At 61.5% G+C, this 55,360-nt stretch carries 55 protein-coding genes (2 of these 55 running past the window's edge); 22 read left to right on the top strand and 33 right to left on the bottom strand.

What is annotated here, in order from left to right; translation table 11 throughout:
- Nucleotides 1-496: the beginning of a metal ABC transporter solute-binding protein, Zn/Mn family gene (locus tag ABWV64_RS09485; protein ID WP_353344396.1), read on the bottom strand. 542 nt of this gene lie to the left of the window's left edge; only the first 496 of its 1,038 coding nucleotides appear in the window; it begins with the start codon at nucleotides 494-496; its stop codon lies off the left edge, out of view.
- 343 nt (nucleotides 497-839) lie between these two features.
- Here ABWV64_RS09485 and deoC point away from each other — a divergent pair, with 343 nt between their 5' ends.
- Together deoC and ABWV64_RS09475 are read left to right on the top strand one after the other, a co-directional pair.
- The gene (gene deoC, locus ABWV64_RS09480; RefSeq protein ID WP_353344596.1) at nucleotides 840-1,802 is read left to right on the top strand and encodes a deoxyribose-phosphate aldolase; all 963 of its coding nucleotides are present in this window, start codon (nucleotides 840-842) and stop codon (nucleotides 1,800-1,802) included.
- 3 nt (nucleotides 1,803-1,805) lie between these two features.
- Nucleotides 1,806-4,145, top strand: coding sequence for an aldehyde dehydrogenase family protein (locus ABWV64_RS09475; RefSeq protein ID WP_353344394.1), 2,340 nt, complete (start codon nucleotides 1,806-1,808; stop codon nucleotides 4,143-4,145).
- A gap of 101 nt (nucleotides 4,146-4,246) precedes the next feature.
- Here the strand turns inward: ABWV64_RS09475 and ABWV64_RS09470 are convergent, their stop codons facing one another.
- The 7 genes from ABWV64_RS09470 to ABWV64_RS09440 all read right to left on the bottom strand — a co-directional run bounded on the left by ABWV64_RS09470 (nucleotide 4,247) and on the right by ABWV64_RS09440 (nucleotide 13,386).
- Nucleotides 4,247-5,632 carry a M16 family metallopeptidase gene (locus ABWV64_RS09470; protein ID WP_353344392.1) on the bottom strand — a complete coding sequence of 462 codons (1,386 nt, stop codon included), beginning with the start codon at nucleotides 5,630-5,632 and terminating at the stop codon, nucleotides 4,247-4,249.
- Complete coding sequence (locus ABWV64_RS09465; RefSeq protein WP_353344390.1) at nucleotides 5,629-7,074, bottom strand: M16 family metallopeptidase; 1,446 nt, start codon at nucleotides 7,072-7,074, stop codon at nucleotides 5,629-5,631. Before ABWV64_RS09465 ends, ABWV64_RS09470 begins: the two co-directional genes overlap by 4 nt.
- A 235-nt stretch (nucleotides 7,075-7,309) precedes the next feature.
- Entirely contained in the window at nucleotides 7,310-7,837 is a 528-nt protein-coding gene (locus ABWV64_RS09460; protein WP_353344388.1) for a DUF3035 domain-containing protein, read from the bottom strand.
- A gap of 59 nt (nucleotides 7,838-7,896) precedes the next feature.
- Nucleotides 7,897-8,367 (bottom strand): signal peptidase II, encoded by a 471-nt coding sequence (gene lspA, locus ABWV64_RS09455; RefSeq protein WP_353344386.1) that lies wholly within the window; start codon nucleotides 8,365-8,367, stop codon nucleotides 7,897-7,899.
- 60 nt (nucleotides 8,368-8,427) lie between these two features.
- Nucleotides 8,428-10,017, bottom strand: coding sequence for a bifunctional phosphoribosylaminoimidazolecarboxamide formyltransferase/IMP cyclohydrolase (gene purH / locus ABWV64_RS09450; RefSeq protein ID WP_353344384.1), 1,590 nt, complete (start codon nucleotides 10,015-10,017; stop codon nucleotides 8,428-8,430).
- A gap of 134 nt (nucleotides 10,018-10,151) precedes the next feature.
- Nucleotides 10,152-11,906, bottom strand: a complete 1,755-nt coding sequence (locus ABWV64_RS09445; RefSeq protein WP_353344382.1) for a heparinase II/III family protein — start codon at nucleotides 11,904-11,906, stop codon at nucleotides 10,152-10,154.
- 232 nt (nucleotides 11,907-12,138) lie between these two features.
- The gene (locus tag ABWV64_RS09440) at nucleotides 12,139-13,386 is read right to left on the bottom strand and encodes an RsmB/NOP family class I SAM-dependent RNA methyltransferase (RefSeq protein ID WP_353344594.1); all 1,248 of its coding nucleotides are present in this window, start codon (nucleotides 13,384-13,386) and stop codon (nucleotides 12,139-12,141) included.
- Nucleotides 13,387-13,590: 204 nt separating this feature from the next.
- Here ABWV64_RS09440 and ABWV64_RS09435 point away from each other — a divergent pair, with 204 nt between their 5' ends.
- Nucleotides 13,591-13,806 (top strand): DUF1674 domain-containing protein, encoded by a 216-nt coding sequence (locus ABWV64_RS09435; RefSeq protein WP_353344380.1) that lies wholly within the window; start codon nucleotides 13,591-13,593, stop codon nucleotides 13,804-13,806.
- Nucleotides 13,807-13,869: 63 nt separating this feature from the next.
- On the opposite strand, the gene ABWV64_RS09430 is transcribed toward ABWV64_RS09435, so the two are convergent.
- Nucleotides 13,870-14,250 carry a dihydrodipicolinate reductase gene (locus tag ABWV64_RS09430; protein ID WP_353344378.1) on the bottom strand — a complete coding sequence of 127 codons (381 nt, stop codon included), beginning with the start codon at nucleotides 14,248-14,250 and terminating at the stop codon, nucleotides 13,870-13,872.
- A gap of 117 nt (nucleotides 14,251-14,367) precedes the next feature.
- A complete protein-coding gene (gene dapB / locus ABWV64_RS09425; protein ID WP_353344376.1) occupies nucleotides 14,368-15,177 on the bottom strand; it encodes a 4-hydroxy-tetrahydrodipicolinate reductase in 810 nt (269 codons plus the stop codon).
- Nucleotides 15,178-15,265: 88 nt separating this feature from the next.
- On the opposite strand from dapB, the gene rbfA reads away from it, so the two are divergent.
- The 6 genes from rbfA (at nucleotide 15,266) to rpsO (ending at nucleotide 19,763) form a co-directional block, all read left to right on the top strand.
- Complete coding sequence (gene rbfA, locus ABWV64_RS09420) at nucleotides 15,266-15,661, top strand: 30S ribosome-binding factor RbfA (protein WP_353344592.1); 396 nt, start codon at nucleotides 15,266-15,268, stop codon at nucleotides 15,659-15,661.
- Nucleotides 15,636-16,412 (top strand): phosphodiester glycosidase family protein, encoded by a 777-nt coding sequence (locus ABWV64_RS09415; protein WP_353344374.1) that lies wholly within the window; start codon nucleotides 15,636-15,638, stop codon nucleotides 16,410-16,412. The genes rbfA and ABWV64_RS09415 overlap by 26 nt, the downstream gene beginning before the upstream one ends.
- Nucleotides 16,413-16,510: 98 nt before the next feature.
- Complete coding sequence (gene truB / locus ABWV64_RS09410) at nucleotides 16,511-17,425, top strand: tRNA pseudouridine(55) synthase TruB (RefSeq protein WP_353344372.1); 915 nt, start codon at nucleotides 16,511-16,513, stop codon at nucleotides 17,423-17,425.
- A gap of 45 nt (nucleotides 17,426-17,470) precedes the next feature.
- Nucleotides 17,471-17,989, top strand: a complete 519-nt coding sequence (locus ABWV64_RS09405) for a DUF1643 domain-containing protein (RefSeq protein WP_353344370.1) — start codon at nucleotides 17,471-17,473, stop codon at nucleotides 17,987-17,989.
- A gap of 192 nt (nucleotides 17,990-18,181) precedes the next feature.
- Complete coding sequence (locus tag ABWV64_RS09400; RefSeq protein ID WP_353344368.1) at nucleotides 18,182-19,165, top strand: calcium-binding protein; 984 nt, start codon at nucleotides 18,182-18,184, stop codon at nucleotides 19,163-19,165.
- Nucleotides 19,166-19,493: 328 nt separating this feature from the next.
- The gene (gene rpsO, locus ABWV64_RS09395; RefSeq protein ID WP_353344366.1) at nucleotides 19,494-19,763 is read left to right on the top strand and encodes a 30S ribosomal protein S15; all 270 of its coding nucleotides are present in this window, start codon (nucleotides 19,494-19,496) and stop codon (nucleotides 19,761-19,763) included.
- 138 nt (nucleotides 19,764-19,901) lie between these two features.
- Here the strand turns inward: rpsO and ABWV64_RS09390 are convergent, their stop codons facing one another.
- Complete coding sequence (locus ABWV64_RS09390) at nucleotides 19,902-20,807, bottom strand: hypothetical protein (RefSeq protein ID WP_353344364.1); 906 nt, start codon at nucleotides 20,805-20,807, stop codon at nucleotides 19,902-19,904.
- A gap of 285 nt (nucleotides 20,808-21,092) precedes the next feature.
- On the opposite strand from ABWV64_RS09390, the gene pnp reads away from it, so the two are divergent.
- Nucleotides 21,093-23,225 (top strand): polyribonucleotide nucleotidyltransferase, encoded by a 2,133-nt coding sequence (gene pnp, locus ABWV64_RS09385; RefSeq protein WP_353344362.1) that lies wholly within the window; start codon nucleotides 21,093-21,095, stop codon nucleotides 23,223-23,225.
- Between the two features lie 412 nt (nucleotides 23,226-23,637).
- Here the strand turns inward: pnp and ABWV64_RS09380 are convergent, their stop codons facing one another.
- The 3 genes from ABWV64_RS09380 to ABWV64_RS09370 all read right to left on the bottom strand — a co-directional run bounded on the left by ABWV64_RS09380 (nucleotide 23,638) and on the right by ABWV64_RS09370 (nucleotide 26,306).
- Nucleotides 23,638-25,185, bottom strand: a complete 1,548-nt coding sequence (locus ABWV64_RS09380; protein WP_353344360.1) for a methyl-accepting chemotaxis protein — start codon at nucleotides 25,183-25,185, stop codon at nucleotides 23,638-23,640.
- Between the two features lie 10 nt (nucleotides 25,186-25,195).
- The gene (locus ABWV64_RS09375; protein ID WP_353344358.1) at nucleotides 25,196-25,423 is read right to left on the bottom strand and encodes a hypothetical protein; all 228 of its coding nucleotides are present in this window, start codon (nucleotides 25,421-25,423) and stop codon (nucleotides 25,196-25,198) included.
- 229 nt (nucleotides 25,424-25,652) lie between these two features.
- Nucleotides 25,653-26,306, bottom strand: a complete 654-nt coding sequence (locus ABWV64_RS09370) for a peroxiredoxin (protein ID WP_353344356.1) — start codon at nucleotides 26,304-26,306, stop codon at nucleotides 25,653-25,655.
- 185 nt (nucleotides 26,307-26,491) lie between these two features.
- Between ABWV64_RS09370 and ABWV64_RS09365 the strand changes: the two genes are divergently transcribed.
- On the top strand, nucleotides 26,492-27,934 hold the full coding sequence (locus tag ABWV64_RS09365) for an aldehyde dehydrogenase family protein (RefSeq protein ID WP_353344354.1): 1,443 nt from the start codon (nucleotides 26,492-26,494) through the stop codon (nucleotides 27,932-27,934).
- Between the two features lie 71 nt (nucleotides 27,935-28,005).
- Here ABWV64_RS09365 and ABWV64_RS09360 read toward each other — a convergent pair whose 3' ends face one another.
- From ABWV64_RS09360 to ABWV64_RS09340, 5 genes are all read right to left on the bottom strand, one after another.
- Nucleotides 28,006-28,656, bottom strand: a complete 651-nt coding sequence (locus tag ABWV64_RS09360; RefSeq protein WP_353344590.1) for an RluA family pseudouridine synthase — start codon at nucleotides 28,654-28,656, stop codon at nucleotides 28,006-28,008.
- 187 nt (nucleotides 28,657-28,843) lie between these two features.
- Nucleotides 28,844-29,215 (bottom strand): GFA family protein, encoded by a 372-nt coding sequence (locus tag ABWV64_RS09355; RefSeq protein ID WP_353344352.1) that lies wholly within the window; start codon nucleotides 29,213-29,215, stop codon nucleotides 28,844-28,846.
- 4 nt (nucleotides 29,216-29,219) lie between these two features.
- Complete coding sequence (locus tag ABWV64_RS09350) at nucleotides 29,220-29,840, bottom strand: LysE family translocator (RefSeq protein ID WP_353344350.1); 621 nt, start codon at nucleotides 29,838-29,840, stop codon at nucleotides 29,220-29,222.
- On the bottom strand, nucleotides 29,837-30,286 hold the full coding sequence (gene msrC, locus ABWV64_RS09345; RefSeq protein WP_353344348.1) for a free L-methionine (R)-S-oxide reductase MsrC: 450 nt from the start codon (nucleotides 30,284-30,286) through the stop codon (nucleotides 29,837-29,839). Before msrC ends, ABWV64_RS09350 begins: the two co-directional genes overlap by 4 nt.
- Nucleotides 30,287-30,404: 118 nt before the next feature.
- The gene (locus tag ABWV64_RS09340) at nucleotides 30,405-31,577 is read right to left on the bottom strand and encodes a thiolase family protein (RefSeq protein WP_353344346.1); all 1,173 of its coding nucleotides are present in this window, start codon (nucleotides 31,575-31,577) and stop codon (nucleotides 30,405-30,407) included.
- Between the two features lie 93 nt (nucleotides 31,578-31,670).
- On the opposite strand from ABWV64_RS09340, the gene ABWV64_RS09335 reads away from it, so the two are divergent.
- The 3 genes from ABWV64_RS09335 (at nucleotide 31,671) to ABWV64_RS09325 (ending at nucleotide 34,422) form a co-directional block, all read left to right on the top strand.
- Nucleotides 31,671-32,009 (top strand): STAS domain-containing protein, encoded by a 339-nt coding sequence (locus tag ABWV64_RS09335; protein ID WP_353344344.1) that lies wholly within the window; start codon nucleotides 31,671-31,673, stop codon nucleotides 32,007-32,009.
- A gap of 31 nt (nucleotides 32,010-32,040) precedes the next feature.
- Complete coding sequence (locus ABWV64_RS09330) at nucleotides 32,041-32,514, top strand: ATP-binding protein (RefSeq protein WP_353344342.1); 474 nt, start codon at nucleotides 32,041-32,043, stop codon at nucleotides 32,512-32,514.
- A gap of 324 nt (nucleotides 32,515-32,838) precedes the next feature.
- Nucleotides 32,839-34,422, top strand: coding sequence for a gamma-glutamyltransferase family protein (locus tag ABWV64_RS09325; RefSeq protein WP_353344340.1), 1,584 nt, complete (start codon nucleotides 32,839-32,841; stop codon nucleotides 34,420-34,422).
- A 48-nt stretch (nucleotides 34,423-34,470) separates the two neighbouring features.
- Here ABWV64_RS09325 and hspQ read toward each other — a convergent pair whose 3' ends face one another.
- Complete coding sequence (hspQ, locus tag ABWV64_RS09320; RefSeq protein ID WP_110795995.1) at nucleotides 34,471-34,797, bottom strand: heat shock protein HspQ; 327 nt, start codon at nucleotides 34,795-34,797, stop codon at nucleotides 34,471-34,473.
- A gap of 84 nt (nucleotides 34,798-34,881) precedes the next feature.
- Between hspQ and ABWV64_RS09315 the strand changes: the two genes are divergently transcribed.
- Nucleotides 34,882-35,763 carry an AEC family transporter gene (locus tag ABWV64_RS09315; protein ID WP_353344337.1) on the top strand — a complete coding sequence of 294 codons (882 nt, stop codon included), beginning with the start codon at nucleotides 34,882-34,884 and terminating at the stop codon, nucleotides 35,761-35,763.
- A 109-nt stretch (nucleotides 35,764-35,872) separates the two neighbouring features.
- Nucleotides 35,873-36,463: a transglycosylase SLT domain-containing protein gene (locus tag ABWV64_RS09310; protein WP_353344335.1), complete on the top strand. Its 591-nt coding sequence runs from the start codon at nucleotides 35,873-35,875 to the stop codon at nucleotides 36,461-36,463.
- Nucleotides 36,464-36,560: 97 nt separating this feature from the next.
- Here ABWV64_RS09310 and ABWV64_RS09305 read toward each other — a convergent pair whose 3' ends face one another.
- The 5 genes from ABWV64_RS09305 to ABWV64_RS09285 form a co-directional block, all read right to left on the bottom strand.
- Complete coding sequence (locus ABWV64_RS09305) at nucleotides 36,561-36,977, bottom strand: VOC family protein (RefSeq protein ID WP_353344333.1); 417 nt, start codon at nucleotides 36,975-36,977, stop codon at nucleotides 36,561-36,563.
- A 15-nt stretch (nucleotides 36,978-36,992) separates the two neighbouring features.
- A complete protein-coding gene (locus tag ABWV64_RS09300) occupies nucleotides 36,993-37,604 on the bottom strand; it encodes a LolA family protein (RefSeq protein ID WP_353344331.1) in 612 nt (203 codons plus the stop codon).
- Between the two features lie 168 nt (nucleotides 37,605-37,772).
- Nucleotides 37,773-40,952, bottom strand: a complete 3,180-nt coding sequence (locus ABWV64_RS09295) for a DNA translocase FtsK (protein WP_353344329.1) — start codon at nucleotides 40,950-40,952, stop codon at nucleotides 37,773-37,775.
- 16 nt (nucleotides 40,953-40,968) lie between these two features.
- Nucleotides 40,969-42,147: an aminotransferase class I/II-fold pyridoxal phosphate-dependent enzyme gene (locus ABWV64_RS09290; protein WP_353344588.1), complete on the bottom strand. Its 1,179-nt coding sequence runs from the start codon at nucleotides 42,145-42,147 to the stop codon at nucleotides 40,969-40,971.
- A 155-nt stretch (nucleotides 42,148-42,302) separates the two neighbouring features.
- Nucleotides 42,303-43,634, bottom strand: a complete 1,332-nt coding sequence (locus tag ABWV64_RS09285) for an amidase (RefSeq protein WP_353344325.1) — start codon at nucleotides 43,632-43,634, stop codon at nucleotides 42,303-42,305.
- A 51-nt stretch (nucleotides 43,635-43,685) separates the two neighbouring features.
- Between ABWV64_RS09285 and ABWV64_RS09280 the strand changes: the two genes are divergently transcribed.
- A complete protein-coding gene (locus tag ABWV64_RS09280) occupies nucleotides 43,686-44,939 on the top strand; it encodes a UbiH/UbiF/VisC/COQ6 family ubiquinone biosynthesis hydroxylase (protein ID WP_502902631.1) in 1,254 nt (417 codons plus the stop codon).
- A gap of 10 nt (nucleotides 44,940-44,949) precedes the next feature.
- Here ABWV64_RS09280 and ABWV64_RS09275 read toward each other — a convergent pair whose 3' ends face one another.
- From ABWV64_RS09275 to ABWV64_RS09260, 4 genes are read right to left on the bottom strand one after another with little or no spacing between them, the layout of a single operon-like run.
- The gene (locus tag ABWV64_RS09275) at nucleotides 44,950-45,162 is read right to left on the bottom strand and encodes a Trm112 family protein (protein ID WP_353344321.1); all 213 of its coding nucleotides are present in this window, start codon (nucleotides 45,160-45,162) and stop codon (nucleotides 44,950-44,952) included.
- A complete protein-coding gene (locus tag ABWV64_RS09270; protein ID WP_353344319.1) occupies nucleotides 45,159-45,815 on the bottom strand; it encodes an LON peptidase substrate-binding domain-containing protein in 657 nt (218 codons plus the stop codon). The genes ABWV64_RS09275 and ABWV64_RS09270 overlap by 4 nt, the downstream gene beginning before the upstream one ends.
- A gap of 27 nt (nucleotides 45,816-45,842) precedes the next feature.
- Entirely contained in the window at nucleotides 45,843-46,748 is a 906-nt protein-coding gene (locus ABWV64_RS09265; RefSeq protein ID WP_353344317.1) for a tetratricopeptide repeat protein, read from the bottom strand.
- Nucleotides 46,749-46,801: 53 nt separating this feature from the next.
- Complete coding sequence (locus ABWV64_RS09260) at nucleotides 46,802-47,590, bottom strand: exodeoxyribonuclease III (protein WP_353344315.1); 789 nt, start codon at nucleotides 47,588-47,590, stop codon at nucleotides 46,802-46,804.
- Nucleotides 47,591-47,759: 169 nt separating this feature from the next.
- On the opposite strand from ABWV64_RS09260, the gene ABWV64_RS09255 reads away from it, so the two are divergent.
- Complete coding sequence (locus tag ABWV64_RS09255) at nucleotides 47,760-48,290, top strand: hypothetical protein (protein WP_353344313.1); 531 nt, start codon at nucleotides 47,760-47,762, stop codon at nucleotides 48,288-48,290.
- 171 nt (nucleotides 48,291-48,461) lie between these two features.
- Here the strand turns inward: ABWV64_RS09255 and ABWV64_RS09250 are convergent, their stop codons facing one another.
- A complete protein-coding gene (locus ABWV64_RS09250; protein ID WP_353344311.1) occupies nucleotides 48,462-49,148 on the bottom strand; it encodes a response regulator transcription factor in 687 nt (228 codons plus the stop codon).
- 174 nt (nucleotides 49,149-49,322) lie between these two features.
- On the opposite strand from ABWV64_RS09250, the gene ribA reads away from it, so the two are divergent.
- Both ribA and ABWV64_RS09240 read left to right on the top strand, forming a co-directional pair.
- A complete protein-coding gene (gene ribA, locus ABWV64_RS09245; protein ID WP_353344309.1) occupies nucleotides 49,323-50,414 on the top strand; it encodes a GTP cyclohydrolase II in 1,092 nt (363 codons plus the stop codon).
- Nucleotides 50,411-50,914 carry a L,D-transpeptidase family protein gene (locus ABWV64_RS09240; protein ID WP_353344307.1) on the top strand — a complete coding sequence of 168 codons (504 nt, stop codon included), beginning with the start codon at nucleotides 50,411-50,413 and terminating at the stop codon, nucleotides 50,912-50,914. Before ribA ends, ABWV64_RS09240 begins: the two co-directional genes overlap by 4 nt.
- Here the strand turns inward: ABWV64_RS09240 and ABWV64_RS09235 are convergent.
- Nucleotides 50,911-51,573, bottom strand: coding sequence for a YggS family pyridoxal phosphate-dependent enzyme (locus tag ABWV64_RS09235; RefSeq protein ID WP_353344305.1), 663 nt, complete (start codon nucleotides 51,571-51,573; stop codon nucleotides 50,911-50,913). The genes ABWV64_RS09240 and ABWV64_RS09235 overlap by 4 nt on opposite strands.
- Nucleotides 51,574-51,688: 115 nt before the next feature.
- Nucleotides 51,689-52,552: a porin gene (locus ABWV64_RS09230; RefSeq protein WP_353344303.1), complete on the bottom strand. Its 864-nt coding sequence runs from the start codon at nucleotides 52,550-52,552 to the stop codon at nucleotides 51,689-51,691.
- Nucleotides 52,553-52,921: 369 nt separating this feature from the next.
- Between ABWV64_RS09230 and ABWV64_RS09225 the strand changes: the two genes are divergently transcribed.
- On the top strand, nucleotides 52,922-53,419 hold the full coding sequence (locus tag ABWV64_RS09225) for a DUF3576 domain-containing protein (protein ID WP_353344301.1): 498 nt from the start codon (nucleotides 52,922-52,924) through the stop codon (nucleotides 53,417-53,419).
- 96 nt (nucleotides 53,420-53,515) lie between these two features.
- Here ABWV64_RS09225 and ABWV64_RS09220 read toward each other — a convergent pair whose 3' ends face one another.
- The gene (locus tag ABWV64_RS09220; RefSeq protein WP_353344299.1) at nucleotides 53,516-54,775 is read right to left on the bottom strand and encodes a glycosyltransferase; all 1,260 of its coding nucleotides are present in this window, start codon (nucleotides 54,773-54,775) and stop codon (nucleotides 53,516-53,518) included.
- Nucleotides 54,776-54,922: 147 nt separating this feature from the next.
- Between ABWV64_RS09220 and leuS the strand changes: the two genes are divergently transcribed.
- Nucleotides 54,923-55,360, top strand: partial view of a leucine--tRNA ligase gene (gene leuS, locus ABWV64_RS09215; protein WP_353344297.1) — the 5' end (the start) only. The gene runs 2,121 nt beyond the window's last position; only the first 438 of its 2,559 coding nucleotides appear in the window; the start codon lies at nucleotides 54,923-54,925; the stop codon falls past the right edge of the window.

The raw sequence follows: 55,360 nt of genomic DNA, 5'->3' as shown, positions 1-55,360 counted from the left end.
CCTCGGACCAAAGCTCGGGCGCCATCCAGACATGCGGATCAAAGCGGTTTTCATATTCGCCGTAGGGCATCAACACATCATGCGGCAAGGCTTCGGCCACGGGAATGGCGGCGCGGCGCCTCCCCAGATCGAGCAAAAACTCCTCCATCTGCGCTTCGAGGTAGAGGCCATGCCAAAGCACCAGATCGGCGCGCACCATGGCGGCGATATCGCTGCGGGTCTGGCGGTAGGAATGCGGATCGACCCCCGATCCCATCAGCCCGCGCACCTGCGCCAAAGGCCCCGCGATTTGGCGCGCGGCATCGGCGATCATCCCCGTGGTGGCCACAACGGACAGGGCGGCGGAGGGTGCTGCGGCGCTGGCCTCTTTTGCCCAAAGCAAGGAGGGCGCGCCCAGTCCCGCCGCAGCACCGGCAAACCATGCAAGCGCCCTGCGGCGGCTCGGTGCGGGCAAGGGGGGCAGATCGGCGGATTTGGGTGGAATATTTCGTGTCATGGCCTCTATATGAGAACGATTCTCATCTGCGTCAACAATAATGCGAGTAATTCGCAACTAGAGCCCGCCTATCGGCAGAAATGCTCCGATATTGCGCAATTGCAAGGCCGATTCCCATCCGCACCCGCACCAAGCACCGGCAATTCTTGGCGCAAGTCTCGCCGCCGCAGCTTGCCAAGAACGCGGGTGCATGACACCCTATCCCCATACGGCCAGAGCCGATTTGCGCGCGCCGCGCCGCACAGACCCGACATGCCAAAGCCGGACAAGGATGGGGCCAGATATGAGCAGCCAAAAAGACACCGCAACGCGCAGCGGCGCCGCAAAACCGCCGAGCGCGCTTATGCAGCTGCCGCAAACCCTTGAACCGCGCAATCCGGGAATGGACTTGGACCTTGATTGGGTGATGCGCGCGCAGGCGAACACATCGGCCATCGAGCGCCGCGCGGGCCAGATCGGCACGCGCCGTTCGGTCAAGAAAGACCACCAAGCCGCATGGCTTCTCAAGGCCGTTTCCTGCATCGACCTGACCACTTTGTCGGGCGACGATACGGTTGGTCGGGTGCGGCGGCTTTGCGCCAAGGCGCGCCAACCGCTGCGCCCCGATCTTCTGGCGGCGCTGGATATGCAGGGGCTGACCACCGGCGCGGTGTGCGTCTACCACGAGATGATCGCCCCTGCGGTCGAGGCCTTGGCGGGCACGAACATTCCCGTGGCCGCCGTCTCCACCGGATTTCCGGCGGGCCTGTCGCCATTTGATTTGCGCGTCAAAGAGATCGAGGCCAGCGTCGCGGCAGGGGCCAAGGAAATCGATATCGTGATCTCACGCCGCCACGTTCTGACCGGCAATTGGCAGGCACTTTATGATGAAATGCGCGCCTTTCGCGCGGCCTGCGGCGCGGCGCATGTGAAGGCGATTTTGGCCACCGGCGAATTGGGCAGCCTGCGCAATGTCGCGCGCGCCTCGTTGGTGTGCATGATGGCGGGGGCCGATTTCATCAAGACCTCCACCGGCAAGGAAAGCGTCAACGCCACCCTGCCCGTCAGCCTCGTGATGATCCGCGCGATCCGCGACTACCATGAGCGCGCGGGCGTGCGCATCGGTTACAAACCCGCCGGAGGGATTTCCAAGGCCAAGGACGCTTTGGTCTATCTGTCGTTGATCAAGGAAGAGCTTGGCGATCGCTGGCTCGCGCCCGACCTCTTCCGGTTCGGGGCCTCGTCACTTTTGGGCGATATCGAGCGCCAGATCGAACACCATACCACCGGCGCCTATTCCGCCGCCTACCGCCATCCGATGGGATAAGTTATGACTGTAAAAGAAATTTTCGAGACGATGGATTATGGCACGGCGCTGGAATCTCCGGCAGAGGCCTTGGCATGGCTGGTCGATCAGGGCGACCGTTTCGGCCATTTCATCGATGGGGCCTTCACCGAGGCGCGCAATGATTTCGAAAGCCGCAATCCCGCCACGGGCGAGGTTCTGGCCACGCTGAGCCAAGCGACGGCAATCGAGGTGGACGCCGCCGTCGCGGCCGCCCGCCGCGCCCAAGGCAAATGGCAAAAGCTCGGCGGTGCGGGGCGTGCGCGCCATCTTTATGCGCTGGCGCGCCAATTGCAAAAACACAGCCGCCTGTTCGCCGTGCTCGAAACCCTCGACAATGGCAAACCGATCCGCGAGGCGCGCGATGTGGATATCCCCTTGGCGCAGCGGCATTTTTATTACCACGCGGGCATGGCGCAATTGATGGATGACGAAATGCCGGACCGCGAGGCGCTTGGCGTTTGCGGGCAAATCATCCCGTGGAACTTCCCGCTTTTGATGCTGGCGTGGAAGATCGCGCCGGCGCTGGCGATGGGCAATACCGTGGTCTTGAAACCGGCGGAATATACCTCACTGAGCGCGCTTTTGTTTGCCGATATCTGCCGCCAGATCGGATTGCCCAAAGGCGTCGTCAATATCGTTACCGGTGACGGCGCGGTGGGCGAGATGATCACCGCGCATGAGGATATCGACAAGATCGCCTTTACCGGATCGACCGCCGTGGGCCGCGCGATCCGCAGCGCCACCGCCGGATCGGGCAAGGCGCTGACGCTCGAACTGGGCGGCAAATCGCCCTATATCGTTTTTGATGACGCCGATATCGACAGCGCGGTCGAAGGGCTTGTCGATGCGATATTCTTCAACCAAGGGCAGGTCTGCTGTGCCGGATCGCGGCTTTTGGTGCATGACGGCATCGCGGACCGTTTCCATGAGAAACTGCGGGCACGGATGGGCAAATTGCGCCTCGGCAACCCGCTCGACAAAAGCATCGATATGGGCGCGCTGGCCGATCCGGTGCAACTCAGGACCGTGCAAAACATGGTGAGCGCACATCCTGCGGGCACGCATTTCACGCCACCTTGCGATATCCCCGAGGCGGGGTGTTTTTACCCGCCGACGCTGATCACCGATCTGTCCCCTGCCGATACGCTCATGCAGGAGGAAATCTTTGGCCCCGTGCTGGTCTCCTCGACCTTCCGCACCCCCAATGAGGCGGTGGAAATGGCCAATAACACCCGCTATGGCCTTGCCGCCACGATCTGGAGCGAGAACATCAACCTTGCCCTCGACATCGCGCCGAAACTGGCCGCGGGCGTGGTCTGGATCAACGGCAGCAATATGTTCGACGCTGCCGCAGGTTTTGGCGGGCTGCGTGAAAGCGGCTTTGGCCGCGAGGGCGGATGGGCCGGATTGGCCGCCTATACGCGCCCCAAAGCCAAGTCCAAAATCCTCAAACCCCTGCTTCCCCATACAGGCGACACCGCGCAAGAGACCCATCTCGACCGCACGCCAAAGCTCTATATCGGCGGCAAACAAACCCGCCCCGACAGCGGCTATAGCGCGCCGGTCTTTGGCAAATCAGGCGCCCTGCTCGGCCATGTCCCGATTGCCAGCCGCAAAGACATCCGCAACGCGGTCGAAGCCGCCCAAAGCGCAGCCGGCTGGGGGAAAACCTCGGCGCATCTGCGCGCTCAAATCCTCTATTATATCGGCGAGAACCTGTCGGCGCGCGCCGATGAATTTTCCGCCCGCATTGATGCCAGCACCGGCGGAAAATCCGGCAAATCCGAGGTCGAGGCCAGCATCGAGCGCCTGTTCACCTATGGCGCATGGGCCGATAAATACGAGGGCCGCATCAGCGGCGTTCCGATGCGCGGCGCGGCGCTGGCGATGAATGAACCCGTGGGGGTCATCGGCGCATTTTGCCCCGACGAGGCGCCGCTCTTGGGGCTGGTCTCGGTCATGGCGCCCGCCTTGGCCATGGGCAACCGCGTGCTGCTTGTCGCCTCGCAAATCGCGCCGCTTCTGGCCACCGATTTCTACCAAGTGCTGGACACATCCGATGTGCCGCCCGGCACGGTCAACATCCTCACGGGGGCGCATAGCGATCTGGCCGCGCCCATGGCGGCGCATATGAATATCGACGCGGTCTGGAGCTTCTCCTCCGCCCCGATCAGCGCCGAGATCGAACGCGCCTCGGCGAGCAATCTCAAACGCACATGGGTCAACAACGCCCGAGCCCGCGACTGGAGCCATGCCGACAGCAAGGCCTTCCTCGATGCGGCGACCGAGGTCAAAACCGTCTGGATCCCCTACGGCGAATAAAAACGGGCGCGGGAACATCGCCCCGCGCCCCTTGCTGGTTCCTCAAATATCCCCGCCGGAGGCATCCGCCGCGCGCCTCGGGCGCCTTGCGGCGCATCGGCTCAATTCGCTTCCAATCCTTCGGGTTGCCCGACCACCACAAAGCGCAGGTCTTGCGCTCGCAGGCGTTCGCGCGCCACGCGGTTGACGTCTTCCAATGTCACCGCCTCGACCTTTTCATTGCGCGTTGCGGCGTAATCAATGGGAAATCCGTTTTCCTGCATGCCGGTGATGATCCGCGCAATCGGCCCGTTCCCGTCAAAACGCAAAGGGTAGGAGCCGGTCAGATAGGTCTTGGCATTGTCCAGTTCCTCTTGGGTGACGCCCTCTTCGGCAATACGCGCCCATTGCGCGCGGATCACGCTGATCGCTTCGCCGATCCGGTCATTGGCCGAGGCCACCTGCCCCATCCAGATATCCGCCTCTTCCTTGCCCACAAGGTAGGAATAAACGCCATAGGTCAGCCCGCGTTTCTCGCGCACCTCGGTCATCAGGCGGCTTTCGAACGAGCCGCCGCCAAGGATGGTGTTGAGCAGATAGGCGGCAAAGAAATCCTCGTCGTCCAGAGCGAGCCCCTCATGGCCAAAGAGCGCCACGGATTGCGGCGTGGCAAAGTCGATCACCGTGGTGCCGCCGGTCAATTGCACCGTCGCGCGCGGCGGCAAGGGCGGGCCGTCTTGCGGCAGATCGCCCAAAAGCGCATCCAGAAGCGGGGCCAGTTCTTCGGGCGTGATGTCGCCAACCACGCCGATGCTGACGCGGCCGAGCACAAGCGCCGCCTGCTTCGCCGCGAGCAGATCGTCGCGCGTCAGGGCGCTCACCGTGGCTTCGGTGCCGTCTTGCGGATTGGCATAGGGATGATCACCAAAGGCCAGTTTGGAAAAGGCCTGCCCTGCGATGGCATTGGGATCTTTGAGGTCGGAGCGGATGTTGGAGAGCATCTGCGCACGCACCCGCTCGATCGCGTCTTCGTCAAAGCGCGGCTCGATCAGGGTTTTGCGCAAAAGTTCCAGCGCCGCATCGCGGTTCTCGGTCAGGAATTTCGCCGAAATCGAGACGGAATCATCGCCGACGCTATAGCCGAAAGAGGCGGCGAGGCTTTCTTGGGCGCGGGCAAAGGCGCGCGCGTCCAAATCCCCCGCGCCCTCTTCCAAGAGCGCCGCCATCAAGGAGGTTGCACCGGCCTTATCCGCCGCATCCAAGGACGCCCCGCCGCGAAAGCTCAGCTGCAGCGCAGCGAAGGGAATGGTGTGATCCTCGACCAACCACGCGGTGATGCCGCCTTGGCTTGTGACCTCTTGGATCCGGATTTCGGCGCGCGCGGGCAGCGCCGCCAAGAGCAAGGCCAGAGCAATCAAAACCCCGCCGATGCGCAGGGCCAGTGCGGCGGGCAGCGCCGCGGCGCGGGCTTGGACGTGGGTTCGGGCGGGGGGCATATGACGGCTCATTGCGAGACCTCCTCTTCGCCCATCAACCAACCAGTGACAGAGCGGCGTTTGTCGAGAACGGATTTGGCCGCGGCAAGGATGTCCTGCGCGCTCACCGCTTCCAAAATGCGCGGCCACTCTTGTACATCCGCGATGGTCAACCCTTGGGTCAACGCGCGGCCATAGCGGTTTGCGGTGCTTTCCACATCGTCGCGGGCATAGATTTCGGAGGCGCGGATTTGCATCTTGAGACGGGCCAGTTGTTCGGCATCAATGCCCTCGTTCATAAATTCGGCCACCGCCGTATCGAGCGCCGCTTCAGCCTCTTCAAGGCTGACCCCTGCCGCAGGCACGACGATGAAATCAAAGGTCGTCGCATCCAAGGACATGCCGCGATAATAGGCTGCCACATAGACCGCCTTTTGCGCCTCGAACTGCAATTTTTCGGCCAGCACCGAGGTCGTCCCGCCGCCCAGAATTTCCGCCAAAAGGGTCAGGGCCGCCGCCTCTTTTTGATCGCCCGCGTTGCGCTCGGGGGCGAGGTAGGAGCGGCTGACATAGGGCTGTGCGACGCGCGGGTCGCGAAAGGTCATGCGCCGCTCGGAGGTTTGCCGCGGCTCGGTCGGGCGGACACGTTCGGGCAGGTCGGGGTTGGCGGGGATCACGCCGTAATAGGTCTCGGCCAAGGTTTTGACCTCGGCAGGGTCCACATCGCCCGCAACGATCAAGATCGCATTATTGGGCGCGTAATAGGTTTTATAATAGGCCAGCGCATCGCCAAGGTCCAATTGCTCCATCTCGTGGCGCCATCCGATCACGGGCACGCCATAGCGGTGATTGAGATATTGCGCGGCGTTCTTTTGCTCGCGAAACAGAGCGGCAGGGTCGTTTTCGGTGCGCTGGTTGCGCTCTTCGATGATCACCGCGCGTTCTGTGGCGATCTCTTCCTCGCCAAGGCGCAAATTGACCATCCGGTCGCTTTCCATCCGCATCATCAATTCCAAACGGTCGGCGGCAACGCGTTGGTAGTATGCGGTATAATCATAGCTGGTGAAGGCATTATCGCTGCCGCCATTGGCGGCGACGGTGGCCGATAGTTCGCCCGATTCCATATTGTCCGTGCCTTTGAACAACAGATGTTCAAGGAAATGCGCGACCCCCGATGCGCCTGCGGGCTCTTCTGCCGATCCGGCGCGATACCACACCATTTGCACCACGACGGGGGCGCGGTGGTCTTCGATCACGATGACCTGCATGCCGTTATCGAGTTTGAAATCGGTGATCGCATCCTTGATCTCGCGGCTGGCGGCGGGCGGCGCTTTGGTCTCGGTTGCGGCGGCGGTTTGCGCAGTGGCGGGCGCGGCCCAGAGGCCCAAGGCCAGAACGGCGGGCGTCAGGGCTTTGAGCGTGGCGCGGTGCAAGGGGACGCTAAGGAAGAAGAAAGAGGGCAAGGATCGTATCATGGATCATCCTGTCATTGGGCCCGCCACACCATATCGGGGCCGTCACGCAAAGCGCAAGCAAAGCCTGCGCGTGAGAGAGTTAGCATATGATTAAACCAAGTGCCGCGCCACCACAGGCACGCGTAAGACTATAGATACGCAGAGCAGCGCGCGCTTCAAGGGTGCGCCGCGCGCGGGTGGTGACATTGCTGTGAGCCGCGCGAGAGCGCAGCGCGGCATCGGCGCGGGCGCGAGATTACTGTGCCGGAGGGGCGCTTGGCGTGTCCACACCCAGACGGCGGAACCGCGCCATTTCGGCCTGCGGGTTCAAAGACATCGGCTTATAGGCTTCGCGGTAGCGGTCGGTTTTCACGATCTTCAGCTTGGTGAAGCGCGATTTGCGGCGGCGATAGTCTTCGTCCTCGGCGGCCAATGTCTCGCGAATGCCCGATTGGGTGCCAAAACGGGCGGCGTGACGGGTCAGTGCCGCGTCGGTATTGGGCACGCCCGCAGGTACCAGCCGCGCCGCATTGCCGCCCAGCGCGGCGATGGCGTCGCCTTTGGGGTTTTGATCGGTGATATTGCCCGCACCTGGAGTGGGGTCGGGCAGAGCGGTGAAATCGGCGGGCGCTTGCAAAGGCTTGCTCGGGATCACGGCGAATTCATTGGGTCCGCCGACAGAGCTGTTGAAGTTGCGCAAACGTATGTCACGCTTGTCCCCGCCGCAGGCCGACACCAGCGCCACAAGCCCGAGGGCGATCCCGATTTTTGTAACGCGCGCCATCCGCATTGCGGTCCTCCGTCGTCTGTTGTGGATAGGTTTAACCCATCCCTGCACTGCCGTCACGCGGCGTTTTTGCCGCCTGTAAACAGGACCATACCGATGGCCCCCGCAAAGACCGCGATATCGGCCACGTTAAAGGCATAGGGGTTGTCAAATCCGCAGCACGACATGTTCAAAAAGTCGGCCACACCGCCATAAAGGATGCGGTCCACCACATTGCCCATCGCCCCGCCGACCAACAGCCCCGCCGCGATATAGCCGCGTTTGCCGGTCTCTTCGCTATGGACCCACCACAAAACCGCGCCCGAAATCACGATGGCCACGGTGATCAAAACCCAACGCACAATATCGGAGCCTTGGGCAAAGAGGCCAAAGTTGATGCCATAGTTCCACGCCATGCGCAGGTTGAGCAAGGGCGGCAGCACCTCGATCTCGCCCAGATTGCGCAGATCCATCGCGTGGACGACCAGATATTTGGTCGCCTGATCAATGAGAAAGGTCCAAAATCCGACCCAAAACACAAGGCGCATCAGCCTCTCCCTTTTCATATCACAGCGGCACGGGGCTCTGCGCCCCGCACCGCCCGTCGTTTAGTGCCGGAAATGGCGCATTCCGGTAAAGACCATGGCAAGCCCCGCCTCATCGGCGGCAGCGATCACTTCGTCATCGCGCATCGACCCGCCCGGTTGGATAACGCAGGATGCGCCCGCTGCGGCGGCCTCCAAAAGCCCGTCGGCAAACGGGAAGAAGGCATCAGAGGCCACGGCGGAGCCTTTGGTCAAAGGCGCGGGCAATCCCATGGCTTCGGCCATACGCTCGGCTTTCTTGGCGGCGATCAGCGCGCTGTCGAGGCGGCTCATCTGGCCTGCGCCGACGCCAACGGTGGCTTGGTCTTTGACATAGACGATGGCGTTGGATTTGACGTGTTTGGCGACTTTCCACGCGAACAAAAGATCGCGCATCTGCTCGTCGGTCGGCGCGAGTTTGGTCACCACCTTCAGATCATCCATGCTGATGTAACCGGTGTCCTTGTCCTGCACCAAAAGCCCGCCTGCGACCTGACGCACGGTCAGACCCTTTTCGCGCACATCCGGCAAGGCGCCCGTGGTCAACAGGCGCAGGTTTTTCTTTTTGGCGAAAATCGCTTTGGCTTCATCGGTGGCCGAGGGGGCGATGACGACCTCGGTGAAAATCTCGGTGATGGCTTCGGCGGTTTCGCCGTTGAGTTCGCCGTTGAGCGCCACAATGCCGCCAAAGGCCGAGGTGCGGTCGCAATCAAAGGCGTTTTTATAGGCCTCCAGAAGGGTCGCCCCCTTGGCCACGCCGCAGGGGTTGGCGTGTTTGATGATGGCGCAGGCGGCGCTTTCGGCAGGGTCGAATTCGGCGACCAATTCAAAGGCCGCATCGGTGTCGTTGATGTTGTTATAGGACAATTCCTTGCCCTGATGCTGCGCGGCGGTCGCCACGCCGGGGCGGTCCGATCCATCGGTGTAGAAGGCCGCGTTTTGATGCGGGTTCTCGCCGTAGCGCAGGGTTTGCTTGATCGTGCCGGCAAAGGCGCGGCGGCGCGGCGCTTCCTCGCCCAGCGCGCCCGCCATCCATGTGGACACGGCCGCATCATAGGCACCGGTGCGCGCATAGGCGATCTGCGCCAGACGCTGGCGGAAGGCATAGGAGGTCTGGCCGTCATTGGCGTCCAGTTCGGCGATCAGGGCGTCGTAATCCTCGACATCGACCACGGTGGTGACAAAGCCGTGGTTCTTGGCGGCGGCGCGGATCATCGCAGGGCCGCCGATATCGATGTTTTCAATGCAGGTGTCGTAATCCGCGCCCTTGGCGACGGTGTCCTCGAAGGGATAGAGGTTCACGACCAGCAGGTCGATATTGCCGATCCCGTGCTCTTGCATCGCCGCGACATGGCCTTCGTTGTCGCGCAAGGCCAACAACCCGCCGTGCACTTTGGGGTGCAATGTTTTCACCCGTCCGTCCATCATTTCGGGAAATCCGGTGACATCGGCCACATCGCGCACCGCAAGCCCCGCATCGCGCAACGTCTTGGCGCTGCCGCCGGTGGAGAGAAGCTCCACCCCGCGGGCGGCAAGCTTCTGGCCCAAGTCTACAAGGCCGGTTTTGTCGGAAACGGAGATCAGCGCGCGGCTGAGGGGCGAAAGGTCGGTCATGTCAGTCGAGATCCCAAATGATGGCAGTCAATATGCGATGCCGCGCCGCCCTGTTTCGGCGCAAGCGGATGCGCGGGCGGCGTGATGCCACCCAGCGCGCGGGGGATATGTTGTAGGGCGCGTCTCACGCGGGCTCATTCTACCTCATATTCGGGAGCATCCGGCGCGCCGTAACCTGCCTGTTTCAAATCGCGGATCGAAACGGGGGTTTCGACGGTTTTGGACAAGGACCAGCGCAGGCGCGTTGCATACTCCATCGCGCGACCCGATAATACGATTTGCTGCGCAGCGCGAGGCTTAAGACGGTTTTTTTCCAGATAAACGCTGGGTTCGAGCGATATTTGCGAGGTGCCGTCGGTGCGAAACACCCAAACCTCGCCGCTTTTGAGCGCCAGCGAGACCGCCGCGCCGGCCATATCGACCGAGGCATCGACCTCGGGATGCAGGTGAAACCGCGCCTGATAGGGGATGCCTTGGAGGCTGACCGCATCCATCGCCGCATCAAACCGGCGCTGGTCCGCAGGCTCGATCGCGACCAACAGGTCCTCGCCGCCAAGGCCGCGCCCGTCGACCGACAGTTCCAGCGTGCGCGCATGGGTCAATCCGTGGGTCTTGAGATATCCGTCATGCCCGCCCTCAAATCGCAAACTGTCGGCGGCATGGGTGATCTGCACCGGCACATCGCGCGGCGCGTCGACCAGCATCTCGCGCCGCGGTCCGATCCGGCCCAAACGCGCCGAGGAATATCCCTCCAGCGCCAGCGCGCTATGGGACGGGGTGGCGCGGCCCGCGCGGCGCCATTCCTCGCCGAAATGCGCCCCCGATCCGCAATTGACGATCAGCGGCCTGCGCCCTGATGTCAGCTCGAACGCGAGGGTCGAGGCATGGGCATCAAAGGAGGCCTTGCCCCCCGGAGGTGCGGCGGCATCGACGATCAAAGAGCTGCGCCCCGCGCTCAGCCGCGCATATCCCATCGCCAATCCGTCCGCTTGGCGCGTTTTCACCCCGCTATTGGCCAGCGCCCAATCCAGCCGCCCTTCCATACCGCGCCCGCCGCCATGGAATCGCGCCAATCCGCCATCGGCATGGCGCAGGCTGCGCAGGCTCGGCGCGATACGCTCGATGGCCGACATGACCTCGGGCGGGACGGGTTTGCCACCCTCGCGCAGCGCCGCCGCCGCCCAAGTCAGCAAGGTGCACACCTCCAACAGCTCTTCGGGGTTGCGGGTCGGGATGCCGCCTTCGCCGCTGATTTGTGTGCGGCAATCGCGGGCCAAGGCTTTGACGGCGGGGCCGACGTGGCGCTCCATCCCCTCCAAGGCCAGCCCCGCATAGATCAACCCCGTCAGGGCCTCGAAGCGCGGCAATCCGGGCAATGCGCCTTTCCAGCGGCGGCCCAGAAAAATCGTCTGCCGCGCCAGCGAGCGGTAGAAGGCCTGTGATTGCGCTTTGTCTTGGCCGTTGAGCAAGAAGATCGCGTGGTTGATCCAGCGGATCAAACGCCGTCCGGTCAGCTCCGGCGTCCATCCCGCGCCGCCGCCGCGCCCGTAGCGGGCGATCCACTCCCACAGCCAATTTTGCGCCAGTTGCCGCGCCGGACGGTCGCCCACAGCGGCCAGATCATCGAGCCATGCAAAGCCATGCGCCTCGTCGTCGCGCGCCGGATCACTGCCGCCCAGCGCCCAAAGGCCGCTGCCGTCATCTTGGTGCAATTGCCCCGCAAACAACAGATTGCCCGCCACCAATTGCCGCCCGCGCGCAAAACTGCCGATGGTGCGCGGCTCGGGCTGCGAGACAAAACCCGTCGCAGGGCGCGCCAAGGCGCTCAGCCGCGCATGCACACGGTTCAAGACGCGCGTTCCGCGCGACATCAGTTTTTCTTGGGCCATCTGCTCTGCCTCTCGCTACGCTCTTTTGGCGCTTTGCGAGGCATATTAACGAAAAGCCGCGGCCAAGTCACCGCTCAAAAAGCCGCGCGCCGCGCGAGGGGAGGATTTGGCCAAGGTAGCGGAGGCGCCAAGAGGGGCCGCGGCGGCAAAGCCGCGCCGAAATCGCACCCGAAACGGGCGCCCCGCAGGCGGTGCGAGACGGGCGGTCAGGGCGCGCGCGGGCGATCCGCGCCTAGGCGGTTTTGACCAGACAGGCGATATAAAACCCGTCCATCCCGCCGCGCTCGGCCCAGTAATCAGGCCGCAAACGCAGCCCGCCTTCTTCGGTGAGCCAAGCCGCCTCGACCCCCTCCACCATCAAGGCCGCGCGATCCACGCTGATATCCCCATGGCGCGCCAGCGCATCTTCGATCTGGCATTCGCCCTCGTCGGGCAACAGCGAGCAGGTGCAATAGACCAACCGCCCACCCGGTTCGAGCAAGGACAGCGCATGGTCCAGCATGGCCTCTTGCAACCCGATCAGCATGCCAAATTCGCTGCCATCCTTGGCAAAGGGCAAATCGGGGTGGCGGCGGATCGTGCCCGTCGCCGAACAGGGCGCATCCAGAACGATGGCGTCATAGGTGCCGCTCTGCTCCAAGGCATCCGCGGTGACCAGATCGGCGCTCAGCCCCGTGCGCGCAAGGTTTTCGGCCACCCGCGCCATACGGCCCGCCGAGATATCGACCGCCGTCACCGAGGCGCCGCTGGCCGCCAATTGCATCGTTTTGCCGCCTGGTGCGGCGCACAGGTCAAGCACCCTCTCGCCCGCTTTGGGCGCAAGGATTTTCACCGGCAAAGCGGCGGCGGCGTCTTGCACCCACCACGCGCCTTCGTCAAATCCGGCCATGGCCGACACCTGCTGCCCCGAGGCGATGCGCAGCGAGCCGGTCGGCAAAACCTGCGCGCCCAGTTTTTGCGCCCAGCCTTCGGCGTCTTCCTTGACCGACAGGTCCAAAGGCGCGCCCGCGAAATGCGCCGCCTCCATGGCTTTCATCTCTTCGCTGCCGTAGGCTTCGGCCAAGGGCGCGCGCAGCCATTTGGGCAGGCGCGGCACCCGCAAGATCGCCCATTCGGCGGGGCCTTCGGCGGCGACTTTGCGCAGCACCGCATTGACGAGGCCTTTCATCTGCTGGGTGCGCGGGTTGCGCCCGACGATATTGACGCATTCATTGACCACCCCATGCGCATCCCCGCCAAGGCAAAGCTCCAGCGTGCCAAGACGCAGCACGTTCATCGCATGCAACACCGGCTCGCCGCGTTTGAGATGTTTGGCCAGCACCTTGTCGATCCGCTCCATGCCGCGCAGAACATCCATCGCAAGACGCTGCGCGCGGGCGCGGTCGGCGGGTTCGAGGCGCTCCAAGGCCCCCGCGCCGATCATCTCGGACATCAGCTTGCCCTCGCCCATCACCCCGTCCAAAAGCCGCACGGCCACCATGCGCGGCGTCGGCGGCGGGGCTTTTTTGTAGGTGTTGTGCCGCGCCTTGTCGCCCTGCGCGCCCTGTTTCGCGGCGCCGGACCCCTTGCGGGGGTATTTGGAGGCGGGTTTCATCGGCATATTCCTCAACAAGCATGGATCGGGCCTTGCCCGCGGTTAAAGCGGGCGTATATCAACAGGCAAAGCGCAAAGGAAGCCCATCTGATGAGCGAGAAAACACCCCAGACCCCGCAAGAGGTGGACGCCTCTATCGACCCTGCCCTGCCCCCCGCCGCGCAGCGCGCTTTGGCCGAGGCCGCACAGCGGCGCAAATTGGCGCAGGCCGAGGCCCCGCTGCCGACAGAGTTGGGCGGGCGCGACGGGCCGGAGCCGGTGCGCTATGGCGATTGGGAGAAAAAAGGTTTGGCGATTGATTTTTGATTTGCGCGCCGCGCAGGCCCCCGAAGATCAGACGCACGATCGGCCCCGCACTCCGCCCCGCGATCAGTCGAGCGAGAGATCGGCGTAATCGCCCGTGCCGCGATCCGATTGGAACCGCAAGGTCCGCCCGCGCACAGAGACCTCTTGGCAATTGGCCCCGAGGTTTTCATTGCCCCAGTAGAGATCGCGGCAAAAATACCCGTCTCTCCATTGCCATGCCCCGCGCACTTTTTGCCCCAAGGCCTTGCCGGTGATGGCGCCACCCGGCAGCACGCGCAAGGTGATGCCGAGACGTTTGAGGTTCTTGTTCTCGATCAGGGCGACAAAGGCCGCCTTGTCGCGCAGGGGCGTGAAGCCTTCGGCCAAGGCGGGGCCAAGGGGCGCCGCCGCAAGCAGTAGCGCGGTCAGGACCATCAAAACGGGGCGGGCGATAAAAGCGGGCATGAGGCATCCTTTCAAAGCAGGAATTACCCCCATTACGCCGCTCAATGCGTTTCGGATGCGTAAAAAGCGAAATTTTTTCGCGCGGGATTTTTTGCATCGCCCGCGCGACGGCGCGCCCTAGAGCCCCAAGACGTCGATCATATCGTATTCACCGGGGGTCTGGCCCAAGCCCCAAAGCGCGGCTTTGAGCGCGCCGCGGGCAAACACCGAACGGTCCGAGGCGACATGGCGCAAGATGATCCGCTCGCCGCTGCCCGCGAACATCACATCATGTTCGCCGATGATATCGCCGCCGCGCACGGCGACAAAACCGATGTCGCCCTTTTTACGCGCGCCGGTGATCCCGTCGCGGCCGCGGTCGGACACCGCATCAAGCGCAACGCCGCGCCCCTCGGCCGCCGCCTCGCCCAGCATCAACGCCGTGCCGGACGGCGCATCGACCTTGCGGTTGTGATGCGATTCGATGATCTCGATATCGAAATCCTCGTCCAAGGCCGCCGCGACCTTTTTGGTCAGCTGCGTCAACAGGTTCACGCCAAGGGACATATTGCCCGCCCGCACGATCACCGCATGGCGGGCCGCAGGTTTTAGGGCGGCAATCTCTTCGGCGCTCATGCCAGTGGTGCCGATCACATGCACGGCGCGCGCCTGCGCGGCGAGCGCGGCAAATTCCACCGTGGCGGCAGGGGTGGTAAAATCAATCACCGCCTGCGCTTTGGCGAAGGCCTCCAGAGCATCATCGGTGACCGTGACGCCCATGGCCGCGCCGCCCATGGCGGTGCCCACGTCTTGGCCGACCCACGCGTGCCCCTTGCGCACCACCGCGCCGACAAGGCGGGCCTTGCCGCTGGCCGTGATGGTATTGATCAACATCTGGCCCATGCGCCCCGAGGCGCCGGTGACTACGATTCCGGGCAAATCCGACATGAGATGCGCGCTCCTTTGTGGCGTTTGGGCCTTCCTACCTGAGCAATGCGCGCTTGGCAAAGCCCGAGCAAGGCACTAGATGACAGGCATGGCAAAGAACGCACATCACGAGGGCTCCGGCCCCTCCCAAAGGCAGCTGCGCGTTGGCGAGTTGATCCGGCGGACTCTCTCGGAAATGCTCTCGCGCGGCGAGGTGCATGACACCGACCTCAACCGCATGTCGATCACCATCGGCGAGGTGCGCGTCACCCCCGATTTGCGCATCGCGACGGTCTATGCGCTGCCGCTGGGCGGCGGGGACAAAGAGCAGGCGATCGCGCTTCTGGCCAAGAACAAGGGCGAGCTGCGCCACTACCTTGGCAAGAAAATGTCGCTGAAACATGTGCCCGAATTGCGCTTCATGATTGACCATACCTTTGATCAGATGGACGCCACCCGCGCGCTTCTGGATCAAGACAATGTGCGCCGTGATCTGGACGACTAAAACGCGCCTCGGCGCGGTTTTTGCCGCCGCTGTGGCGGTTTCGGGCGCCCTCGCCCCTGCCGCCCATGGCGCGTCCTGCCGCGATGTGGACCATCAAGGCGCGCCCTATACCCTATGCGAGGTGGACCTGAGCGCCGAGGATTTGCGGCTGTTTCTATATGACGATGCGGGGCTGCCGTTCGGGCAATTCGCCCGCATCGATCAGGCGCTGGAGCCGCAGGGCCTGCGCCTTGGCATGGCGATGAATGCGGGCATGTATCACGAGGATCGCGCCCCCGTCGGCCATTATGTCGAAGAGGGCACAGAGGTCATGCGCGTCATCACCACCGGCGGCGGCGGCAATTTCGGCCTCTTGCCCAACGGGGTGTTTTGCATCGGCGAAGGCCGCGCCGATGTGATTGAAACCAAAGCCTTTCTCGCCGCCAAACCCGCCTGCCGCCATGCCACACAATCGGGTCCGATGCTGGTGATCGACGGCGCGCTGCATCCGCGGTTCATCAAAGGCAGCGACAGCCGTTATATCCGCAACGGGGTCGGCACCACGGCGGACGGGAGGCGCGCGGTTTTTGCGATCTCGCAAACGGCGGTGAATTTTTACGACTTCGGCACGCTCTACCGCGATGTGCTCAAACTGCCCAATGCGCTATACTTTGATGGCAATATCTCGCGGCTCTATCGGCGCGGCGCTGGCGGCTTCAGCCTTGGCCGTCCCCTTGGCCCGATTGTCGGCACGGTGGAGCGCATCGACTGACCTGCCGCGCGATGGGCGTGACACCGTGATTGACGGCGGCGCGCGCATTCGCTACCCCGCCCGCTCTATCACTGCGCTTATCTCATGAGGCCCCTTCCATGGCACGCACCCGCAAAGGCCGCGATATTTCCGGCTGGCTCGTCGTCGATAAACCTGCTGGCATCACCTCGACCGCCGTGGTGAACAAGGTGAAATGGGCCTTTGGCGCGAAAAAGGCCGGTCACGCCGGCACATTGGACCCCGAAGCCACCGGCGTTTTGGCCGTGGCCTTGGGCGAGGCGACCAAAACCGTGCCCTATATCACCGATGCGATGAAGGCCTACCGTTTCTCGGTGCGTTTGGGGCAGGCGACCAATACCGACGACACCGAAGGCGAGGTGACCGACACCTCGGACGCGCGCCCCACCGACGACGAGATCAAAGCCGCGCTGGGCCGGTTTGTCGGCGATATCATGCAGGTGCCGCCAAAATTCTCGGCGGTGAAAATCGATGGCGAGCGCGCCTATAAGCTGGCGCGCAGCGACGAAGAGTTCGAGATCGCCGCGCGGCCGCTCTACGTCGAAGAGCTGCTCTTGGCCGAGCGCCCCGACGCCGATCATGTGATTTTGGAAATGACCTGCGGCAAGGGCGGATATGTGCGCTCCATCGCGCGCGATCTGGGCGCGGCATTGGGGTGTTTTGGCCATGTGGAATGGCTGCGCCGTGTGTGGTCCGGTCCCTTCGACGTCGAAGACGCGATCAGCATGGAGCAGATCGAGGATTTGGCCAAAACCCCCCAGATCGACGCGCATTTGCTGCCGCTTGAAGAGGGGTTGGCCGATCTGCCCGAGGTCAAGACCACCGAAGGCGGCGCGGCGAAACTGCGCAACGGCAATCCCGGAATGGTGATCGTATCGGACGTGGAATATGGCGATGAATGCTGGGCCTCGCTGAACGGCGAAGCCGTGGCGGTGGGCATCTACAAGGCGGGCGAATTGCATCCCTCGCGCGTCTTTGTGCGCCCCGCGCAATAGGCAAAACCGCTTGAACCCGCACGCCGGTTCAGGGCATCAAACCCCATGATCACGCGCAGCCACACCAAAGACGACGCCCCCTCGACCGCCATCTATTCCGATTGCGAGCGCTACCGCTATGCGCTCACGCGCGAATGGGACAGCGGCGGCAAGCGCGTGCTCTTCGTCATGCTCAACCCCTCGACCGCGACCGAAGTGCAAAACGACCCCACGGTGGAGCGCTGCGAACGCCGCGCGCGGGCCTTGGGATATGGCGGGTTTCGCGTGACCAATATTTTCGCATGGCGCGACACCGATCCCAAATTGATGCGCGCGGCGCGCGATCCAGTCGGACCGGAGAATGACGCGGCGATCCGCGACGGATGCGCATGGGCCGATGATGTCATCGCCGCTTGGGGCACGCATGGGGCGCATCTGGCGCGAGGGACGGCGGTCGAGACGATTTTGCGCGGCTCGGGCAAGCCGCTCTACCACCTTGGCCTGAGCAAAGCGGGCCATCCCAAACACCCGCTCTATATCGCCTATAGCGAGACGCCGAGCCCGTGGCCCCCCGCAACGCGTTGAGACACAAAGGGAAAAACTCCGCACGGCAAAGCGTTAACCTTCTGAGCCCCGCGCGCGCCGCCCGAAACTCTGGCAAGCCACTCATTTTGTTAACTTTTCCATAGCGGCGCGTTAACCAATTTGAGCGCGGACCGTTTGACGCAAAGCCCGATTTGTGGCATGGTCGAGCGCGTATTATGGGATAGATGTGCGATGTTACTGCTTGCGGGTTTGCTGGGAATGATGGTCGTGGGCGCCACGGCGTTCATCAACATGGGCGAGGACGAAGGCGAACCGGCCTCGGAAGGCAGCGGCGCGATGCCCGCCTCGGTGCAAGATGTCGGCGATTTGCTCGAAGGCGAAGAGACCGCTGTGGAGGCCGAAACCGCCCCTGAGGACCAAACCACCGAAGACGATGACTGGCTGCGCGGCAGCGAAGAGGATGACACGATCAGCGGCGCATCGGGCGATGACCAAATGCACGGCGCGCGCGGCGATGACACCCTGTCGGGCGACGCGGGCGACGACGAGATTCACGGCGAGGATGGCAAGGACGCATTGCATGGCGGCGCCGGCAATGACAGCCTATACGGCCATAACGATGACGATGACCTTTACGGCGAAGACGGCGACGATACGCTCGACGGCGGCAGCGGCGATGACGCGCTGAATGGCGGCGACGGCAATGATGCGATGCATGGCGGATTGGGCCGTGACGACCTCGACGGCGGTTTGGGCGCCGATACTTTGTTTGGCGGCGCGGGCGATGATATGATTTCCGGCCTGTGCGACGATCCCGAGGCGGCCGAGGGCGATATTTCCGACATCGACGGCGCGGATTACCTCAATGGCGGGGCCGGTGACGATGTGATCGTGGCGGGCTGCTATGACATCGTCACCGGCGGCGACGGGGCCGATGTGATCTGTGCCGGTGACTGGATTCCCGAAGGCGCGCGCGCCGAGGTGATGGACTTCGAGGCGGGCGACGACACGCTTGTTCTGGTTTATGACGACAGCATCGACCCCGAGGCGGACCCCGATGTGCAACTGCGCGACGCCCCCGACGGGACCGGCGGTGTGATCGTCACGATGAATGGCGTCGATGTGGTCTTGGTGCGCAACGGCGCGGGCTTCAGCCTTGACGATATCACGCTCATGTCGCAATCGGTCGCGCAGGCGGGCTTGCTGGCCGGTTAAGCACCGGCGCGGGGCTTGCGATGCGCGCGGGCGGGCGCGGCGGGCGCGCCTGCACCCCGAGCCGAAGGTATTGCGCGGGCTCCGTGCCCGTTTGCCGCCCACTTCCGCCCCGTTGTCCGCCCCTCTTTGGGGCGCTGAACCCTGCGCCTGACATCATCACCCAAGACCGCAAGTCGCGGCATTTGCCGCAGGCCGAGTTTTTCCTTTCCTTCAAGGCGATTCTCTTCTATACGCGCGCATCTGCACCGCTTTGCGGGGCATATCTCTATGGACCTTGCTGGACGACATCCCGGCCTGTGCCCCAACCCTTCAACCTAAGGAGACCCCGATGTCGATTACTGCAGAAGAAAAAGCACGGATCATGAAAGAATTCGCAACCAAAGAAGGCGACACCGGTTCGCCCGAAGTTCAGGTTGCTATCCTTTCCTCGCGCATCGCGACCCTGACCGAGCACTTCAAAACCCACAAAAAAGACAACCACGGTCGCCGTGGCCTGCTCAAAATGGTCGCTCTGCGCCGCAAGCTTTTGGACTATACCCGCGCCAAAGACGAAGCACGCTACCAAGACCTGATCAAACGCCTCGGCCTGCGCCGCTAAACTTTGATCAAAACAGAATTCAAAAAGGCCCCTGATGAACTCGGGGGCCTTTTCTTGTCTATGTCGCGCCAACCGCAAAGCCGCGAACACTCTGTCTCACGGGCCTGAACGCGGCCGGAGCGGCGCCGTCATCCGCCTTCAATACCACACCAGATCGCCGGACCCATCGGGCAGCGTCATCACGCTGCCAAAAATATATGCGCCACCACCGATGATACCGCCGCCGATCGAGCCGTAGAAAGCCCCTTCGACGGCACCGCCCGCCGCGCCTGCGGGTCCTGCCGGAGATCCTGCCCAGGCACCAAGTGCGCCGCCGACCCCCGCGCCTTTGGCCGCACCGGTGAGAATGGCATTCAAGATGCCCCAAAAGCCTTTGGGCTCCGTCGGCTCGGGTGACGGGGTCGGATCGTTCGGCTCGCCGCCGGTGCCATTTCCGTCAGGGGTGCCGCCTTCTGTGCCGGTTCCCTCGCCGCCAGATCCCTCGCCTCCAGTCCCGTTTCCACCGGTCCCGTTCCCTCCACCGGTCCCCTCGCCTCCAGAGCCTTCGCCGCCGCCCTCATTGGAACCGCCTTCGCCGCCTTCTTCGGCAGGCGGAGGTGGCAGCATAACGGTTGTGCTCTCGCCCTCGCTGGTCACCTGCGGGGCAGCGCCTGCTGGCAATTTGCCAAGGACGACATTGACCCGCCCTTCTGTCAGGCGATCGAAGACCTCGGCAATTTCACGGGTCGAGAAGCCGCTGCGCGCCAAAACCGCGGCCACGCCGCCGATAATCGGCGCAGTCAATTTGTTCTGCGCGCCGAGCGACGCAATGATCTGGGGCGCGGCCTGAGCGGGGGAGCGCAAGGCAAAGCTCTTGGCGAGCAGGTCAGCAGAGGGTTTGTCGCCCGTCAGTCGCAACAGTGCGTCCATATCCGGCGTACCCGAGGGATCAAAACCGGTTTTGCGCAGTCCCTCGGCCAATCGTTTGGCGCTGCCATTTTGTTGAAGTTGCCGGTAGGCTTGCGGCAAATAGGCCGCAATTCGGGCGTATCGTTTCTGTGTCATTTCAAAGTTCCTTGTAAAATAAGTTTGGTCTCAAGACGCCAATAATAATGGCCGCCTCGACCTTAAACGCGCCGCATTCGGTCGATCCATACATGGATTCCCCACTTGACAGGCGGGCCGCAACGCCCCTTCCCAAAGCCCTCAAAATCCTGTATGCGCGCGGTATCTGAGACGTGACGCTTTGACCTTGGCGCATGAGATGATGAAAAGGTCGGCGGCAATGGGGCCGCCATGCAAACGGGAGACCCGACAGGGGTCGGGAGTGCTCCCAATTAGGATAGCTAGATGTTCAACGAAGTGAAAAAATCCATCCAGTGGGGCGAAGAAGAGCTGACACTGGAAACGGGCAAGGTTGCCCGTCAGGCCGACGGCACCGTCATCGCCACATTGGGCGAGACCTCGGTCATGGCCAACGTAACGTTCGCCAAACAACAAAAACCGGGGCAGGACTTCTTCCCGCTGACGGTTCACTACCAAGAGAAATACTATGCCGCGGGTAAAGTGCCCGGCGGTTTCTTCAAACGCGAAGCGCGCCCGACGGAAAAAGAGACGCTGACCGCGCGTCTGATCGACCGTCCGATCCGCCCGCTGTTTGTTCCGGGCTTCAAGAACGAAGTTCTGGTGATGTGCACCGTGCTGAGCCACGATCTGGTCAACGACCCTGATATGGTTGCGATGATCGCGGCGTCGGCGGCTTTGACCATTTCGGGCGCGCCCTTCATGGGTCCGATCGCGGGTTGCCGTGTGGGTTTTGTCGATGGCGAATACATCCTCAACCCCGAAGTCGAAGACATGCACAAGCTGCGCGACAACCCCGAGCAGCGTCTCGATCTGGTTGTGGCAGGCACCAAAGACGCCGTGATGATGGTGGAATCGGAAGCCTATGAGCTGACCGAAGAAGAAATGCTTGGCGCGGTGAAATTCGCCCATGACAGCATCCAGCCGGTGATCGACCTGATCATTGATCTGGCTGAAGATGCCGCCAAAGAGCCGTTCGACTTCCAGCCTGCGGATTACTCCGACCTCTTCGCCGCCGTCAAAGCCGTGGGCGAGGACAAGATCCGCGCCGCTTACGCGATCACCGACAAGCAAGAGCGCACCACTGCGGTTGCCGAGGCGAAAGCCGCGATCAAAGAAGCGCTTTCGGAAGAGCAACTGGCCGATGAAAACCTCGGTTCGGCTTTGAAGAAGCTCGAAAGCTCGGTTCTGCGCGGCGATGTCGTGAAAACCGGCAAGCGAATTGATGGCCGTGACACCACCACGGTGCGCCCCATCGTGTGCGAAACCGGCCTCTTGCCGCGCACCCACGGCTCGGCGCTCTTCACCCGCGGCGAGACCCAAGGCCTCGTGATCACCACGCTGGGCACGGGCGACGACGAGCAGATGATCGATGCGCTGACCGGCACCTATAAATCGAACTTCCTGCTGCATTATAACTTCCCTCCCTATTCGGTTGGTGAAGTGGGCCGAGTTGGCTCGCCTGGTCGTCGCGAGATCGGCCACGGCAAATTGGCATGGCGCGCGCTTCAGGCGGTTCTGCCTGCGGCCACCGATTTCCCCTATACCTTGCGGGTTGTGTCGGAAATCACCGAATCCAACGGCTCCTCGTCGATGGCATCGGTTTGCGGCGGCTCCTTGTCGATGATGGATGCGGGCGTTCCGCTCAAATCGGCGGTTGCCGGTGTGGCCATGGGTTTGATCCTCGAAGAGGACGGCTCCTATGCGATCCTGACTGACATCCTTGGCGACGAAGATCACCTTGGCGATATGGACTTCAAAGTGGCAGGCACCGAAAACGGTATCACCTCGCTGCAGATGGACATCAAGGTTGCTGGCATCACCCCCGAGATCATGGAAAAGGCCCTCGCGCAGGCGAAAGACGGCCGGATGCATATCCTTGGCGAGATGAACAAAGCGCTGACCGGCGCGGCGGATTTCTCGGTGCACGCACCGCGTATCGAAACCATGCAGATCCCCACCGACAAGATCCGTGAAGTGATCGGGTCGGGCGGCAAAGTGATCCGCGAGATCGTCGAGACCTCGGGTGCCAAAGTCGATATCAACGACGAAGGCATCATCAAGATCGCAAGCCCCAATGGCGAGGCCATCAAGAAGGCCTATGACATGATCCATTCGATCGTGGCAGAGCCCGAAGAAGGCCAGATTTACGATGGTAAGGTCGTGAAGATCGTCGATTTCGGCGCCTTCGTGAACTTCTTTGGCAAGCGCGACGGCCTTGTGCACGTCAGCCAGATCGAAAACCGTCGTTTGAACCACCCGTCGGATGTCCTCAAAGAGGGCCAAGACGTGAAGGTCAAACTGCTCGGCTTTGATGATCGCGGCAAGGTGCGCCTGTCGATGAAGATGGTCGATCAGGAAACCGGTGAAGAGATCGTGCCGGAGAAATCCGAAGGCTGATCGCTCTACCACCTTTAAGACAGTCGGGCTCCCGCATGATGCGGGGGCCTTTTTTCGTTGGGCAACCGCGTCGCTCCGTTGCATGAGCGTAGGGCAAGACCATGGTCCAGCGTGCGATTTTCAAAAGACCTAATTGCACGCGCCTGCGGTCTGACTTCGCAGCGAGCAAGCGAGCCAAAACACGCCCTAGGCTCCGCGGCCCAAAGCCGCACGACAGGCCGCGCCTGGGGGTCAGCTTGGATATAGCCGGCTCGGGCCGCCTGAGCCTGAAGGCGGCGCCTGAGAGGCCGGATGGCATACGCGCAGCGCAGTGCCAATCCCTTGGTGCGCGAGCCTCCCGCAAAAAAGGCCCCGCGTGATGCGGGGCCTTTTGATGTGCTAACGTCTAAGCGAAACCATCTCGCGCGGCGGTTTATGCGGCGCGGTCACTGCCGGTCGCGCCCGCCGAAGGCTGCACGAAACGCGCAATGGTTTCGGTCAAGCGATCCGTATTCGAGGTGAGACCGACGCTGGAGGCAGTGGTTTCCTCGAACATGGCGGCATTCTCTTGGGTCACGCGGTCAAGATCCGTCATCGTGGCGGTGATCTTGTCGATGCCGCCCGATTGCTCGGAGACGGCTTGCGAAATATGGCCCGCTTTTTCGGCAACCGAGCGGATCGAGTCGCGAATTTCGCTCAGGACCTCACCGGTTTCACGCACCAGTTTCACGCCGCTGGCCACCTGCGCACCGGAGCGTTCAATCAAGGCGTTGATGTTGCGCGCCGCTTCGGAGGAGCGTTGCGCAAGCGCGCGCACTTCGGAGGCCACCACCGAGAACCCTTGGCCCGCCGCACCGGCGCGGGCGGCCTCGACCCCCGCGTTGAGCGCCAGAAGGTTGGTTTGGAAGGCGATGTCTTCGATCATATCGGTGATCATCTGGATTTCCTTGGACGAGCTTTCAATCTCGCCCATCGCCACCACGGCACGGTCCACCACACTGCTGCCGGTATCCGCCCGATCACGCGCCAGAAGCGTAGCTTCGCGCGCATCGCCTGCGTCTTTGCTCGACAGCTTCATACCTTCGGAAATACGGGTGACGGTATTGGTCATTTCGGCCAAAGACGAGGCCTGCTCTTCGGTGCGTTGCGACAGGCTGAGTGCGGCGGCGGAGATGCCTCCCGTCTCGCTGCGAATAGAATCGGCGCGCATCAGGACGTCGTTCATCGCCTTGTGGAGCGCCTGAAGCGCCGAATTGAATGCCTCGCGCAGGTCTTCATACTGGTCAGGGAAGCGCGCGCCGATCTGATAGCCCAAATCCCCTGCGGACAAGCGGGTCAACCCAAGGCGCAGCGCATCAACCACCGTGGTTTGCTCTGCCTGAGAGCGGGAAATCTCCGCGGTGTCTTTCTCCAGTTGCGCCAAAGCTGCGGCGAGTTTGGCCCCGTCTTCGGCCATGGCGCGGGTTTGCGTGATCCGGACCTGCACCGAGTAAATCAACACGGCCGTTTCGACTGCGACAATTGCCCCGTGGATCAAGGTGCGGGCCACATTGCCGACCAGATCACCGCCCGGATAGATCATCGCGGGCATGAGGATGCTCAGCGACAGGTGGTGGAGCACGATCAACACCGTCGCGACCAGAATGGCACGGCTGTCGATCATGATAATCAGCATCGCCAGCGCCGCGAAAAACAACATATGGCTGTCGGTTTGCCACGGGTGCCCCGCCAAGGCCGCTGTCACAAGCGCAACCTGACCGATCAAAGCGCTGCCGACACCGACACGCGCCATTGCGCCACCGCCCGCATAGAGCGCAAACGCCAAGGCACAAAGCCCGCCAGAGAACAGCCCCACCAGCAGAGCTGGATTACCGACGCTGTAGGCCACAGCAGGCGGCAGCACCGCCAGCACCAGATTGGCCGCAAGGACAATTCGGATCGCGCGGGCACGAGGTTCTTTCAACAAATCGGTTCGGCTCATGGCTCTCTCCTCAACGCAGGGCAACCAAGCGATGATTCATCGCGCGATCTCCCCCTCGGTGTTTCAACTTGGTAAAAAGCCCATAGCCTTGGGTTGGGCAGCGATGCCGCAGCCGCGCCGCGCGATGCACGAAATCAAACACCACACACGCAACCACGCGAAGGCCAATTGAAGCGGTTTTGGCCCAAGCCAAACGGGCAATCAGGTTGGATATGGCAGGCAGGTCGAACTTTTTCATGGCTCTGCGTTAGCACGCAGAAGGTTTCGCCTCGATTAACCGGCGCCGAAGATCAAACCATCCGAAGCCCGCAAAGACCGGACATTTCGAAACATATCGCCCCACAGGCCATGCCCGCACGGGCCGTGGACCAATGCAAAACCCCCGCCCCAAAACGGGCCGGGGGTTTGAAAGAACATCTGCCTTGGCGCGATCAACCGCCGCGCCCGACAGGGCACGGACGGCAATCCTACGCAGGCGATTTGGTGGTGCGCAGATAGGGCAGTTTGACGTCGATTTCGCCAAATTTCTCGCGGGCTTGGTCGTCCGTCAGGCTCAGCGCGACGATCACATCCTGACCGACTTCCCAATTCGCAGGGGTGGCCAGAGGTTGGCCAAAGGTGCGTTGCAACCCGTCAAGCGCGCGCAAAACCTCGGCAAAATTGCGGCCCACAGACATCGGATAGGTCATCGACAGTTGCAGTTTTTTATCGGGGCTGATGATGAACACCGAACGCACCGTCGCGCTATGCGCCGGCGTGCGGCCGTCGGGCAAATAAGCATCAGCGGGGAGCATATCAAACGCTTTGGACACGGCCAGATCGCTATCGGCAATGATCGGGAAGCCTGCTTTGGCACCGGCAAAGCTTTCGATGTCGCCTTTCCACTGCTTGTGCTCGTCGGCGCCATCCACCGACAGGCCAATCACCTTGGTGCCGCGCTTTTCCCATTCAGCGGCCAATTGCGCCACAGCGCCGAATTCGGTCGTGCAAACGGGGGTGAAATCTTTGGGATGAGAGAACAAAATCGCCCAGCTGTCGCCGATCCAATCATGGAATTTGATGTCGCCTTGATCGGTTTGAGCGGTGAAATTCGGGACGGTGTCATTGATGCGCAGTGCCATAGTTCATGGTCCTCCTATTGCGGTAGAAATTAGTAACCTTACGTCCAGTTAATCACCAGCGGGCAATTTTGCACCCCCTCCCTTGCAGGGGATCAAACAGGGTGACAAAGTGCCTCACGAATCCGGCGGCAATAAATCCCGCATTGCGGAAATCGCTGGAAACCGAACATCCTAGGAGGAAGATCATGATCGAGAAACGCCAGTTTTACATCAATGGAGCATGGGTCAATCCGGCCTCGCCGCGCGACCACAATGTGATCGACCCCTCGACCGAAGAGGTGTGCGCCGTCATTTCCTTGGGCGATCAGGCCGACTCAGACGCCGCCGTTGCCGCCGCCAAGGCCGCATGGCCAGCATGGGCCGCGACCCCTGCCGAAGAGCGCATCGCTTTGGTCGAAAAGCTGCTCGAAGTCTATATGTCGCGCTCCGAAGAGATGGCGCAGGCGATCTCGACCGAAATGGGCGCACCGATCGATTTGGCCCGCACGGCGCAAGTCGGCGCAGGCATGGCGCATATCAAGAACTTCATCCGCGCCGCCAAAGGGTTTGATTACAACAAACCCCTGTCCGAGAAATTTGCCGATACGCGCATCATCTATGAACCCGTTGGCGTGGCCGCTTTGATCACGCCGTGGAACTGGCCGATGAACCAGATCACGCTCAAGGTTGTGGCGGCGATGGTTGCCGGTTGCACGATGATCCTCAAGCCCTCCGAAGAAAGCCCGCTTGACGCGCTCTTGTTCGCCGAAATGGTGGATGCGGCAGGCTTCCCCAAAGGTGTATTCAACCTTGTGAACGGTGACGGCATAGGCGTTGGCAGCCAGCTGACCGCGCATAAAGACGTCGATATGGTGTCCTTCACCGGCTCGACCCGCGCCGGTATCGCGATCTCGAAATCCGCCGCCGAAACCGTGAAAAAGGTCCATCTGGAACTGGGCGGCAAAGGCGCGAATGTGATCTTCGCCGATGCGGATGAAAAAGCCGTCGGCCGCGGCGTCATGCATATGATGAACAACTCCGGTCAATCGTGCAACGCGCCGAGCCGGATGCTCGTCGAACGCTCGATCTATGATCAAGCGCTTGAGCAAGCGGCCGCCGCCGCGGCCAAGGTCCAAGTGGGCAATGCGCATGACGAAGGCCGCCACATTGGCCCCGTTGTGAACGAGGTGCAGTTCAACAAGATCCAGGGCCTCATTGAAAAAGGCATCGAAGAAGGCGCGCGCCTTGTCGCTGGCGGCCCGGGCCGCCCCGAAGGTTTCAACCGCGGCTTTTATGTGCGTCCGACCATCTTTGCCGATGTGACGCCCGATATGACCATCTACCGCGAGGAAATCTTTGGTCCGGTTCTGTGCATCTCGCCCTTTGATAGCGAAGAGCAAGCCGTCGAGATGGCCAATGATACGGTCTACGGCCTGACCAACTATGTCCAAACCCAAGACGGGGCCAAGGCCAACCGCATGGCGCGCGCGCTGCGCTCGGGCATGGTCGAAATGAACGGCCAACCCCGCGGCCCCGGCGCGCCGTTCGGCGGCATGAAGCAATCGGGCAACGGGCGCGAAGGCGGCATCTTCGGCATCGAGGATTTCCTCGAAATCAAAGCCGTTGGTGGCTGGGCGCTCGACGCCTGATCCCCGATCTTTCCCCAAAAACGCAAAACACCCGCTGGCGACAGCGGGTGTTTTTTGCGCTGCGGGCAATTCTAAAACGGGGCCTCGGCACGAAACTTCATGCCATGCCCGCCGTCAGGATGGGCCAATCGCAACTCTTCGGAATGCAGCATCATGCGCGGATGATCGTCCCGCGCGGCCCCTTCGGCATAAAACGGATCCCCCAAGATCGGATGGCCCAACGCGAGCATATGCACCCGTAGCTGATGGCTGCGCCCCGTCTTGGGATGCATCCGAACGCGGCTCTCGTTCTCGCCGTGGTTGATCACCTTATACTCGGTCTGTGCGGGTTTTCCGGTCTCGTGACACACCATCTGGCGCGGCCTGTTGGGCCAATCGACGATCAGGGGCAAATCCACCACGCCCTTGCGCGGCTCCAAAATCCCGCTCACCCGTGCCACATAGGTTTTGCGGGTCTTGCGCTTCTCGAATTGTAATCCCAAATGCCGCTGCGCATGACGCGTCAGCGCGAATATCATCACGCCCGACGTATCGCGGTCCAAACGGTGCACCAACAAGGCCTGCGGAAACACCGCCTGTATCCGCGCGATCAGGCAATCGGCCAAATCCTCACCCTTACCCGGCACCGAGAGCAGCCCCGCAGGTTTTTCAACGGCCAAGAGTTCATGGTCTTCATGCAAGATCACCAAAGGATCTTGCGGCGGGTTGTAATCGCTTTGCATGAGCGCCAAATGGCATGCCCCGCCCCCCAAGACAAGAGGCGCGCGCCTGTGCGCTTTGCTCGAACACCCCCGCGGCAGCCCCATTCGCGTGCCGGCAATACCGACCCTGCGGCCCCGCTCCCTCTTTTGCAGGTTCAACAAATATCCCCGCCGGAGGCTTCCGCGCCCCCCGCGCGATCCGCCCTGACTATTCTTGCGCAACACCTGCAGGGATTTCGTAATAATCCCCCTTATCGGCGCAAAAAATGTGTTTTGCGGTGGCGATTCCGCTCGGACCGTCAATGGTGCCCGATCCGATAGAGGTTTTGCCTTCGCCGTCTTGTTGCCAAAACATCGAGGCCCCGCAGGTTCCGCAAAATCCTCGCCGTGCGCTATCCGATGAGCGAAACCACCTGAGGCGATCACCGGTGATTTCCAATGCTTCGGTCGGCACCTGAGTGGCCGACCAGTAGTGCCCCGAGGTCTTGCGGCATTGCGTGCAATGACAGGCCACCGAAGGGCGCAGCGCGGCATCCGTTTGCCATGTCACGCCGCCGCACAAACACGATCCTTTGGTCATTTGACTACCCCCTTTGCGGCATGGCCGAGCTGCCCAGCAAAATGCCGTAAACGACGAAACACAGCGCCATAAATCTGCGAAACCCCACGTTGAAAACCGCCCCCAACGCGGCGCGGCCGATCACCACGCCAAGGCCGGTGTAGGTGCAATAGGACAGGGTCGTCAGGATCAATGCCGTCGGCATGATCACCGCCATCTGGTTCCAGATCGGCACATCGGGCTGCACGAATTGCGAAAACGCCGCGAGATATCCCGCGACGGATTTGGGGTTGATCGTGGCGATCAAAAAGGCGCGCGTGTAGACGGATCCGGCGGGGGCTTTTTCCATCGCGGGCGGACGGCGCGCGATGACCCATCCGCGCACTCCGGTGAAGATCAAGAACCCCGCGCCGAGGTATTTTGCCACCATGAAGCCCATCGGAGAGGCCGCAATCAAGGCCGTCACCCCCGCCGCCGAGAGGCTCAAGAACAACACAGCTTGGGTCAAGATGCCCAGCACGCCCCAAAGCGCGCGTGAAAACCCCAGAGCCATGCCGTTTTGAATGCAGTTCACCGCATTCGGCCCCGGCGTTGTGACGAAAACCGCCCAAAACAGCGCGAAGACAAGCCACGCCTCAAAGCTCATGCAAAAACCTGCGCGAGGATATCCGCCAATTCATCGGCATCCTCTTGCGTAAAGGCATCGGGTTGGTTGCTGTCGATATCGAGAACAGCGATCACTGTGCCGGAGGCGTCAAACACCGGCAGGACCAATTCCGAGCGGGTCGAGGAGGCGCAAGCGATATGACCGTCGAAGGCCTCGACATCGGGCACCAATTGCACCGCACCTGTCCGCGCCGCCGCACCGCAGACCCCGCGCGAGAACGGAATGGTCAAACATCCGTGGCCACCCTGATAGGGGCCGATTTTCAATAGCTCGGGGTCCGTGACGCGGTAGAAACCGGTCCAATCGAAGCGGTCATCGCTGTGATGAATCTCGCAGGCCAGTGTCGCCATAAGCGCCACGCGGTCATGTTCGCCCTCGGTCAGGGCGCGGATGGTGTTTTTCAGATCGGAGTATGAAACGCGCATGTGTGCTCTTTTCGGCTGGGAAGGGAGGGGGCTGTCTGCCCCCGCGCTTGTCCGGCGCCCCCCGAGGATATTTTGAGAACCTGCAGGGGCGGCAAATCTCGGGCCGCCCCGCAATGAATTACACGCGCTCGATGGCGATGGCCGTGCCTTCGCCGCCGCCGATACAGATCGCCGCCACGCCGCGTTTGAGGCCGCGTTTTTCAAGCGCGTTCAAAAGCGTGACGACAATCCTTGCGCCGGAAGCCCCGATCGGGTGGCCCAGCGCGCAAGCGCCGCCGTTGACGTTCACCACATCACGCGAAAGGCCCATTTCATGCATGAAAGCCATAGGGACCACGGCAAAGGCCTCATTGACCTCCCATAGGTCCACGTCCTCTTTGCTCCAGCCAAGGCGCGCCAGAAGCTTTTGCGCGGCGGGCACGGGGGCGGTGGTAAACAGGCCGGGCGCTTGGGCATGGCTGGCATGGCCAAGCACGCGGGCGCGGATGTTGAGACCTTGGGCCTTGGCGGCCTCTTCGGAGGCCATCACGAGCGCCGCAGCCCCGTCCGAGATGGAGGAGGAATTTGCCGCTGTGACGGTGCCGTCCTTGCGAAATGCAGGTTTCAGGGTCGGGATTTTTTCGGGGCGGGCTTTGGCCGGTTGCTCGTCGGCGTCCCATGTGACGTCGCCCTTGCGGGTGCTGAGCGTCACGGGGGCGATTTCATCCTCGAAGGCGCCGCTGGCCTGTGCCTCAAGCGCGTTGGACAAGGAGCGCAGCGCATATTCGTCTTGGGCTTCGCGGGTGAACTGGTAGCTTTCGGCGCAATCCTCGGCGAAGGTGCCCATCAAGCGGCCTTTGTCATAGGCGTCTTCAAGCCCGTCGAGGAACATATGGTCGATCACGCCTTGATGGCCGATGCGCGCGCCGCCGCGCATTTGCGGTAGCAGGTAAGGCGCTTCGGTCATGCTTTCCATCCCGCCTGCGATCATCACATCGGTTTGGCCAAGCGCGATTTGATCGAAAGCGATCATCGCCGCTTTCATGCCGGAGCCGCACATTTTGTTGAGCGTAGTGGCAGGCACCTCCTCGCCAAGGCCGCCCTTGAAACCGGCTTGGCGCGCGGGCGCTTGGCCTTGACCGGCGGGCAAAACGCAGCCCATGAGCACCTCTTGAACCGTTTTGGCCCCCGCATTGGCAAGCGCCGCGCGGATTGCCGCCCCGCCCAGATCGGCCGCTGGCGTGCCGGAAAAAATCCCTTGAAAGCCGCCCATCGGTGTTCGGGCGGCGCCCGCAATTACTACGTTTTTCATGAAGTGTCCTCCTGACCCTGTCCTTGAATACCGAATGGTAAGGTTTGGCGTCTAGCCTGTTTCGTGACCAATGCCGCAACGAGTGGAGCGAATATGGACCTGAGCACCCAAAATACAGGCGATGTTCTGATCGTCACAGTGAATGAAAACCGGATTGATGCTGCCGTTGCGATCAAATTCAAAGATCGCATGCGGGATTTGACATCCGATGGACCCATGCGCGTGGTTCTGGACATCAGCGCAGTCGAATTCATTGATTCGAGCGGCTTGGGGGCGATCGTCGCCTCGATGAAACAGTTGGGCGACAAGCGCGCGCTGGAACTTGCGGGGCTCTCGCCCACCGTCGAAAAAGTGTTCCGGTTGACCCGCATGGACACGGTTTTCAGCCTGCACAATTCCGCACAAGAGGCCATCGCGGCCCATGCGGGCTGATCGCTTGACCTTGCAAGAGGGCGTGACTGCTATGGATTTCTCTACTCCCACATTCGAAATGAATGCGCCCGATGTCTTGCTCAACTTCCCAAGCGGCGAATTTGCGGTGCGAAAAGCCTTGGCCGCGATTCTGTCGGGGCTGGAATTCCTGGACCTCGACACCGAAGAGCGGGGCACCGTGGAATTGGTTCTGGCCGAAGTGCTCAACAATGTGGTCGAACATGCCTATGGCGCCCAAACGCCAGGGTGGATCGAAGTCGCCTGCGCCCACCGCGCGGACGGGTTGCATTTTGCCATCCGTGACGAAGGAAAAGAGTTGCCCAAAGGCAGTTTGCCGATTGGCAAGTTGCCCGAATTTGGCGATGATCTGGCGGCCCTTCCGGAGGGCGGATTTGGGTGGTTCTTGATCCAAGATCTGGCAAAGGACGTGGTGTATCGCCGTGTCGGCAACAGAAATACTCTGACGCTTCGGATTTCTATCTGCAAAACCCACACACCGAACTGAGCCGGTCCCCTGCACCGACATCGCGGGTTGCCTTGCTGCGCATCGCGTTCGGCGCCGACATTAACCGCGAAATGTGGACAAAAGGCCCAAAAGCCGCAAAATGGCCCGATTCAAATCGCAATGCCGCCCGAATGATGGGGGATAGAGGAAGGGTAGCTGCATATAGCTTCCCTCGGCGTCGCGTTTCAACAGCCCCCACCCAGTGCGCGGCGCCGAGGACTTACTCCCCAAAAATCAAATAGCAAACGTGCCGACCGCCAAACTACGGGATTGGCAGCGGCATGTGTTCTTTCTAGGCTCCTGCTTCAATGCGGAGGAGAAAGAATGCGTGACTTCCATTTGCCCGGGCGTTCGCCCGTAATGTCGACCAAGGCGGCGGTGGCCACCTCGCATCCTTTGGCGGCGCAAACCGCCATCGATATCCTCAAGAGCGGCGGCAACGCGATGGATGCCGCTATCGCCGGCGCGATGGTTTTGACGATCGCCGAGCCGCAAATGTGCGGCATGGGCGGGGATTGCTTTGCGCTCTATACCCGCGCGGGCGAGGCGGAGGTGCGTGCGCTCAATGGATCGGGCCGCGCGCCCCAAGGCGCGGATGCGGCCGATTTGCGCGCCGCAGGCAAAGCCCGTGTGCCGCTCTTTGGCGCGCCCGAAGCGGTGACCACCCCGACCGCAATCGATGGATTTTGCCATCTGGCCGAAACCGAAGGGCGGATGGGCATCGACCGGTTGCTCGCGCCCGCGATTGATTACGCCGAGCACGGATTGCCGGTCTCGCCGCGTGTGGCCTCGGATTGGAAGGCCTGCGCGGGCAACCTACATGGCGCGGCGCGGCAGCATTTCTTGATCAACGGCACCGAACCGCAAGTTGGCGAGATATTCTCCTCGAAGGGGCAGGCCGAGGTCATGCGCCGCATCGCCAAAGACGGGCGCGCGGGGTTCTACGAGGGCGAGGTCGCCGAAGATATCATCTCGACCTTGCAAGGGCTTGGCGGGGTTCATCAGATGAGCGACATGGCCGCCGCCCGCAGTGACGCCGTCGACCCGATCTTTGGCACCTATAAGGGCGCAGACCTCTATGAGCATCCGCCCAACGGCCAAGGCGCCACCGCGCTTTTGATGCTCAATATCCTGTCGCAGTTCGATCTCGCCGCGCTCGACCCGTTTGGCGCCCAGCGCGCGCATCTGGAGGCCGAAGCGGCCAAGCTCGCCTATGATGCACGCGATCGGTTCTTGGCCGATCCGGCCTTCACCGACGGGCTCGATCACATGCTGAGCGTAGAGACCGCGGGGCGCCTCGCGGCGTTGATCGACCCACATCATGCGATGGAATTGCCGGTCGCGGCGCGAACCGAGGCCGTGCATAAGGACACGATCTATATCACGGTGGTGGATGAGGACCGGATGTCGGTCTCGTTGATCTTCTCGATTTTCCACGGCTTCGGGTCGGGGATCGCCTCGGAGAAATTCGGAATATTGCTACAAAACCGCGGCGCGGGTTTTTCGCTTGTCGAGGGCCACCCGAACGAGATGAAGGGCGGCAAGCGCCCGATGCATACGATTATTCCGGCGATACTATGCGAAGGCGGCAAGGTGCGGATGCCTTTTGGGGTGATGGGCGGGGCATACCAACCCAATGGTCATGCGCGGATGATCACCAATATGCGCGACTATGGTTTGGACCCGCAGGCATCGGTCGATGCGCCGCGCAGCTTTGCCGACATGGGCAAGCTCATGGTCGAGCGCGGCTACAGCGATGAGGTGCGCGCGAAACTGACGGATATGGGCCATGAGGTCGAGGTTCCCAAGGGCCCGTTGGGCGGCGCGCAGGCGATCTATATCCGCGACAATGGGGTGTTGGAGGCGGCGTCCGATCCGCGCAAAGACGGCTGCGCGATGGGGTATTGAAGCCCCTCCTGCAATTGCGGCTCAGAAAGTCGCGGCGCGGGATTGATCTCAGTTCAACTGGAAATGCAGCGGATAAAGCCCGTCTTCGAAGGGGCCAAAGAGATCGGGAATATCGGGGTGATCCACTGGCTCGCCCGAATAATCCGCCACGAGGTTTTGCTCGGAGACATAGGCGACGTAATAGCTTTGATCGTTTTCCGCCAAAAGGTGGTAAAACGGCTGCTCACGGCGCGGACGGCTGTCTTCGGGAATGGCCGCATACCATTCTTCGGTGTTGTTGAATTGCGGATCGACGTCAAAAACCACCCCGCGAAACGGGTGTTTTTTATGTCGGACCACCTGTCCGAGGTGGTATTTTGCACGTGTCTTCAACATAAGATTGCAGCCTCTATTCCCTGTTAGTAATCATTTACAAAGGGCATTGTCCAATAATTCACCCGAAATTAAGGGAAACAGTCTGTGAACCTTGCTCTAACAGTGCTCGAAATCACCGCTCCGGTGTTTATTTTGGCAGCAATCGGATTTGCTTGGGTCAAAGCAGGGTTTGAATACCGCGTCGGATTTGTCACCCAACTGGCAATGACGCTGTCGGTGCCCTGTCTGATTTTCACCGCCTTGATGAAAACCGAGGTCGATCCGGTGGCTTTGGCCACCCTGTCGTTAGCCTCGATCGCGGCTTATGGCGCGGTGACCGTCGCGGCGGCGGTCATGGTCTTTATACTTCGGCTGAAGATGCGCACCTATCTGGCGCCGGTGATTTTCGGCAATACGGGCAACTTGGGCCTGCCTCTGGCGCTCTTTGCCTTTGGGGAAACGGGGCTGGGTTATGCTGTCGTGGTCTTTGCAATCATGGCGATATGGTCGTTTACTTTTGGCATCTGGGTCGTCGCGGGCGGCGGCAGTTTGACCAAAGTGCTCAAGGAGCCGCTGGTTTGGGCGACGCTTCTGGGCGGGCTGTTTTTGTGGCAAGATTGGCAAACGCCGCGATTTTTGACCAATACGCTGGAGCTTATCGGGCAAATGGCAATCCCCTTGATGTTGATCACATTGGGGGTTGCGGTGGCACGGTTGACGCCTGGCCGCACGATGCAGGCGATTGTGATCTCCACGCTCAAACTGGCGCTTTGCATTGGCATTGCGTGGGCTGTGGGCCGCTGGTTCGCACTGGACGATACGGCCTTTGCCGTTTTGGTCATGCAGGTCAGCACGCCCGTCGCGGTGACCTCCTATCTATTGGCCGAGAAATACGGCGCGGACTCTGATGCGGTTGCGGGGCTGGTCGTGGTCTCGACGCTGATGTCGGTGATCGCGATCCCTGCCTTGCTCGCGGTTCTTTTGTGACGCGGCGCATTCCTGCCGTGGGCGAGAAAACGTGATTTCACCCGAGCGAATATTGCGGTATAAGAGCTAAAAACGCGGGAAAACACCGCAAGACAAAAGCGAGAGGCAGATGAGCAGAACTCTTCGCGCTATATTGATGGTTGCCTTGTTGGCCTCTTGCGGGGGCGGGAATTTTTCCGCGCCGCGCAATCTGGACAATGCGTGTTCGATCCTCAAACAGCGCCCGACCTATATGAGCGCCTTTAGGCAAGCGGAGCGCCGTTGGGGCGTGCAGCCGCATGTTTTGATGGCGATGATCTATCAAGAGAGCAAATTCATCGGCAATGCCCGCACGCCGTATCGCTATGTGCTGGGCGTGCTGCCGATGGGGCGGCAAAGCTCGGCCTATGGCTATGCGCAGGCCTTGGATGCGACGTGGGACGAATACCGCAAAGCGACGCGAAAATACGGGGCAAGACGCGACCGGATCGACGATGCGACCGATTTCATGGGTTGGTATATGACCCAAACCCGCGAACGCAACGGCATCGCTTTGAGCGATGCACGAGCGCAATACCTTGCCTATCACGAGGGCCATACCGGATATAGGCGCGCCTCCTACAATGCCAAACCGTGGCTGTTGCGTGTCGCCGGAGAGGTTGGTGCGCGCTCCATCACATACGAGCAGCAATTGGCAAGTTGCCGCGTGCGGGGACGTTGATCGCGGTTATGGACGACAACTGGACGTTGGGCCGCGCCGGCATGTCCGGCGGTGTATATCATAGTCGGGCATCGGGCGACGGCGGCGTGATTACCCCCTACCCGTCCCGCCCCCGCTCATCTGGGTTACTGGAAAACAAGGCGATCTTGTTGCCTTGGGGATCGCGCAAGTAGCCGACATAAAATCTCGGCCCGTAGGACGCGCGAAAATCCGGCTGACCCTCGTCACGCCCGCCCGCCGCAAGCGCGGCGGCATGTAGAGCGCGGACTTGGGCTTGGCTGCCCGCCTCGAATGCGGTCATCGCGCCGTTCCCTGCCGAGGCGGGCCTTCCGTCAAACGGCGATTTGACGTAAAAATCGGGCGGCGCAAAGGAAAGGTCCTGCGCGCGCGGCAGAACATAGCTCAGCCCCTCGGGCCCTTCGTGTAGGTCATAGCCAAGTGGCAAGAGCAGCGCCGAGTAAAACCGCCGCGCCAGCGCGATATCATCTGCCCCGACGGTGACATAGGCAATCATGCATAGGCCCTTTACTTAGCGGTCGCTCGCTCTGCGGGTTTGCAGTTCGATATTGAAGATCCCGTTGCCCAGCGCCCCGCCGGATTTCAACTCGCCCAAAACCACCGTGGTCGCCGAGCCACCTTCGTCGTGGATCACCCATTGGCGCAGTTGCACGGGATTGTCCGTAAAGACCAGATCAATGCTGCCGTATTCGGGATGCTCGGGGTCTTGGGCGCGCACCGTGGTGGTTTTGCCATCCGAGGTATGGCCCACAACCATTTTTGCACGGCCAAGATCGACATTTTGCGCGAGGATCAAGGACAAAGGTGTTTTATTGAGCGGATAGGTCTCGGTCGACCCTTTGGGGTCATGAACCGCCACCGCGCCGCCTGAGGCCAACACCAAGAGCGCCTGCGGCGGCGCATATTCGAAGCGGATACGCCCAGGGCGCTTGATGTAAATTTTGCCGGTGCTGATCGTGCCATCGTCGTTGATCTGGGTAAAATCGCCTTGTGCGGTTTTCATCGCGTTCAAATAGCTAGAGATTTGCGACAAAGGCAGCTTGTCCGCCTGCGCTGGCAGGGCGAGCATCAAAGCGGCAGGCACTGCCAAAACAGCGGCGCGAAAAGCGGAAAAAGATACCATCGGCAGACCCTTTCTTTGGTCCGGAACATTGCTTTGATTACTATATAAGACGCGGATCAGGCTTTCGCACCTCGCAATCGATCACATGCGCGACAAGGCGCGCAAAAAGGCAAAAGGGGCAACGCTCCGCTATGGATCGCCGCCCCTCCGTTTGGCCGATGGTGCCGCTTAATGTTGCTCGGGCACCAGAATTTCGCGCTTGCCGACATGATTAGCGGCGGAAACAACGCCTTCGTCTTCCATCTGCTCGACCAGACGCGCTGCCTTGTTATAGCCGATCGCCAATTTGCGCTGGATGTAGGAGGTCGAGCATTTGCGGTCCTTGATGACAATCGCCACGGCGGTGTCGTAAAGCGCATCCTCGCCGTCCGTATTGCCGCCCGTGTTGAGGCCCAGAACCGCGTCGATATCGCTTTCGCGGTCCTCTGCGGGGCCTTCAACCACGCCGCCGATATAGGAGGGCGGCCCGTAGGATTTGAGGTGGTTGACCACCTCTTCGACTTCCTCGTCCGACACGAACGGACCGTGGCACCGCGTGATCCGTGCGCCGCCCGCCATATAAAGCATGTCACCCATGCCCAAAAGCTGCTCGGCGCCCATTTCGCCCAAAATCGTGCGGCTGTCGATTTTCGAGGTCACTTGGAAGGAAATCCGCGTCGGGAAGTTGGCCTTGATCGTGCCGGTGATCACATCGACCGACGGGCGCTGTGTCGCCATGATCAAATGGATGCCCGAGGCCCGCGCCATTTGCGCAAGGCGCTGGATGCAGGCTTCGATTTCCTTGCCCGCGACCATCATGAGATCGGCCATCTCGTCGACGATGACGACGATATAGGGCATTTTCTCGGGCTGGTTTTCTTCGGTCTCGAACACCGGCTCGCCGGTCTCGTCGTCAAATCCGGTCTGCACCGTGCGGGTGAACATCTCGCCCTTGGCCAAAGCGTCCGCCACGCGGCCATTATAGCCGTCGATGTTGCGCACGCCCATTTTCGACATCTTGCGGTAGCGCTCTTCCATCTCGCCCACCACCCATTTGAGCGCGACCACGGCCTTTTTCGGGTCGGTCACAACAGGGCTGAGCAGATGCGGAATGCCGTCATAGACCGACAGTTCGAGCATCTTCGGATCGATCATGATCAAGCGGCAGTCTTCGGGGGTCAGCTTGTACAAAAGCGACAGGATCATCGTGTTGATCGCCACGGATTTCCCCGAACCGGTGGTCCCCGCGATCAACAGGTGAGGCATCTTGGCAAGGTTGGCGACAACGGGATCACCGCCGATATCCTTGCCCAAGGCCAGCGGCAATTTTTGCGTGCCGTCGCCATATTCACGGCTCGACAGGATTTCGCGAAAGCTGACCATTTCGCGGTGATCATTGGGCAATTCGATCCCGATCACCGAGCGTCCCGGCACGGTCGAGACACGGGCCGAAAGCGCGCTCATCGAACGGGCGATATCATCGGCAAGCCCGATCACGCGGCTGGCTTTCAAACCGGGTGCGGGTTCCAATTCGTACATGGTCACAACGGGGCCGGGGCGCACCGAGACAATCTCGCCTTTGACGCCGTAATCATCCAATACGCTCTCCAACATCCGCGCGTTCTCTTCGAGCGCCTCATCGGAGAGATGATGATGCTCGGAGGGCTGTGCGGGCGACAAAAGCTGTAGCGGCGGCAACTCGAACTGCGCGGCGCTTTCGTCGAACTGCAAGGACGGCTGCGCTTCGGCCTTGGCGCGGGTGGATTTTTGCACCGGCTTGCGCGGCGCATGCTGGACGACCTTTTTGGCCTCGGGCACGGGGATCGGCCCTGCATCGGTGCCCGCCGCGCCAGGCACATAGCCCTGCGCGCTAAAGCTGTAGTGATCTTCATCGTGATAGGGCGCGGGATTGGCATCGGCGGGGATCGGCGCGATCTCGTCGGTATAACCGCCGTCGTAAATCCGCGGGGTGACCTCGGCATAGCTCTCGCTTGGCACCGCGTCGTGCAAAGGCGCATCGACCGGATCGGCGGCCATTTGCGGCGCGGACACAGCAGCGGGCGCGATCTGCATCGACAATGGTCCGCGCGGGGCGGCAGCGGGGGCCATTGGTGCGGGGGCCGTCATCGTGGCGGCCATATGCGCCGCCGTCAACGGCGGCTCGGGCGGCAATCCCGCGCGGGCGTTTTCGGGCGATGTGTTGAGCAAAAGCGGCTGCGGACCATGGCCGCGCCCACGGGTCAGCGGCGCGGAAGGCGGCGGCGTCATCCCCGCGCCTGCACGCACACGGCTTTTTACTGCATCGGCGATTTTGGCACGAATGCGCGCGTCGCCTTGCGCGGGGTCCATGTCTTCAAAGGCCAAAGGCTGCGGCTCGACCAACTCGGGTGCGGGCATCACCTCGGGCGCAGGTTCGGCGCGTTTGATCAACGTCGGCATGCGCGACAGCAGGCTCGGTTTTTCGGGTTTGGGCGCGCGAAGATCTTCGACAAGCGGTTCGTCATCATAGCTGTCCGCACCGTAGGGCATGGCGGTATCGGCCCCGTATGCGTGGCGCGTGGCCGCCGGAGCCGGCGCATAGGCCTGTTGCTGCGCGGCGATTTCGGCTTCTTGCTGCGCCAACCATGCGGCCTCTTCGGCGCGCCACTCGGCGCGGGCGGCGCGGCGGGCGGCATTCTTTTCTTGCAAGGTCGCGGCGGCCGCGCGCGCGCCCTTCGCCCCTCGGCCAAGTGCGTTCATCAACATGGCATAGGACATGATCAACCCGACCAGAAGGAAGCGGCCGATGCGGGCCAGTTCCGGTTTGGTAAAGCCCAAAACAAAGGCCCCAACGGCCAAGGTCGCACCAAAGCTGAGCAGCGACAAAGCCTTGACCGCAAACGCATTTCCGAAGGGGATTGCGACCAAAAGCGCACTGAGCACCGTATCGCCAAAATGACCGCCAAGGCCGAAATCATGGGTCTGCCCCCAAAGATCGTCCGGCGTCAGGCTGGCCGCATAGACCGACACAACCGCCACCCAGATCGGCGCGAAAATCACGCGGCCCATGGCGCGGTCCTGGCCGCGGTGCAGCGCAAATCGCACTCCCCATGCCAAAAGCACGAGCGCCACGGCCCAAGTGCCAAGACCAACAATCATCAGCAAAGGCGCCGCAATCGATGCGCCAAAACGGCCAAGCCAGTTTTGCACCGGCGCATCGGTGGCCATCATGAAATTGGGATCATCGGGCGAGTAGGAATAGATCATCGCAGCCGCCAAAAGGCCGACAAAGATCAATCCGAGGCCAAGCAGTTCCTTGCCGCGTTTTTCAATCGCCGCCTGCATGTTGCTGTCGAAAAGCGGATCGCGTCCGCGTGCCTGATAAGCCATTCGTGCCTCGCCTTTTTTATTCATAGAGACTGTCGCGCAAACGGATCAGGCCGCGCTCCATCTCGTCTTTTGGGGCCACCATCGCAACCCGGATGTATCCTTTGCCGGGCGTATTCGCGCCGGTGTCTTTGCTCAAATATGCCCCCGGAAGCACGCGCACGCCGGTTTGGGTCCATGCTTTCATGGCCGCCGCTTCGCCGTCCTCGACCGGCAGCCACAAAAAGAACCCCGCTTCGGGCGGCAAATAGCCGTCCAGCCCTGCAAAAACGCGGTCGGCCACGGTGTATTTCTCTTGGTAGAGCGCGCGCGAGGCATCCACATGCGCCTCGTCGCGCCACGCGGCTTCGGCCACACGCTGCAACGGCAAGGGCAAGGGCGCACCCGCATAGGCGCGCAACTGGCGCGCGCGCGCGATGCTTTGCGGCCCGCCCGCCATGAAGCCCGACCGCAATCCGGGCAGGTTCGAGCGTTTGGACAAGGAGTGAAACACGACAACGCGCTCGGGATCGGCACCCAGATCGCGCGCGACGGTCAAGGCGCCGGTGGGCGGCGCATCGCGGTAGATTTCGGAATAGCATTCATCGGCGAAAATCTGGAAATCATAACGCTCGGCCAGCGTGACCAGCTCTTCAAGATAGGCGCGCGAGGCGACCGCGCCTTGGGGGTTCGAGGGCGTGCAGATATAGGCCACGGCGACGCGCTCCAGAACCTCTTTGGGCAATCCGGCGTAGTCGGGCAAAAAGCCCGTGCCGCGCGTGGCGGGCACAAACACCGGCTCTGCGCCGACCGCAATCGAGGCCACCATATAGACCTGATAAAACGGGTTCGGGATTAACACGACAGGGGTCTTGCCATTCTTTTGCTCGGGGCAAAGCGCCATCAACGCGTTGTAAAGCCCCTCGCGCGTGCCGTTCAGCGTCATGATCTGCGCATCCGGCACGGCGACATCGAAACGACGGTTCAGCCATGCGCTAATCGCGTCAAGCAATTCGGGCGATCCGTCATTGGGCGGGTATTTGGCAAAGCCCGCGATATTTTCGGCCAGTATCGTCGGAACAAAATCGGGGAAGGCATGTTGCGGCTCGCCGATGGTCATATGCATCACATCACCGCCGGGCGCATGGGCGTCCAGAAGGCTCCGCAGACGCGGAAACGCATAGGCCGGTAGGTTCGAAAACCGCTCGGGGAACATAATTTCTGCCTCAATTTCGGGATCATTGGCGTCCCGTTTGACACGAAACTACACCAGCGCGCGCGCTCCAGTCCAGCGCGGCGAGGGGCGCGGCGGCGATTTTGTGGCATTTTGATCGGCCAAGGCCCGTGAAGCGTGGCGGAAAAGTCGCAGCGACCCTAGGACAGCGCCGCCTCCGCCGCATGGGCCAGACGCAAAAGCGCCTCTTCGCCCATCGGTTTGCCCATCAAAATCACCCCGCAAGAGGGTACGCCGGTGGGCAAGGTGATCGCAGATAGCCCCAGCACGTTGCCGACCCGCGTATTACGCAAAGCCAGAAGGTTTTCAGTGACATAATAGTCTTCATCCGCCGCAAGCCGCGCCAGATCCGGCGGCAGGATCGGCGCCGAGGGCAAGATCACCGCATCGTATCCGGCCACCCGCGCATTCCATAACGCGCGGCATTCAAACAAGATTTCCCAAGACGCCACATAGTCCGCAGCGGAAAACCCAGCGCCAGAACGGAACCGCTCCAAAATCCGGCTATACATCTTGTCTGGCGCCGCCTCGATCACCTCGCGCCAAAGCCCGTAGGCTTCGCCCGTGAAACTGACGGCAGATTGATCGAGGGCGCGGGCCACTTCGGGCGCATCGATTTTCTCGACCACTGCGCCGGCGTCTTCGAGCCGCTCGATCGCGGAGCGGTAGGCGGCCATCGGCGCGCCGCGCATATCGTCCAGAACCGCCGTTTGCAACGCCGCAATCCGCGCGCCTTTGATCCTGGCGCCGCGCAAATCGGCGGGTTTTGCGCCCTCAATCGCCGCCAGCAAAAGCGCCGCATCCTCCACCGTGCGCGCCAGCGGCCCGACCGTATCGTAGCGTTTGCACAGGGGCACCACACCTTTCAACGAGACCCGACCCGACGTGGTTTTCAGCCCAACCAGATCATTCCACGCCGCCGGAATGCGCACCGATCCGCCGGTGTCCGACCCGATGGCCCCTGCGGCCAATCCAAAGGCGACAGAGGCCGCAGCCCCCGAGGACGAGCCGCCGGAAACCGCGCCTCGATCATTCACGCAGGGCGGCGTTTGGGTCACGGGGTTAAAGCCCAACCCCGAGAACGCCAATTCGCTCATATGTGTTTTACCAAGGCAGATCAGCCCCATCGCCGAGCCATTGCGCAACACTTCGGCGTCGCGGGTCGGCACCCGCCCCTTGAGCAAATCCGAGCCTGCTTCGGTCGCCACGCCTGCGCTGTCAAACAGGTCCTTCCATGACACCGGCACCCCGTCGAGCGGCGAGAGGCGCAAACCAAGGCGGGCGCGTTTCGCGGCGGCTTCGGCTTCGGCCATCGCCCGATCCGGCGTCAGGCGGGCATAAATGCGCGCGCCGAACTCATGCGCGGCAATCGCGCCCAGAAAATCCGCCGTAACCTCGCGCGGATCGACCTCGCCGCGGCCAATGGCGCGGCCCATTTGTGCGGCGCTCATCTCTTGCCAGTCTTGTGCCATGGTCCGTCCCTTTGCGCCTCTACCTCGTCGATGGTAGCGGCGCAAAACCGCATGGACAATCCCGCGCGCGCACCCATATTGAAGCCCATGACATATGACAGCGATATCGCCATCGTCGGTGGCGGCCTTAATGGACCTGCTTTGGCCTTGCCCTTGGCGCAGGCGGGGTTTTCCGTCTCCGTAATCGATGCCCTGCCCGCGCAGGACCGGCACGCGGGAGATTTTGACGGGCGCGCCTATGCGCTGGCCCATGCCTCCATGCGCCTGTTGGACCGGATCGGCATTTGGCAACAGATCGAGGCCCATGCGCAACCGATGCTGGAGATCAAAGTATCGGACGGTCATGCAGGCGCGGGCCCCTCCCCTCTCGGGTTGCATTTCGATCATGCCGAGATCGAAGAAGGGCCGATGGGCTATATGATGGAGGACCGCCATCTGCGCGGGGCCTTCTTGGATGCGATGGATGCGCAGGCGCAAATCACCCAAGTGTCGGGCCGCAGGGTCGTCGCGCAAGAAACCTCGGCCACCGGCGCGGTCTTGACGCTCGACACTGGCGAGACCCACCGCACACGGCTCATTGTCGGCTGTGACGGGCGCGGATCGGGCACGGCGGCGCGGGCAGGCATCACCCGCACGGGGTGGGATTACGGGCAAACGGCTCTTGTTTGCGCGATCGAACACGAATTGCCGCACAATGGTGTCGCGCATCAGTTTTTCATGCCCGAGGGGCCTTTGGCGATTTTGCCATTGGTCGGCAACCGCTCTTCAATCGTGTGGAGCGAAACCCACGACAACGCCGCTGCTTTGACCGCTTTGGACGAGGCCGGATATATGGCCGCGCTGCGCCCGCGTTTCGGCGATTTTCTGGGCGAGATTGCGCTGGCGGGAAAGCGGTTCAGCTATCCTTTGGCGCTGACCATCGCGGATCGTTTTGTGGATGAACGATTGGCTCTGGTCGGGGATGCCGCCCACGGGATGCACCCGATTGCAGGTCAGGGGCTCAATGCAGGGCTGCGCGATATCGGCGCATTGGTGCAGGTGCTGCGCGAAGCCCGAAGACGCGGCGAAGATATGGCCTCGCCGATGGTTCTGGCCCGCTATCAATCATGGCGCCGGTTCGATACGGCCAGCCTCGCGATGGCGACGGACCTGACGAACAAGCTGTTTTCAAATGATAATCCGCTTTTGCGACTCGGGCGCGATATCGGCATGGGCGTGGTCAATGCCATCCCCTCCATGCGCCGGACGATGATCCGCGAAGCGGCGGGGCTGACCGGTGATTTACCCGATTTGATGCGCGGCTGACGCCAATCGCTCAATCGAGCTTACGCGCCTCATCCATCAACATCACCGGAATGCCGTTGCGGATCGGATAGGCCAAATAGGCCGTGCGGCTGATCAACTCCTGACGCTCGGCGTCATACTCCAAAGGGCCCTGCGTTTGCGGGCACACCAGCGCCTCCAGCATATGCGGGTCGAACCCGCCATCAAGGCTTGCCGCCTCGGGGTTTTCTACCTGCTCGGTCATTGCAATAACTCCTCTGCATCCCCGCCGCGCAGGGAAAATTCGATCAAGGTCACCAGCGTCTCGCGCCGTGTGGAAAGCGACGGCGCCTCAAGCAGCGCCTGTTTGTCTTCGGGCTCGAAACCGAGCATCATCGACAAGGAATTGATCAACAACTCATCATCCGCCTCGCCCAGATTATCCCAATCGGTATCAAGGCTCTGCGCCTCGAAATACCGCGTCAACAGGCGCAAGAAGGCTGGGCGGTCAAACCCCGTGTCATGCTCCGCGCGGCCGAGATCGGCAGAAAAATCCTGCCAATCCACATGCGCGCGGCGATAGGGCGTAAAGCCCTGCACCTCTTCGGTCAGCCGGAACCGCGACACGCCCGTCAGGGTGATCATATAGCGCCCGTCTTCGGTTTCCGAAAATTGCGTCACGCGCCCCGCACAGCCGATTTGATGCAATCCGGTGCTGCCTTCGGGCGCGGTCTGATTGGGCGGGCGCGACGTGGGCTGGATCATCCCGATCAACCGCTCCGGCGTTTTCAGCGCGTCTTCGAGCATCGCCAGATAGCGCGGCTCGAAGATATTGAGCGGCAGGCGCGAGCGCGGCAGCAACAGCGCGCTTGGCAGCGGAAAGAGCGGAATGATGTCGGGCAGGGTGATGGTTTTCATGATCTATCACCTAGCGCTCGGCCGCGTTTAGACAAATATCATCGACGACAATTTGCGCCGTCCGTTCAGCACGATGGGATCATTCGGTTTGAGCGCATCAAAGATGGTGAAAAGCTGCGCCTTGGCCGCGCCATCATTCCATTCGCGGTCGCGGCGGAACATTTCCAAAAGCGTCTCGACCGCTTCTTCGACCTGCCCCGCGCCATGCTCGGCTTGGGCCAGATCAAACCGCGCTTGCATATCGTCGGGGTTGGCCTCGACGGCGGCGCGCAGGTCGTCCACCGGCCCTGCCCCTTCGGCTTGGCGGGCAAGGGCAAGCTGCGCATGGGCGGCTTCCAATTCGGGGGCGGTGGAGATTTCGGCGGGCGCGCCGTTCAATGTGGCTTCGGCTTGGTCGAGATCGCCGGCCAGAACATAGGCACGCACCAGACCGCCGTAAGCGGCGGCATTGTTTGCGTCTTCTTCCAAAATCGCGGCAAAGGTTTGCGCCGCGTCCGCAATGGCGCCTTCGGTGAGCATCTCTTCGGCCGCTTCAATCGCCTCGGCCAATCCGCCGTCACCGCCCAATGCCGCCGTGCGTTCCACAAAGGCGGTGATTTCCGACCCTGCAACCGCGCCTTGAAACCCGTCGACCGGCTGGCCTTGCCAAAAGGCATAGACCGTCGGAATGGATTGCACGCGCAATTGTCCCGCGATGCCTTGGTTCTCATCCACGTTGACCTTGACCATCCGCACCGCGCCGCCTGCTGCGGTCACTGCCGCTTCGAGCTGCGGGCCGAGGGTTTTGCACGGGCCACACCACGGCGCCCAGAAATCGACGATCACCGGCACCTCTTTGGAGGCCTCGACGACATCCGCCATAAAGGTCGCCTCGGTGACGTCTTTGATCAGATTGCCCGCAGGGGCATTTTGCGATTGGCCGAGTTCCAGCATGGGGTAGGCTCCTTACATCCGTTTGCCCTTATATGAGGGCTGACGCGACAAATTCAAAGGTCAAAACTGGCGAAAACCGGTGCGTGATCGCTGGGCTTTTCCCATCCGCGCGCGTGGCGCAGGATGCGGCTGCCGTGAGCGGCGTTGGAAATATCGGGGGTGGCCCAGATATGATCGAGGCGGCGGCCCTTGTCGGCGGCATCCCAATCTTTGGCGCGGTAGGACCACCACGAATAGAGCAAACCTTCGGGGATATCCTGACGCGTGACATCGACCCATTGCGCGGCATCTTGAACCTGCGCGAGATGTTCGACCTCGACGGGTGTGTGGCTGACGATTTTCAAAAGCTTCTTGTGATCCCACACGTCGTCCTCGCGCGGGGCGATGTTGATGTCGCCGACGAGGATGGATTTTTCTGGGCTGTTGGCGTGGAAATAATCGCGCATCTCGGTGAGGTAGTCGAGCTTTTGACCGAATTTCTCGTTGCGCTCGCGGTTGGGTTCGTCGCCGCCCGCGGGCACGTAGAAATTATGCACCGTCACACCGTTTTCGAGCCGCCCCGCGATGTGGCGCGCATGGCCGAGGGATGCGAAATCTTCGGCGCCAGCTTCCTCGATCGGTATCTTCGACAGGATCGCAACGCCGTTGTAACCCTTTTGCCCGCGCGCCACCATATAGCGATAGCCAAGCGCCTCGAACTGTTCGAGCGGAATTTTATCGACGGGGGATTTGCATTCTTGCAAGCACAAGACGTCGGGCAATTCCTCCTGCATCAATTTGCAGACAATCGGCTCGCGCAAACGCACCGAATTTATGTTCCAAGTTGCCAAAGTAAACGCCATGCCGAACCCCCTGTCGCGAATATGTGCCCAGTTAGACCGCAGCGGGCGCAACATGCAAATAGCTTTGCGCAGCTTACGCGCAAAGCCACGCCGATCTCGGGGCAAGCGGCTTGCCCGACGCGCGCCGCTATGAGAGTTTGCCGCAGAATCAAATTATGAGGACGAACCTATGCGCATTCTTCTGGCCTGCCTGCTGGCTGTCTGTCTTGTGGCGGGGCCAATCCCCGCCGCCGCCAAAAGCCTCAATGAGGCCGAGCAAGCCGCGCTAAGCGAGACGGTCGACGATTTTTCCAATGCGATGAAAGGCAATGATTTCAAGCGGGTGGTCGCGACCTTGCCGCCGCGGTTGATCGACAAAATGTCGGCGCAAGTCGGCGTGCCTGCCGATCAGTTGCGCGATATGCTGGCCGCGCAAAGCGCCCAAGTGATGGGAAATGCCACGGTCGAGAAATTTGCCACCGATCTGTCGGACCTGTCGGCCAAAAGCGGCAAGATGCCCGATGGGTCCAAAGTCCTTTATGCCTTCGTGCCCGCCGAAGTGGTGTTCACCATGGGCGGCAAAACCCATGAGGCCCCGCAAAACCTCTTGGCGCTCAAGGATGGCGAGGCATGGTATTTGATGCGCGTGCAGTCGGATGGCCACGTCAAGATGTTGCAAGACATCTACCCGTTTCTCAAACGCCGCGACTTCAAGTTCTAGGAAAAAAGACGCCCCGACCTTTTGAAAGGGTCGGGGCAGTCCAACAGGGAGGTGCATCCGTTTTCGGGAGGGAGGTCCCGAGATGCGCCGAGATGTGACCAATATATTCCGATATTGGCAGGCAGGATTTGATCTAAAACAACCCAGCGGATTTTTCGCTCTGATGGCCGCTCAGGCCACCAAACGATAGCCGCCGCTTTCCGTGACCAAGAGGCGCGCATTCGACGGATCGGGTTCGATCTTTTGACGCAAGCGGTAGATATGGGTTTCGAGCGTGTGGGTTGTCACCCCCGCATTATAGCCCCAGACCTCATGCAAGAGCGTATCGCGCGGCACGATGCCTTCGGAGGAGCGATAGAGGAATTTGAGAATATTCGTCTCTTTTTCGGTGAGGCGGATTTTCTTTTCATCCTCGGTGATCAGCATCTTCATCGCCGGTTTGAACGTATATGGCCCCAGTTGGAAAACCGCATCCTCGCTTTGCTCGTGCTGGCGCAATTGCGCACGGATACGGGCCAAAAGCACCGGAAACTTGAACGGTTTGGTGACGTAATCATTCGCACCCGCATCAAGGCCAAGAATGGTGTCGGCGTCGCTGTCGTGACCCGTCAGCATGATGATCGGGCTTTTCACGCCCTGTTTGCGCATCAATCGGCACAATTCGCGCCCGTCGGTGTCGGGCAACCCGACGTCGAGGATCACCAGATCATAGATTTGCTCTTTGGCACGGGCCAAAGCGTCCGCCCCATTGGCGGCCTCGAAGACGTCGAAATCTTCGGTCATCACCAATTGCTCGCCAAGCGCTTCGCGCAAGTCGTCATCATCGTCGACCAGAAGAATTTTCTTGAGTTGTCCCATGACGGGCCTCCTTTTCACGTTCTTGCGACAACATGTGAGGCGGCCATGGTGCCACGGCAAGATTTGTGGCACTGCGCTCACGGCCTCGTGTAAAACCCGCCGTCATTGTTTCAATATATGTCGTCAGGGGTTACATGAAGGGGATAGGTTGACCCAATCCGTGAAGGATCTGCAATGAGCTTTGCGCCCGACATTACCGAAACTCTGGCCCGCGCCCGCGCAGATTTGCGTATGGGGGTGCCTGTTGTGCTGTGCGGGGCGGGGCATTCGATTTTGGTTCTGGCAGCCGAGACATTGGATGCACAGCGGCTGGCGGATTTGCGCGCCCTTGGCGGTGCGCCGGTTCTGGCGATCACTTCGCGGCGGGCCGAGACCCTCAAGGCCATGGCCTATGACGGCGATACGGCGCGCGTGTTGCTGCCGCCCGACGCGCGGCTGACATGGGTGCGCGGGGTGGCTGATCCGGCGGATGATCTCAATACGCCGATGAAAGGCCCGTTCCGCTGCGCGCGCGGCGGCGATGTCTCGTTGCACCGCATGGCGATCACATTGGCAAAAACCGCGCGCATATTGCCCGCCGCCGTGGTGTTGGATCTGGCGAACGGCGCGCAATTCGCCGCCGATCACCACCTCACCCGCATCGACGCCCCGCGCGCCGCGCCGATCCTTGCGGCAACCTCGCAGTTGCATCCGGTCGTATCGGCGCGTCTGCCGATGGAGGCCTCCGAGGCGGGGCGATTGCATGTGTTTCGCCCCGAAGATGGCGGCGAGGAGCATTACGCCATCGAGATCGGCCACCCGCCGCGGGACACGCCGGTTTTGGCGCGGCTGCATTCGGCCTGTTTCACCGGCGATCTGATGGGGTCGCTCAAATGCGATTGCGGCCCGCAACTGCGCGGCGCTTTGGCGCAGATGGGCGCCGAGGGTGCAGGCGTTTTGCTTTACCTTAATCAAGAGGGGCGCGGCATCGGATTGGCCAATAAAATGCGCGCTTATTCCTTGCAAGATCAAGGGTTTGACACGGTCGAGGCCAACCACCGCCTCGGGTTCGAGGATGACGAGCGCGATTTTCGGCTCGGGGCGGAGATTCTCAAGAGCATGGGATTTTCGGCCGTGCGCCTGTTGACCAACAATCCAAACAAGATTGCGATGATGGAAAAAGCGGGGGTCAGCGTGGCCGAACGTGTGCCATTGAAGGTCGGCGAGAACGCGCATAACCGCGCCTATCTGGCGACCAAAGCGGCGAAATCGGGGCATTTGTTGTGACGCTCCAGCGGGCCGGTGATCTGCGCCTGACCCCGCGCGGGCTTTGGTGCGGCGGGCGCTATTACCCTTGCGCGATTGGCAAAGGCGGCATCCGGTCTGACAAACGCGAGGGTGACGGGGCGACGCCGCGCGGGGTGCACCACGTTGAGGCGCTGCTCTATCGCCCTGACCGCATGACCCGTCCCGCGCCTTGGGCCCTGCCTATCGGTCCGCGCGATCTGTGGTCCGATGCCCCAAGCGAGGCCGACTATAACAGCCATGTGCGCGCGCCCTATGCGGCCAGCCACGAGGCGCTGCGCCGCGCTGATCCGCTTTATGATCTGGTGCTGGTGCTTGACTGGAACTATGCGCCTGCCGCACCCTATCGCGGCTCTGCGATCTTTATCCACCAATGGCGGCGGCGTGGGTATCCAACCGAGGGCTGCATCGCCCTGTCGCGCGTCGATTTGCGCAGCGTTGCGGCGCAGGTCGCGCCAGGCACACGGGTGATCGTGGATTAGGCCGAGGCTGGCGGAATACGCTCGCCAAAGACCGCCGATCCGACCCGCACATGGGTCGCGCCGAGGGCAATCGCGCGCTCGAAATCGCCGCTCATCCCCATCGACAAGCCCTCAAGACCGTTGCGTGCAGCAATCTTGGCCAGAAGTGCGAAATGCAGGCTGGGTTCTTCCTCTACCGGCGGGATGCACATGAGGCCTTTGACCGGAAGGTCCAGCGCGCGGCATTGCGCCACAAACGCATCGGCCTCGCGCGGGGCAATACCGGCCTTTTGCGGCTCTTCTCCGGTGTTCACTTGGATGAACAGGTCGGGGCAATGGCCTTCCTCTTGCGCGAGCCGCGCGAGGGTATTGGCCAGTTTTGGTCGGTCAAGGGTATGGATCGCGTCGAAAAGACCAAAGGCCTGCCGCGCCTTATTGGTTTGCAGCGGGCCGATCAGGTGGACGAACGTGCTGTCATAGTCCTGCCGGAAGGCGGGCCATTTGCCTGCGGCTTCTTGCACCTTGTTTTCGCCAAAAAGGCGGTGGCCCTCGTCGAGAACCGCTTGCACGCGGGCGTTTGGTTGCACCTTCGAGACGGCAATCAATTGCACCGATCGGGCCGCGCGGCCTGCATTGGCTTCGGCTTTGGCGATGCGGGATGTGATATCGGCAAGGGACATGGGGCGGCTCCGATCCGTGGGGGGCATTTGCGGGCAAAGAACACCAGATCGGACAAAAAGAAAAGGGCAGGTCCGAAGACCTGCCCTCTCTTTAGACTGTAATTCCGAGTTGGAATTAGAAGCCGAAGATCACGCCGAACGAAGCGAAGTCTTGCTCGATTGCAGCCGCGGTGTCGCGGGTACCAACTTGAGCGAAGACCGAAGCGCCGCCACCGAGCGAGTACTGTGCGCCGATGGTGTAGTTGTCGGAGCTTGCGGTTTTGTTCATCAGGTAATCGGCCCAGATGGTCAGGTCGTTAGCTTTGTACTGAACCGACAGGTCGATTTGGTCAGCATTGTCTTCCGAACCGTTCCAGTAACCCAAACGTGCACCGAAGGCACCGAATTGTGCGCCCAAAGTGATCGCTGCGAGGTCGCCTTGGTTGCCGTCTTCGTAGCCGAGGCCAACGTCGATCGAGGTGCCGCCGAGGTCAGCTTTGTACGAGAAGCCGATGCCGGCTGCTTCGTCTACGTCAGCATAGGACAACGACACGCGCAGTGCGTCCATTGCGTAGTCCAAACGAAGGATCGAACCGTCGTCTTTGTTGTCTACACGACCGCCCCAACCTTCGAAGGCGATACCAGGATAAACGCGGTAAGCTTCGGTGGTGTTTTTGTCGAGCGCGCCGTCGGTGTTGCCGTACTGAACGGAAACGTTGCCAGCTTTCATGCCGATGACGGTGGCGGTGATTGCGCCTGCGCCTTTAGCTGCGCCAGTGGCGTTCAGGTTTTCCATTTCAACAGTTGCCGAGAACGACAGACCGGTGTCGGTTTCTGCGGTGCCTGTTGCATAGAGATCAACGTGGCTGATGATTTCGAAGTTCGAAGTGCCAGCGGATTTCAATGCGCCGAAGGCTGCAATGCCGGAGAACGACACGTCAGCGGAAGCAACACCAGCAGTCGCAACGAGTGCGGTTGTTGCGAAGAGAATCTTTTTCATGGTTTTTCCCTCGGTTTAAAAGAAGCCCCAATCCAGATCATCCGGCTTGGGTATGCCCTTCTCTCGCTCTTTTCGGGGTGCAAATGCAAGCCTCTCAAAAACCGTCGTGGTCCATGCAAAGAAATTGGTGCAGCTTTGCCACAGTCCGTTCTGTGCCCTCGCCCCGCGCCCGCTGCGCAGCCGCGCAATTTTGCCGCTTTGCCAAAATCTGTCCGCGGCACTTATATATCGCGCGATACCTCTATATGATGCGGCAGTGGCGGCGCGCACAACGATATGGCAACTAATTCCTTGCCTCGCTAACGCGCCTTGGGTAGGACAAAAAGGGGCGGCGTTCGGGATTTTCGAACGGGCAATCGGGAACTGGATATGATCACTACATATATGATGCGTGCAACGCTCACCCTCACGATGGCTTTGGCCTTGGCCGCCTGTGGCGGCTCCGGCGGCAGCGGAAAGAACTTGCTGCGCATTGGCGAGAACAATTCGCCCATCGAGCTTCCCGAAGAATACCCCCAAGCCGGACGCACCACCATTTGGGACGCCTTTCGCAAAAAGAACCTCGGCAGCGAAGTCGCCGTGAACCGCTATTTGTGGAATGCCTCGCTTGAGACGTTGAATTTCCTGCCGATTGAATCGGTTGATCCCTTCACCGGTGTGATCGTGACCGGATATGGCACGCCTCCGGGCGGCGGGCGCGCGTATCGTGCGACCATCTACATCAAGGATCCGTCGCTTGATGCGCGGTCTCTCAACGTTGCGCTGCAAACGCGCAGCGGTCCGGTCGCCGCAGGCACCCAGCGCGCGGTGGAAGATGCGATCTTGGCCCGCGCGCGGCAATTGCGCATCGCGGACGGCAAGCTGTAAAGCCCTCCACTGCTATTGGAATTTTCGAAACGCGCGGGACCTGCCTGCGCGTTTTTCGCATGCAGGCCTGCGGCCATCGGGCGATAGCCTGCCGATTTATTGCGGGAGCGGGCGCGGCGTTTTTGCGGCCAGATCGCTGACCCATTTTAACTGGCGTGGCAAACAGGCGCGGTTGAGATCGTAGTTGCCGACGATATGCGCGCGCGCCGCCTTGCCCAATCGCGCCCGCGCCGCGTCATCTTCGAGCAAATCGCACACCTCGCGCACCAAGGCCGTTTGATCAAAGAAATCGACCAAGCGCCCCGTCATATCATGCTCGATCGCCTCCAGAACCGGCGCGGTGGAGGAGGCGACAATCGCGCCCTCGGCGCTCATCGCCTCAAACAGCGACCAGCTGAGCACAAAGGGGTAGGTCAAATAGACATGCACCCGCGCCACCTGCAACAAGGTGATGAATTTATCATAGGGAATGCGGCCCAAGAAATGCACCCTCGCCCAATCCTCGTCAGGGATCTGACCGCGCACCTCGTCGATGAAAATCTGCTTCCACGTCTGCCCCTTGGCGGGGCGCGCGCCATAGCTGACATCGTCGCCGCCGACGATCAGCACCTGCGCGTTGGGCCGCTCTTTGAGCAGCGCAGGCAGCGCGCGCATGAAAACATGGTAGCCGCGATAGGGTTCGAGATTGCGGTTCACAAAGGTGATCACCTCATCCTCGCGGCTGAGCGTCGGGCCTGCTTCGACCTCAAAGGTCACATCGGGATCGGGCCTGACGTGATCGGTGTCGATCCCGTCATGGATCACGGTGATCTGATCTCGGTAGGCGGGAGGGAATGTATCGGCCTGAAACGCCGTGGGGCTGATGCCCGCATCGCCTAGGTCAAAGTGCAAAAGGTTGTTGAGGTTCTTCATACGGATGCGCAGCGGCTCGGCGCTGCCTTCGCGGCTGGCAAATTCGGGGTCGAAATTCACATGCGGATAGCCCGTCTCGTGATACAGCTCGCAATAGAGACCAATGCGCGCCTCGGGCCAGACATCACGCAAAAAAAGCGACTCCCCCCATCCGGGATGGGCGATGATCACGTCGGGGGTAAATCCGGCAGTCTTGAGCGCCATCGCCCCGTGATAGCAGGCCTCGGCGCGGGTGACCTTAGTGTCCATATCCACCAACCACGGGTGCACATTCTGTCCTGCCTTGCGCTTGATCTCATAGGGTAGGATGCGCACGCCTTTCCATGTCACCGGCTCTTTGACGCGCAGGGTCAGGGCGACAACACGGTGCCCCTCTTTGGCCAAAGCCGGCGCGAGGTTCTTAAATTGCCCAGGGAAATTCTGGTGGATAAAAAGGATGTTCATACCGCTCTACCAATTGTTTTTGCCAACTATAGCCACAGGATCGCCCTTTGGTAAAAGCGGTTTTTCGCGCCAAGGCCCTAGACCCGCGCCGCGCCGCGCCCTATCACCGCTGGCAACAGATTTTCTACAGACAGGTTGAACACTCTCATGTCGCGATATTCCGCCGCCGAGATCGAAGCGAAATGGCAACAGGCTTGGGACAAAGCCGATATCTTCCGCGCCCAGCGCAGCGCGGACAAGCCAAAGTATTACGTGCTGGAAATGTTCCCCTATCCGTCGGGCCGCATCCATATGGGCCATGTGCGCAACTACACGATGGGCGATGTTATCGCGCGCTACAAAATCTCGACGGGGCATAATGTCTTGCACCCGATGGGATGGGACGCCTTTGGCATGCCCGCCGAAAACGCCGCGATGGCCTCCGGCGGCCATCCGAAAGAATGGACCTATTCCAACATCGCCGACATGCGCGAGCAAATGAAGCCTCTGGGCCTGTCAATTGACTGGAGCCGCGAGTTTGCCACCTGTGATCCCGAATATTACGGCCAACAGCAATCGATGTTCATCGACATGCTCGACAAGGGT

This window comes from Litorivita sp. NS0012-18, from assembly GCF_040371945.1.
Lineage (GTDB): Bacteria > Pseudomonadota > Alphaproteobacteria > Rhodobacterales > Rhodobacteraceae > Litorivita.
Note: the sequence above shows the minus strand (reverse complement) of the source record. Positions and strands in the feature narration are given on the sequence as shown.

Coding starts and splice junctions, on each gene's coding strand:
- ABWV64_RS09415 (WP_353344374.1), top strand. CDS start 15,636: ATGTGCGCCGTGATCTGGACGACTAAAACGCGCCTCGGCGCGGTTTTT.
- rpsO (WP_353344366.1), top strand. CDS start 19,494: ATGTCGATTACTGCAGAAGAAAAAGCACGGATCATGAAAGAATTCGCA.
- ABWV64_RS09260 (WP_353344315.1), bottom strand. CDS start 47,590: ATGGCGTTTACTTTGGCAACTTGGAACATAAATTCGGTGCGTTTGCGC.
- ABWV64_RS09355 (WP_353344352.1), bottom strand. CDS start 29,215: ATGACCAAAGGATCGTGTTTGTGCGGCGGCGTGACATGGCAAACGGAT.
- ABWV64_RS09295 (WP_353344329.1), bottom strand. CDS start 40,952: ATGGCTTATCAGGCACGCGGACGCGATCCGCTTTTCGACAGCAACATG.
- deoC (WP_353344596.1), top strand. CDS start 840: ATGCAGCTGCCGCAAACCCTTGAACCGCGCAATCCGGGAATGGACTTG.
- ABWV64_RS09230 (WP_353344303.1), bottom strand. CDS start 52,552: ATGAAAAAGATTCTCTTCGCAACAACCGCACTCGTTGCGACTGCTGGT.
- ABWV64_RS09470 (WP_353344392.1), bottom strand. CDS start 5,632: ATGAGCCGTCATATGCCCCCCGCCCGAACCCACGTCCAAGCCCGCGCC.
- pnp (WP_353344362.1), top strand. CDS start 21,093: ATGTTCAACGAAGTGAAAAAATCCATCCAGTGGGGCGAAGAAGAGCTG.
- ABWV64_RS09285 (WP_353344325.1), bottom strand. CDS start 43,634: ATGGCACAAGACTGGCAAGAGATGAGCGCCGCACAAATGGGCCGCGCC.
- ABWV64_RS09305 (WP_353344333.1), bottom strand. CDS start 36,977: ATGATTGCCTATGTCACCGTCGGGGCAGATGATATCGCGCTGGCGCGG.
- ABWV64_RS09255 (WP_353344313.1), top strand. CDS start 47,760: ATGCGCATTCTTCTGGCCTGCCTGCTGGCTGTCTGTCTTGTGGCGGGG.
- truB (WP_353344372.1), top strand. CDS start 16,511: ATGGCACGCACCCGCAAAGGCCGCGATATTTCCGGCTGGCTCGTCGTC.
- ABWV64_RS09400 (WP_353344368.1), top strand. CDS start 18,182: ATGTTACTGCTTGCGGGTTTGCTGGGAATGATGGTCGTGGGCGCCACG.
- ABWV64_RS09300 (WP_353344331.1), bottom strand. CDS start 37,604: ATGGTATCTTTTTCCGCTTTTCGCGCCGCTGTTTTGGCAGTGCCTGCC.
- ABWV64_RS09275 (WP_353344321.1), bottom strand. CDS start 45,162: ATGACCGAGCAGGTAGAAAACCCCGAGGCGGCAAGCCTTGATGGCGGG.
- ABWV64_RS09250 (WP_353344311.1), bottom strand. CDS start 49,148: ATGGGACAACTCAAGAAAATTCTTCTGGTCGACGATGATGACGACTTG.
- purH (WP_353344384.1), bottom strand. CDS start 10,017: ATGACCGACCTTTCGCCCCTCAGCCGCGCGCTGATCTCCGTTTCCGAC.
- ABWV64_RS09360 (WP_353344590.1), bottom strand. CDS start 28,656: ATGCAAAGCGATTACAACCCGCCGCAAGATCCTTTGGTGATCTTGCAT.
- ABWV64_RS09465 (WP_353344390.1), bottom strand. CDS start 7,074: ATGATACGATCCTTGCCCTCTTTCTTCTTCCTTAGCGTCCCCTTGCAC.
- ABWV64_RS09460 (WP_353344388.1), bottom strand. CDS start 7,837: ATGGCGCGCGTTACAAAAATCGGGATCGCCCTCGGGCTTGTGGCGCTG.
- ABWV64_RS09235 (WP_353344305.1), bottom strand. CDS start 51,573: ATGTCCCTTGCCGATATCACATCCCGCATCGCCAAAGCCGAAGCCAAT.
- ABWV64_RS09440 (WP_353344594.1), bottom strand. CDS start 13,386: ATGGTGGCCGTGCGGCTTTTGGACGGGGTGATGGGCGAGGGCAAGCTG.
- ABWV64_RS09380 (WP_353344360.1), bottom strand. CDS start 25,185: ATGAGCCGAACCGATTTGTTGAAAGAACCTCGTGCCCGCGCGATCCGA.
- rbfA (WP_353344592.1), top strand. CDS start 15,266: ATGGCAAAGAACGCACATCACGAGGGCTCCGGCCCCTCCCAAAGGCAG.
- ABWV64_RS09430 (WP_353344378.1), bottom strand. CDS start 14,250: ATGCCCGCTTTTATCGCCCGCCCCGTTTTGATGGTCCTGACCGCGCTA.
- hspQ (WP_110795995.1), bottom strand. CDS start 34,797: ATGTTGAAGACACGTGCAAAATACCACCTCGGACAGGTGGTCCGACAT.
- ABWV64_RS09405 (WP_353344370.1), top strand. CDS start 17,471: ATGATCACGCGCAGCCACACCAAAGACGACGCCCCCTCGACCGCCATC.
- ABWV64_RS09435 (WP_353344380.1), top strand. CDS start 13,591: ATGAGCGAGAAAACACCCCAGACCCCGCAAGAGGTGGACGCCTCTATC.
- ABWV64_RS09265 (WP_353344317.1), bottom strand. CDS start 46,748: ATGCTGGAACTCGGCCAATCGCAAAATGCCCCTGCGGGCAATCTGATC.
- dapB (WP_353344376.1), bottom strand. CDS start 15,177: ATGTCGGATTTGCCCGGAATCGTAGTCACCGGCGCCTCGGGGCGCATG.
- ABWV64_RS09280 (WP_502902631.1), top strand. CDS start 43,686: ATGGACAATCCCGCGCGCGCACCCATATTGAAGCCCATGACATATGAC.
- ABWV64_RS09390 (WP_353344364.1), bottom strand. CDS start 20,807: ATGACACAGAAACGATACGCCCGAATTGCGGCCTATTTGCCGCAAGCC.
- ABWV64_RS09365 (WP_353344354.1), top strand. CDS start 26,492: ATGATCGAGAAACGCCAGTTTTACATCAATGGAGCATGGGTCAATCCG.
- ABWV64_RS09335 (WP_353344344.1), top strand. CDS start 31,671: ATGGACCTGAGCACCCAAAATACAGGCGATGTTCTGATCGTCACAGTG.
- msrC (WP_353344348.1), bottom strand. CDS start 30,286: ATGCGCGTTTCATACTCCGATCTGAAAAACACCATCCGCGCCCTGACC.
- ABWV64_RS09445 (WP_353344382.1), bottom strand. CDS start 11,906: ATGGCCCAAGAAAAACTGATGTCGCGCGGAACGCGCGTCTTGAACCGT.
- lspA (WP_353344386.1), bottom strand. CDS start 8,367: ATGCGCCTTGTGTTTTGGGTCGGATTTTGGACCTTTCTCATTGATCAG.
- ABWV64_RS09375 (WP_353344358.1), bottom strand. CDS start 25,423: ATGAAAAAGTTCGACCTGCCTGCCATATCCAACCTGATTGCCCGTTTG.
- ABWV64_RS09350 (WP_353344350.1), bottom strand. CDS start 29,840: ATGAGCTTTGAGGCGTGGCTTGTCTTCGCGCTGTTTTGGGCGGTTTTC.
- ABWV64_RS09310 (WP_353344335.1), top strand. CDS start 35,873: ATGAGCAGAACTCTTCGCGCTATATTGATGGTTGCCTTGTTGGCCTCT.
- ABWV64_RS09475 (WP_353344394.1), top strand. CDS start 1,806: ATGACTGTAAAAGAAATTTTCGAGACGATGGATTATGGCACGGCGCTG.
- ABWV64_RS09225 (WP_353344301.1), top strand. CDS start 52,922: ATGATCACTACATATATGATGCGTGCAACGCTCACCCTCACGATGGCT.
- ABWV64_RS09220 (WP_353344299.1), bottom strand. CDS start 54,775: ATGAACATCCTTTTTATCCACCAGAATTTCCCTGGGCAATTTAAGAAC.
- ABWV64_RS09370 (WP_353344356.1), bottom strand. CDS start 26,306: ATGGCACTGCGCATCAATGACACCGTCCCGAATTTCACCGCTCAAACC.
- ABWV64_RS09325 (WP_353344340.1), top strand. CDS start 32,839: ATGCGTGACTTCCATTTGCCCGGGCGTTCGCCCGTAATGTCGACCAAG.
- ribA (WP_353344309.1), top strand. CDS start 49,323: ATGAGCTTTGCGCCCGACATTACCGAAACTCTGGCCCGCGCCCGCGCA.
- ABWV64_RS09340 (WP_353344346.1), bottom strand. CDS start 31,577: ATGAAAAACGTAGTAATTGCGGGCGCCGCCCGAACACCGATGGGCGGC.
- ABWV64_RS09270 (WP_353344319.1), bottom strand. CDS start 45,815: ATGAAAACCATCACCCTGCCCGACATCATTCCGCTCTTTCCGCTGCCA.
- ABWV64_RS09330 (WP_353344342.1), top strand. CDS start 32,041: ATGGATTTCTCTACTCCCACATTCGAAATGAATGCGCCCGATGTCTTG.